Below are 57,019 nucleotides of genomic sequence, written 5' to 3' on the forward strand. Positions count from 1 at the left end.
GTTCGAGACGACGGTCGCGCGCCGCACCGCGCAGTGGGAGGCGATGCAGTTGCCGTCGGCGGAAATCGAGCGGCTCGCCGACCTGGTCACCGGGTTTCGTACGCAACGTCTGCCGCTCGATCGCGACGGCGAATCGCAGACACTCGATGCGAAGGTCGCCTCGAAGAAGCTGCTCGGCGGTTTGAAGCATGCGGATCTCGGCGGCCTGTCGTTCTGGACCCAGCCGAACTCGTGGCATCACTTCATGAGCGACCACATCGTCAGTTTCTCGGTGATTCCGCTGTCGGCCGGCAAGACGCTGGTGCGCACCAAATGGCTCGTGCACAAGGACGCGCGCGAAGGCATCGATTACGACGTCGACAATCTGACCGCCGTATGGCGCGCGACCAACGACCAGGATCGCGCGCTCGTCGAATATTCGCAGCGCGGCGCGACGAGCAGTGCGTATGAGCCGGGTCCTTATTCGCCGTTTACCGAAGGACTCGTCGAAAAGTTCTGCGAGTGGTATATCGGCCGTCTCGCGGATTACGACGCGAACTCGCGGGCGGTGCAAGACGAGAAAGTCGTGTCGTTCGTGCGCTGAGCGCAAGACCGCAATGAGGAGCGGGGGGACAACCATGATGCGCGATCAGGCCATGTTTCAACCGGACATCGAGCAGACTTCGCAGATTCCAGCTGACGCGCCGAGCCGCGTCACGCAGCCGCGCTTCTGGGACGCGCTGCCGGCGCGCTGGAACAGCGACGCCGACGACACGCTGGAGTGCTGCCAGGTCCGCAGCGAAACGCACGACGTGAAAGAGTTTCTTCTTCCGCGCGCCATCCGGTCGGGCGTTCGCGTTCGAGCCGGGGCAATTCATCACGCTGGAGTTGGAGATTGACGGCGAGCGCGTCAATCGCTGCTATACGATCTCGTCTGCGCCCACCCGGCCGCATACGATTTCGATCACCGTCAAGCGCGTGCCGGGCGGCCCGGTGTCCAACTGGCTGCACGACCATCTGCATGCGGGTATGCAGGTACGCGTGCTGGGCCCAGCCGGCGAATTCACCTGCGCGCGGCATCCGGCGCGCAAGTTGCTGTTTTTGTCGGCGGGCTCGGGCATCACGCCGCTGATGTCGATGAGCCGCGCGCATCATGAACTCGGCGAGGACAGCGATATCGTCTTCGTGCACAGCGCGCGTACGCCGGACGACATCATCTTCGCGCGCGAGCTCGATCTGATCGCCGCCAATCAGGCGCATTTCCGCACCGCGTTCGTCTGCGAACGCGTGGGCGCGCGCACCAATTGGCCCGGCATCACCGGCTTTCTGACGCTGCCGCTGCTGAAACTGATTGCGCCGGATTTTCTGGAGCGCGAGATTTTCACGTGCGGCCCCGCGCCGTATATGCAGGCGGTGCGCAATCTGCTCGATGAAGGCGGCTTCGATCGCCAGCACTATCACGAGGAAAGCTTCTCGTTCGAGACCGTCAGCGAAGTGGCCGCGCAATTGGCCGAAGCGCATGTCGCGCACACGCTGAGCGATGCGTGCGCGCCGGCCGAAACCGCCACGCGTTTCAAGGTGAGCTTTACGCGCAGTCATCGCGAGATCGAGTGCGGCGGCGGCCAGCATGTGCTCGATGCGGCGAAGCAGGCGGGCGTGCGGCTGCCGGCGTCGTGCACGCAAGGCATGTGCGGCACCTGCAAGGTGAAGCTCGTGTCCGGCGAAGTGGCGATGAAGCACGCGGGCGGTATCCGTCAGCGCGAGATCGATCAGGGCATGGTGCTGCTGTGCTGTAGCAAGCCGCTGACCGATCTCGTCGTCGACAAGTAATACGACTGATAACACCGCAAGAACACGGCAAACACTGGGCGGATTTGCGTGGATGTCGCATGCGGACAACTGCATGTCGAAAAACAACGCTACCCGGCAATTCTGGTTGGCGATTCTAAATACGCGATGTGCGGTTCGATGGCAAACGCGTCAATGGGCAAATGGATCAACGGGAGAACGTCGATGAGACTGATCGGAAAGGTAGTGATGGCAAGCGCGTTGGGGGTGATGCTGGCGGCGGTCAGTGCGGGCGTGTCGGCCGATTCGAAACCGACCATCAAGATCGGTTACGTGGAGGGCTGGGACGATAGCGTGGCGACCTCGAACGTGGCTGCCGAGGTGATCGAAAAACGCCTCGGCTATCAGGTGCAACTGGTGCCGGTGGCGGCCGGCGTGATGTGGCAGGGCGTGGCGCGCGGCGATCTCGACGCGACGCTGTCCGCGTGGCTGCCGGTCACGCACGGCGCCTACTGGAACAACTTCAAGGACAAGGTGGTCGACCTCGGGCCGAACTTCAACGACGCGAAGATCGGTCTGATCGTGCCGGACAACGCGGACGTGAAGAGCGTCGGCGATCTGCAGGCGAAGAAGGCGGAGTTCGGCGCGCGCATCGTCGGCATCGACGCCGGCGCGGGTGTGATGCAGAAAACTAGCGAGGCGATCAAGGCCTATGGGCTCGACTATCAGCTGATGCCGAGTTCCGGAAGCGCGATGACCGCCGAACTGGCGCGCTCGGAGGCGGCCAGCAAGCCGATCATCGTGACCGGATGGAAGCCGCACTGGATGTTCGCCAAGTACAAGCTGAAATTCCTCGACGATCCGAAGAAGGTATTCGGTGAAGCCGAGCACGTGGATAGCGTGGTGAATCCCGAGCTCGAGAAAAAAGCGCCGACAGTGGTCGCGTTCCTGAAGAAGTTCCAATGGAAGCCGGGCGAGATCGACACGGTGATGCTGGCCACGCAGAATGGCGAAAAGCCGGCTGCAGCGGCCGACGCGTGGGTCAGCGCGCATGCGGACCGGGTGGATAGCTGGGTGAAGTAACTCGGCCACGCGTCGGCGCAGCACACGAAAACGCCGCTTTTCAGCGGCGTTTTTCTGTTTACCGCAGCACGACGGTGCGCTCGCCATTGATGAACACACGCCGCTCGACGAACGCCTTGACCGCGCGCGCGAGCGTAATGCATTCGACGTCGCGTCCGGTCGTCAGCAGCCGTTCGGGGCTGTACGAGTGATCGACCGGTTCGACTCCCTGCTCGATGATCGGACCTTCGTCGAGATCGTCGGTCACGAAATGCGCGGTGGCGCCGATCACCTTGACGCCGCGCGCATGGGCCTGATGATACGGTCTCGCTCCCTTGAAACCGGGTAGGAACGAATGGTGGATATTGATCGCGCGCCCGGCGAGCGCCCGGCTCGTTTCGGCGGACAGGATCTGCATGTAGCGCGCGAGAATCAGCAGTTCCGCGCCGGACGTATCGAACAGCTCGAGCAGGCCGGCTTCCTGTTGCGGCTTCGTGTCGGCTGTAATCGGCAGATGATGGAACGGCAGGCCGTGCGCTCGCGCGAGCGGTTCGAGATCGCGATGATTGGAGCCGATGCCGACGATGTCCATCTTCAGTTCGCCCATGCGCCAGCGAAACAGCAGGTCGGCGAGACAGTGTTCGAGCCTGGAAACCATGATCAGGACTTTCGGCCGGCTCGACAGATCGTGGATCGCCCACGTCATCCGGAAGCGTTCGGCGATCGGCGCGAATTCCTGCTTCAGCGTGGCGATCTGCAGCGCATCGTCGCGATCGACGTGGTGAAACACGCAGCGCACGAAAAAGCGCTCGCTCAGTTCGTCGTCGAATACGGTGAGTTCGTCGACATAGCAACGATGCCGTTCGAGAAAGCCAGCGGCGGCGGCAACCTGGCCCGCCGCGCTCGGACACGCGACGGTGAGAACCCCTTGAGCAGGACGGGAAATGGCGGACATAAGCTCTCCACATTGACGATCAGGCGAGGCCGCGGGGTGCGGCGCGCATCGTCGCAGTAGAGCAAATCGGGCGATAACGCGGATAGAAGCTAACCGCCGTTGCGCTGGAATGGGAGCGCCAGGAGGATCTGCCGTGCTAATCCGCAGGCTCCGCCGCGAGCCTTCGCTTCAGCGTATCGATCAACGCGCGCACCTTCGCCGGCGGGTGACTCGTCGGCGGGAACACGGCCTGAATGCTCGCCGGTGCGCTCGCCCATTCGGGCAGCAGCCGGATCAGCCGTCCCGCCGCGACGTCGTCCGCGATCGAAAAATCCGTCAACAGACCGATGCCGCCGCCCGCGAGCGTCGCCGCGCGGCAGGCATCGGCCGTGTTGACGCGAAACGCGGACGCGCAGCGCACGCTCGCGATCTTGCCGTCGACGTGCCGCAAATCGAGCGTCAACGGATGCGGCAGCACCGACAACGCGCAATAGGGCAGCGTCTCCAGCGCGGCCGGCGTGCCCGGCATGCCCCACGTCCGCAGGAAGTCCGGACTCGCGACGAGCCATTTGACGAAGCTGCCGAGCTTCACCGCGCGATAGTTGGAATCCGCGAGGCGACCAAGCCGGATCGCTACATCGATGCCATCGGCGATCAGATCGACGTAGCGGTCGCTGCTCAGCAGCTCGACGTCGAGCTGCGCATGCGTGCGACGCAATTCGACCAGCGCGGGCGCGACGACGAGCGTGCCGTAGTCGTTCGGCGCACTGACGCGCAGCGTGCCGCGCACCGGTGAGGTTTCCCCGCCGAGCGCGTTCAGCGCGTCCTCGGTGGCGCGCAGGATCTTCACGCTCGCCTCGTAGAACGTGCGGCCCGCCTCGGTGACGCCGAGCCGCCGGGTGGTGCGCACCAGCAGGCTCGCGCCGACTTCCGCCTCGAGCCTCTGCATGTGCGTGCTGACCATCGTCTTCGCGAGCCCGAGCCGCGTCGCGGCGGCGCTCAGCGAGCCCGCGTCGATGACTGCGACGAAGATCGCGAGGCGGTTCAGGTTCACGTTGCGCACATCGGCCATGATCGATTGTCCATTCTCGCTTGACTGTGTTTCCCGGATTATCGGGCTTCCGCGCGACAGTGCCTACGCCTTATGCTGGGCGTGTCATTCAACGTATCCGGAGCCATCCATGCCCGCTGCCAGACCCGCCGAGCCTATCAAGCTGTATACGACGCTGCTTTCAGGCCACGGTCATCGCGTGAAGCTGTTTCTGACGCTGCTCGATCTGCCGTTCGAGGTCATCGAGCTGAACATGAAGGCGGGCGGCAACCGCAAGCCCGAGTACCTCGCGCTGAACCCATTCGGTCAGGTGCCGACGATTCAGGACGGCGAGCTCACGCTGTTCGATTCGAACGCGATTCTGGTCTATCTGGCGAAGCGCTATGGCGACGCATCGTGGCTGCCGGACGATCCGCGCGGCGCCGCGGCGGTGCAGCGCTGGCTGTCGCTCGCGGCTGGCCAGATCGCCTACGGGCCGTGCGCGGCGCGGCTCGTGACCGTGTTCGGCGCGCCGCTCGACCACGAACGTGCGAAGCAGATCGCCGTCAAGCTGTTCGACGTGATCGACGAGGAGCTTGCCGGTAAGCCGTTCGTGGCTGGTGCGCACGTCACGATCGCCGACATTGCCGCGCACACGTATATCGCTCACGCGCCCGAGGGCGGCGTGTCGTTGCAGCCGTATCCGAACATTCGCGCGTGGCTGCAGCGCGTGGAGGCACTGCCGCGTTTCATCGCGATGCCTTCGACGAAGGCGGGCTTGCTGGCGGCGTGATACGCGTTGACGGCTGCGTCAGATCTTGCAAAGGAGTCCGATCATGTCCGAGTTCGTCCCGTTGAATAGCTGGGGAGGCGACGCGTCGCCGTTTCATGCCGGCGAGCAGGATGCGCAGCAGCGCGCGGGTGTGCGTGAGGTGGCCGAGTCGATGGGACGTCGGGGCATTCGCCGATTCATGCCTGAGCAGCATCGCGAGTTCTTTGCCGCGCAGCCGTTCGTCGTGATCGGCGGCGTCGATGCGAGCGCTCAGCCGTGGGCGACGCTGCGTGCGGGTGCGCCGGGTTTCGTCTCGTCACCGGATGCGGGGACACTGCGTATCGAAGGTGGCACATTGGCTGGCGATCCGCTCGCCGCGGGTTGGCGCGAAGGCGCGCAGCTTGGTGCGCTGGGCATCGAGCCGCGTACGCGGCGGCGCAATCGGGCAAATGGCGTCGTCCGGTCCGTGGCAGGCGACACGTTGCAGGTCGAAGTCACGCAGAGCTTCGGCAATTGCCCGAAGTATATCCAGAGCCGCGCGCCGTCTTTCATCGAGCGGGACCCGGCCGCGACGCGCGCGCAGCCCGAGATCGCCACGCTTCTGAGCAGTGCCGACCGCGAGTTGCTCGCGAGCGCGGACACCTTCTTTATCGCCAGCGCGAATCTGAGCGAGGAAGCGGGACCGGGAAAGGGGATCGACGTTTCCCATCGCGGCGGTGCGCCGGGCTTCGTGCGCGTGGACGACGCAACTACGCTGACCACGCCCGACTACAGCGGCAACCGCTTTTTCAACACGATCGGCAACCTCGTGCACGATCCGCGCGCGGGTCTGCTGTTTATCGACTTCGCAACCGGCGATCTGCTTTGTCTGGCGGTGCGAGCAGAGATCATCTGGGACGGCGGCGAACTCGCGGCATTTGCGGGCGCGCAGCGGCTCGTGCGGTTTCATGTGAGCGAAGTGCGGCGCAGTCGCGGCGCGTTGCCGTTCCAATGGTCGGAGGTCGAACTGGCGCCGCAGTTTCTGCCAAAGGTACGAGAAAGCGCTTGAGCCGATGCGCACGCGCGTGCTTTAGCTGGGTACGGGCGCCGTTTTACTGCGCATTCCGGCCGAGCCGATAAGACACGCCGAGTCTGGTGGCCAGTTGCCATACATAGACTCGCGAGTACGAAATGCCAAACTGACGGCTTATCAGCTCCCGCATGCGCGCATTGCTCCAGCCATCGGCGTCGAAGCCGTAGTCCCGCGGCGAGGCCCTCAGCGCCTGGGCCAACCAGTCGAGATCCGCCACCGCGAGTGCGGAATGGCGGCCGCCGACGCTCATGTTTCTCAGCGCCTCGAGCCCGCCTTGCTCCAATAGCTTGCGATATCGCTCGACGGTGGTCTTGGCCATCCCCATCTGTCTCGCGACTTCGGCCGCAGCGACGCCGTCGAGCAGTTTCTTGCCCGCCGTGAGACGCCGCGCGACGGTCGGCAAATCGTCATTTGGTCGATGCATCGGAGAACTCCGCCGTTGGGTCGCTGGCCGGACTGCAATCGGTTACTGGGGTAGACAGTGAGGAGGGCGCGCCACCTACAGATAATCGAAAAATCGCCCGCTGTGTCCAAAAGAATAAAAAATCAATCGCGTCTTTCCTCTGATAGAAAATCACGCAAGCCGCCCGTAAGGCGGTTACGCGATGTTTTCTTTCTAAAATCTTAAATATCTCTCTTGCGATTGAATTTAACGTTTGCTAACCTGATTGACGTGATTTCAAACAGTCGGCTCGCTCTGGCAGCCCGGATAGCGCTAGGCCGCATACGGCTTGACGTCGGGCGCTTTTAAGTGCGGGCAGCAGCTCGGAAGACTGAACCGTTTGAGTGCGCGGATTCCTGTTTTGCGAATGTAATTGGAATGCATTTTTCGGTGCAGGGTGGCGATTCGCCGGAAAGCTGCGAAAAAGGTGCTGAAGATTGAAAATCCTTCGCGGCGTTTTTCCAGCGGATTAAATGTAAACGGGACATTCGCGCAGAGTAGCGTTGTGAAGCCCGAATCCAGTAACCACCCGCTTAATTTTAGCTGCGTCGTTCAATACCGGAAATATTTTGTGCCGGGTAGTTTCCGACTCGATACGCATAACCGCGATAAAAAAGCTGACGGCGCTTTCATCGGTTGCCATTGGGCGCTTGCAAGCAGGCGGTAAGGAGAACGACATGAACATGGATAGGACCCGCGATATCGCCGCGATGCTACTGCGTGCCGCGAAACGCAAAAGACTCGTGACTTATCAGGAACTGCACGCGCTTTTCGGTCGCGACGAACCGTTGCAAAGCCGCTATCGCGCATTGGAGGACGCGGCGCGTTCACTGAGCGATTGCGCGTCGCTCGACTACGGCTGCCTGATGAGCCTCGACAACGGCCTGCCGGGCGATGACTTCTTTAATCGCTTCAGGCACGGCAGGCCGCGTGAGTACGAAAAGGTGATGGGCTTCGGATCGGCGGGACGCTCGATGACGAAGAAGCGACTGATTGCGGATGCCGAGCGTCTGCGCGTGTTCGAACATGCATCTCAGATCGCGGCAAGTGGGAGGGTGGCGAACACGTTGCGCCCGTACGCCACGTCGAAATGCACGTAGCCCATTCACAGTCGCTCAACGACGACACGCTCGCCGGTTGAGAGAAATGCGAAACGTCTCTAAGCCACAAGGCAATAGCCGACGATAAAAATCCGCGCGAGCTGCGATAGCGGCATTGGCTTTCGCTACAAAGCTTATTCTCGTGGTGCGCAAAAGCTGTATTTAACAGTTGTCTAATTTCGGCATGTCGCGTGCATAAATTGATCTGTACGCACGGCCGCGTCTTAATTCGTGAGGGCTCTGATTGGGCCCGCCATAGAAATTGGAATTGAATTGCCGCGCCAGTTTTGTTGATCACTGAACCGGGCTGCACCCGGTGTCAGTTGTGGCAGGCGAAAGAGTCGCGGTTCGGACGATTCGCGATGGTCACCGGGCATCGGTGTGCATCGCTTGTGGCGGAGGGCCGACACGCGGCACGCGCATCGACGGTAGCACGTGCATGCGTACTGGAAGCCTTTTCCGAAGAATTGTCAATTTGACATAAGATAAATTATCAACATTTTTGATGTCAGAGCTGTAATGTCGTACCTAAGCAAAGCTGAAGCGTCGCAGTCGCAGCATTTTCCAAATCGGCCCAACGAGATTTACCAAAGCTGTCAGAGAAATCCGCTTTAGATTTAATGATCGAGCTCAATCGCCTGAGGACTTTATGTACGCTGGCGCACATTGTGCGCGCCTCGGAGGGAATATTTTTCAATACGGTCGTAGAACAAAAAGCGAATGGAAATTTGGGCTATGGACACCCTGACAGACGTGCGTGGGCATACAGAGACTAAGCGGATTCGAATCGACAAAAGCGTCGCGTTGAACTCTTTTGATGACGTGATTCCGCAGGAGACGATCGTCGAAATCAACGACTTCATCGACCACCTGTTTGGCACGACGGCACCGCGCTCGCAGTCCGGCGCAGAGATTGCAGAGATGCTGCGTCGCGGTCAGGCCTTTCGCGAACTCGAACAGACGATCTGCGCGAATGCGCGCGCGATGGCCGCGAAGTTCGGTCGGACAAACTTACCGACTGAGCCGTTCCACGTACTGCGCTGTGCGAGCAGGACTTCGTTCGCCGAGAGCCACTGCCGCCACTACGACTCGCACCTGCTGACGCTGCTGATTCCGCTTCAGCTCGCACCCGACGGAGTTCACAACGGCGACCTCGTGATGTACCGCAAGCCGCGCCTGTCCGTAACGACGCTGACCAACATGATCTGCAAGATGCGCCATGGCTTCCTGCAAAGCCTGCCGCTCAGCTGGCGCAGCTGGCATACCTTGCATGATCTGCGTGTCGGCAACTGCAAGCGCATTCCGGTCAAGCCGGGCAGCGTCTACGAATTCAACGGCTTCGCACTTCAGCATGCGAACCTCGACGTACAGAACGGACAGCGGCGCACGCTCCTCATTCACTACTACGACCCAGGCCACTCGCTCGGTCTGAGCGGCGTGCTGCGGCGCGGACGGATCGGCTGAGGTCCGCCCCGCAAGCCTGAAATCGTCCACGTTGGCTTGCCGATTCCGCAATCGCACATCGTAAGTCCTCCTGAATCGAACCAGAGGCCTTGCTTGCGATCGCAATGCACGAGTGAACAAATGCACCACGGCCCGCGGCACGCCCGGCGCTGCGCGCGCCAGCCATCGCACTGCCCTATCGCGCCGACAAAGCAAGCGGATTTCACTTTGCCTTTAATCCGGCATAGACTGAATTTTCCGTTAGATGCTTTCTCCGCACTTGCCGTGGCCATTGCCGTGCGCGGCGACGGATGTTTTTGTCGTGCTCCACGAGCCGATGGCAGCCTAACCGGTTCGTGCCTGATCAACACTGAAAAGGGACGACTTATCATGGCCGATACCGGTTACATGGCACGCAAAACCGTTGCTGATATCGTCGCCAGCGCCGACGCCGAAGAAGGCCGTCACCTGTCGAAAACGCTGGGCGCGACGAGTATCACCGCGATGGGCATCGGCGCGATCATCGGCGCAGGCATCTTCGTGCTGACCGGGACCGCCGCCGCGCAGTTCGCGGGGCCGGCCATCACGCTGTCGTTCGTGCTGGGCGGCATCGCGTGCGCGTTCGTCGGCCTGTGCTATTCGGAGCTTGCGGCGATGCTGCCCGTGTGCGGGAGCAGCTACACGTACACGTATGCGACGCTCGGCGAGATCTTCGCGTGGATGATCGGCTGGGACCTGATCCTCGAGTACGCGATGGGCGCCGCGACCGTCGCGGTCGGTTGGTCCGGCTATATCGTGAGCCTGTTGCGCAACGTCGGCATCGACATTCCACCTACCCTCGCCGCCGCCCCCGGCACCGTCGTCAAACTGGCCGATGGCTCGACGGTCACCGGCGTGATCAACCTGCCGGCGGTGTTGATCATCGCGATCCTGACCACGTTGCTCGTGTTGGGGACCAAGGAGTCGGCGCGGCTCAACAACGTGATGGTCGCGATCAAGCTGACCGTGGTGGTCGCGTTTATCGCCGTCGGCGTGTTTTTCATCAAGCCGGAACACTGGCATCCGTTCATTCCTGCCAATACCGGCCAGTTCGGCAGTTTCGGCATGAGCGGTATTCTGCGCGGCTCGGCCGTGGTGTTCTTCGCGTTCATCGGCTTCGATGCGGTGTCGACCGCCGCGCAGGAAGCGCGACAGCCGCAGCGCGACATGCCGATCGGCATTCTCGGCTCGCTGATCATCTGTACGGTGCTGTACATCCTCGTCGCCGGCGTGCTGACCGGCCTCGTTGCGTACCCCGAGCTGAACGTTCCTGATCCGATCGCCAAGGGCGTCGACGTGATCGGGCTCACGTGGTTCTCGATCCTGATCAAAATCGGCGCGTTGACGGGGCTGACCACCGTGATACTCGTGCTGCTCTATGGACAAAGCCGCATCTTCTTCACGATGTCGCAAGACGGTTTGTTGCCGCACTTTTTCTCGAGGGTCCATCTGCGTCTGCATACACCCTATCTGAGTCAGATCCTGATCGGCACCGTCGTCGCGATCGTCGCGGCGCTGACACCGATCGGCGTGCTCGGCGAGATGGTCAGCATCGGCACCCTGTTCGCGTTCGTCCTCGTGTGCGGCGCGGTGATCTATCTGCGGCGCAGCGACTCGGAGGCGACGCGTCCATTCCGGGCGCCCGGCGTGCCGGTCGTGCCAGTGCTCGGCATCCTGTTCTGCCTGCTGCTGATGGTTGGCTTGCCGCTCGTCACGTGGCTGCGGCTCGTCGTGTGGCTCGTGATCGGCATGACGATTTATCTGTCATACGGCCGCAACCATTCGGTGTTGCGGCATCCGGAGCGCAAGCGTACGTGAATGTGTGGCGACTCGGAATATTATTTTCAGGCGCATCGATTTCGATGACAATTGCATGCCTTTGAATTGCGGCAATTGCTGGATGGCAATTGACATGTAATTGACAGTTACCATTCAAGATCTCGTCTGCGAGCGGGAATCCCCCGGTCGTGACCACTGCGTCCGCCGCCTGGTCCTTGCGAGTCCATTCCACTCGCGACCACCAAGAATAAATTGACAAGCCACCCAGACACGGTAGGATCAACAGAAATCTTTTCGCCGCATTAACGCACCCACACACGTTCTGAATAGTTAATTCGACCGCAAACCGTTAAAACCGTCACCGATGTCACGCGCAAAAAAGACTGCCTTGATCAAAGGAGTTTCTCTTGCTTTGCTCCGCACTCCGCCTGCGTAGTCGTGCCGTATCGCTTCTGATCACCGGTTTGCCGCTCCTGCTTGCCGCCTGCAACGAGCGGTCGCAGACTCCCACCGCCGCGTCGATGCCACCGGTTCCCGTGCTGGTCGAAACGGTTTCCACCACCCCTGTCGCCGATATCGTCGAGTTGCCTGGCCGCATCGAGGCCGTGCGCACCGCCGAGATTCGCGCGCGCGTCGACGGCATCGTCCAGCGCACGCTCTATCGGGAAGGCACGGACCTGCCGGCCAACGCCCCACTCTTCCAGATCGACGCGAGCGACTATCGCGCGCAGTTGCAGCAGGCGCAGGCCGCGCTCGCGCGCGCGACCGCCGTGCGCGACAACGCGGCGTCGGTGGTGGACCGGTTCAAGCCGCTCGTCGGCCGTCATGCAGTCAGCGCGCAGGAATACGACGCCGCGCTCGCGACGATGCAGCAGGCGCAGGCCAATGTCTCCGATGCGCAAGCTGCGGTCTCGCTTGCGCAATTGCGGCTCGATCGCTGCATCGTACGCACGCCGATCGCCGGGCGCGCGGGCCGCGCGCTCGTCACCGAAGGCGCGCTCGTCAGCGCGGGCGCCGCCACGCTGCTCACGCAAGTCAATCAACTGACGCCGATCAACGCGGTGTTCACGCAGTCGAATACCGCGATGCTCGACGTCCAGCAGCAGATCCAGTCGGGCGCGCGCAAGCCGACCAGCATGAAGCACGTCGAGGTGCAACTGATCCTTGCCAACGGCCAGGTCTACAACGAGCGCGGTTTTCTGGACTTCGCCGATCTCGTCGTCGATCCGTCGACCGGTACGCAGACGGTGCGCGCGCAGTTCGCGAATCCGGACCGCACGCTGTTGCCGGGGCAGTTCGTGCGCGGGCGCATCATTGCGGCGGGCAATGCGCAGGGCATCCGTATTCCCGAGCGCGCGGTCCAGCTCGACAACGGCATTGCAAGCGTTGCGTTGGTCGCCGACGACGGCACCGTGGTCCGCCGCAATATCGATCTCGGCGAGCAGGGCGAAGGACGCTGGACCGTGCGCGACGGTCTGAAGCCTGGCGAGCGCCTGATCGTCGATGGCTGGCAGAAGGTGCAGTCCGGTCAACGGGTCGACGCGCGGCCCGCCCCCGATGCGTCGCCAGCGGCGCATTCGGCCGCGTCCCCCGCTCCCGCTTCGACCGCGCACTGACGGGCTCGCCGATGAATCGATTCTTCGTCGCCAGGCCGGTTTTCGCGTGGGTCATCGCCCTTTTCATCGTGCTGTTCGGCTCGATCGCGCTCGCGCTGCTACCGGTCGAGCAGTACCCCGACGTCGCTCCGCCGTCGCTCACCATCAGCGCGGTCTACAGCGGCGCGGACGCGAGCACGCTCGAGCGTACCGTCACGTCGATCGTCGAAGACGAGATGAACGGCATCGAGAATTTCCTGTACATGTCGTCGGTGAGCCGCTCGAACGGCACGATGCAGATCACCGTGGTGCTAAAGCCCGGCACCAATCTCGACATCGCGCGCACTCAGGTGCAGGACCGTCTGAGCCGCGTCGAACCGCGCCTGCCGCTCGAAGTCCGTCAGATCGGCTTGAGCGTGACGAAGGCGTCGTCGGGCTTTCTGATGCTGCTTGCACTGCAGGCGACCGACGGCACCACCGACGCCGTCGCGATGGGCAACTTCGCGTCGAACAACATCGTCAACGAGCTGCGCCGTATCGACGGCGTCGGCGACGTGCAGCTGTTCGGCTCGTCGTACGCGATGCGGATCTGGCTCGATCCGCGCAAGCTCGCGGGCTTTGGGCTGTCGGCCAGCGAGGTGTTGCAGGCGATCCAGGAGCAGAACAGCCAGACCGCGGGCGGCAGCCTCGGCGATCAGCCGATCGCGCCGGGCTCCGAGTTCACCGCGCAGATCGTCACGCAAAGCCGCTTCACGACGCCCGAGCAGTTCCGCGAAATCATCGTGCACGCGAATCCGGATGGCTCGACCGTGCGGGTGGGCGACGTCGCGCGCGTCGAGCTCGGCAACGACAGCTACGGCAACCGCCTGACCGTCAACGGCAAGGCGTCGGCCGGGATCGCGATCCAGCTCGCGAGCGGCGCGAACGCGCTCGCAGTCGCCAACGCGGTGCGCCAGCGCATGGCCGAATTGCAGCCGATCTTCCCGCGCGGCGTCGCGTGGACCGTGCCGTTCGACACCACGCCGTTCATCACGACCTCGGTGCATGGCGTGATCCGCACGATGGTCGAGGCGCTGTTGCTCGTGACGGTCGTGGTGTTCCTGTTCCTGCAGGACTGGCGCGCGACCGTGATCCCGACGATCGTGGTGCCGATCGCGTTGATCGGCACGTGCGCGGGGCTCTACCTGTTCGGGCTGTCGATCAACATTCTGTCGCTGTTCGGCATGGTGGTCGCGATCGGTATCCTCAACGACGACGCGATCGTCGTCGTCGAAAACGTCGCGCGCATCATGCGCGAGGAAGGGCTCGGCGCGCCGCGCGCAACGGTGAAGGCGATCGGGCAGATATCGGGCGCGGCGATCGCGAGTACGCTGGTGCTCGTCGCGGTGTTCATTCCGATGGCGTTTTTTCCGGGCTCGACGGGCGGCATCTACCGGCAGTTTTCGGTCACGCTCGCGGTGTCGATCCTGCTGTCGACGATGTTGGCGCTGACACTCGGCGCGGCCTTGTGCGCGGCGCTGTTGCGTAGCGAGGCGGCCGCCAAAGAGCGGCCGAAGAACGCGGCTTCGCGTCTGCTGCATCGCGTGTTCGACGGCTTCAATCGTGGGCTCGACGCGGGCACCACACGCTATATCGTGGGCGTCGATGCGATGCTGCGCTCGCCGCTGCGCTGGCTGCTGGTGTTCGTCGCGGCCTGCGCGATCACCGTGTTTTTCTTCACGCGGCTGCCGACGGGCTTTCTGCCGACCGAGGACCAGGGGCATATCTTCATCACGTATACCGGCCCGCCGGGGTCGACCGACCAGCGCACGCAGCACGCGATCGACCAGGTGGAGGCGTTTCTGCGAACCCAGCCGCAAGTGCGCAACGTCGCGTCCGTGACGGGCTTCAGCTTCTTTGGCCAGGGGCAATCGGCGGCTCTGTCGTTCGTCGATCTGAAGCCGTGGGACGAGCGCTCGGGCGAGGCCAATTCGGCGAGCGCGCTGGTGCGTCGCGCGAATGCGGCGTTTCGGCAGATTCCCGAGGCGATCATTTTTGCGCTCGACCCGCCGCCGATTCCGTCGCTCGGCAACGCGACCGGCTTCACGATGAAGATCCAGGATCGCAGCGGCATCGGCGGCGAAGCGCTGCAACAGGCCGCGCGGCGGATGATGATCGAGGCGTCGCAAAGCCCCCTTCTCGCCGGCGTGCGCGCCGAGGGCATGCCGGAAGCGCCGCAACTGTATGTCGAGATCGACCGCGTGAAGGCGCGCGCATTAGGCCTGCAAATCGGTCAGGTCAACCAGGCGCTTGCGCTGACGTTCGGCTCGAACTACGTGAACGACTTCGTGTTCGAGGGCAACGTGCTGCGCGTGCTGTTGCAGGCGGACGCCGAGCAACGCATGCGTGCCGAGGACGTGACTTCGCTGCGCTTGCGCAATAACCGCGGCGAGATGGTGCCGTTCTCGGCGTTCACGCGCGTGCGCTGGATTTCCGGACCGCAGCAGCTCGAACGCTATAACGGCTTTCCGTCCGCGACGCTGTCGGGTCAGGCCGCGCCCGGCCGCTCGAGCGGCGCGGCGATCGCCGAGATGGAGCGCATCGCGTCGCACGTGTTGACCGGCAACCTGACTTACGAATGGACCGGCACCGCGCTCGAGGAAAAACAGGCGAGCGGCCAGATCGGCATGCTGCTCGGGCTGTCGCTCGTGGTCGTGTTCCTGTTGCTCGCGGCGCTGTACGAGAGCTGGGCGATTCCGGTCGCGGTGTTGCTGATCATCCCGTTCGGCGTGATCGGCGCGGTACTGTTGACGATGCTGCGTGGACTGTCCGCGGACGTGTATTTCAACATCGGCCTCGTGACGATCATCGGCCTTGCCGCGAAGAACGCCATTCTGATCGTCGAATTTGCGATCAAGGAGGAATCCGAAGGAAGGGACGCGCTAGCCGCCGCCAAAAGCGGCGCACAGCAGCGTCTGCGCCCGATTCTGATGACGAGCGTCACGTTCGTGTTGGGCATGCTGCCGCTCGTGCTCGCGACCGGCGCGGGCGCGGCGAGCCGCCGCGCGGTCGGCACCGGCGTGATGGGCAGCATGCTGACCGCGACGATGTTCGGCGTCTTCTTTACGCCGCTGTTCTATGTCGCCGCGCGACGCTGGCTGAGCCGCAAGAAACGCAGCACCGATCTCGGCGATGACGATCTGCCGACAGCCATGCCGCGCGATTCGGGTGGAGGGCAGCGCGATGCGTAAATGCATTCATGTGCGCCTGGTGCTGCCCCTCTTCTGCTGCTCGCTCGCCGCCTGCAACTTTGCGCCGAACTATCAGCAGCCCCAATTGCCGATCGCCGATCGTTTCGACACGACGGAGACCGCCAATCCGGCCGCCGCGCATCTGGCAAGCGAAGTCGACTGGCAGACCTTCTTCGCCGATCCGCAACTGAAGCTGCTGATCGAGGCGGCGCTCGAGCACAACCGCGATCTCGCCGCGTCGATCGCGCGCATCGAGCAGGCGCGCGCGTTTTATCGCATCCAGAACGCCGCGCGTTTGCCGCAGGTCAATGCGAACGCGGGTGCGACCCGCACCAGGGCGCCACTCGGTTCGATCGATCCCGAGTTCGACAACACGGACATCTCGGTCCAGTTCAACCAGTACAACGTGCAGGCCGCGGTGACGTCGTTCGAACTCGACTTCTGGGGGCGCGTGCGCAACACCAGCGAAGCCGCGCGGCGTCGATATCTGGCCACTGTCGACGCGCAGCATGCGTTCCGTTTGTCGCTGATCGGCAATGTCGCGTCGAACTACTACGCGATCCGCTCGGGCGAGGAAGGCATCGAGCTTGCACAACAGACGCTCGACAGTCGGCGCTACGCGCTGGAAGTCGCGAAGATGCGGCTCGACGCGGGCGTCACGTCGATGGTCGATTACGACCAGGCGGCCATTCTGGTCACGCAGGCACAGACGCAGCTGGCCGAGCTGCAACGGACCACCGCGCAGCAGCGCCATCTGCTCGAGGTGCTGATCGGCGGGCCGCTCAGCGGGTCGCTACCGCCGGCGCCGCCGATCGCCGACGCCGCGCAGTTCCGCGAGCTCGATGCGGGCCTGCCCTCCGCACTGCTGATCGACCGGCCGGACATCCAGCAGGCCGAGCAGCAACTGCGCGCAGCCAATGCCGACATCGGCGCCGCTCGTGCGGACTTTTTTCCACGCATCGCGCTGACGGGTAGCTTCGGATATGTGTCGCCCGAACTCGGCGATCTGTTCGTGCCGGCCAAGCAGGCGTGGTCGTTCGGCGCGCTGGTCGGCATGCCGATCTTCGATGCGGGACAGCGCCAGGCGCAACTATCGCAGGCGCGCGCGCGACGCGACGAACTGGTCGCCGATTATCAGCGCACGGTGCAGAACGCGTTTCGTGAAGTGTCCGACGCATTGGTCGCGCGACAACGCTACAAGGAACAGATCGCGGCGCAGGAGCAGGCGGTGCAGGCGCAGCGGCAACTCGCCGAAACGGCGGAGCTGCGCTACGAAAACGGGATCTCGATCTATCTCGAGGTGGTGGATGCGCGACGCAATCAGTTTGCCGCCGAGCAGCAGCTGATCCAGCTTCGGGCGACGGCCTTGCAGAACGGGGTGTCGCTTTACGTCGCATTGGGGGGCGGGCCCGACGAGCCGCGGAACGTCACGCAAAGCACGTCTCACGCTGAGGGGGTCCACCCGTCCAACTGAGGCACGCGCGCCACAGCAGCGCGTCGTGCCCGCCGCCGGCATTGCACCGGCGGGTTCTACTCATCAGCCAAGCGTTACGTCGACCGATGCTTGTTCACCATCGCGCACCACGGTGACAGACACGCTGTCGTCCGCCTGAGCGATCATGCGGCGCAGTTGCTCGACGCCGTGAATCACCTTGCCGTCGACGGCAACGATGATGTCGCCCGCCTGAATGCCGGCTTCGGCGGCCGGACCGGTGGACTGCTGCACCACCACGCCGCCCGGCAGCTGCGCTTGCTGCTGTTCGTCCTGGGTCAGCGCACGCACGGCGACGCCGAGACGCGGACGGTTTTGCTGCTGCGGTTGCTCCTGCTGCTCTTCGCGTGGCGCGGCCGACGCCATGTCCGACGCTTGCTGCGCGCCCACCGTCACCGCCAGCTTGCTTTCGCCGCCGTTGCGCCACACGCTGATCGTCGCTTTGCTGCCCGGCGACAGTTGCGCGACCTGACCGATCAATTCGGTCGTGTTACCAATATGCTTGCCGTTCACGCCGACGATCACGTCGCCCTGGCGCAGACCGGCTGCGTGCGCCGGACCATTCGGATCGACCGAGCCGACCAGTGCGCCGCCCGTCGAGTCGAGGCCGAGCGCCTTGGCCTTGTCGGCGCTGAGCGGCTGCACGCCCACGCCGATGCGGCCGCGGCTTACGTGACCGGTGCTCACGAGCTGGTCCTTCACGTGCATCGCCGCGTCGATCGGGATGGCGAACGACAGTCCCTGGAAGCCGCCGGTGCGCGAGTAGATCATCGAGTTGATGCCGATCACTTCGCCGTTCAGGTTGAACAGCGGACCGCCCGAGTTGCCCGGGTTGACCGGCACGTCGGTCTGAATGAACGGGATCGGGCTATCGTCGGAGAACGAGCGCGATTTCGCGCTGATGATGCCCGAGGTCACCGTGCTGTCGAAGCCGTAGGGCGAGCCGATCGCCACGACCCATTCGCCGACCTTGCTGCTGTTCGGGTTGCCGATCTTCACGGTCGGCAGATTGGTCGCGTCGATCTTGACGACGGCGACGTCGGTGGCCTTGTCCTTGCCGATCACGCGCGCGTGGAATTCGCGGCCGTCGGTGAGCTTCACGGTCACGCTGGTCGCGCCGTCGACGACGTGATTGTTGGTCAGGATGTACCCGTCCTGGCTGATGATGAAGCCCGAGCCGAGCGCTTCGCCGCCGCTCTTGCGTTGACCGTTCTCGTCGACCGACGCGGCTTCTTTCACGCCGATATGCACGACCGCCGGGCCATAGCGCGTCACGATGCTGGAGAAGTCCGGTGCCGACGAGCGCGAGCCGACGACATCCGCCGCCGCGTGCAGCGACGACGTCGATCCCTGCGCGTCGTTTACGGACGCATCGGCATTGCGATGGCTGAGCGCATACGCGCCGCCGATTGCGAGGACAGCGCAGATCGCGGCGCTACCGCGCCAATAGTTTTTGGTGGTCATAGTCAGGGAGTGTTGCGGAGGGTTACGTGGTGGATGCGTAATGTAGTGGCCTCCACTTAAGGCAGACTTAAAGATGGTGTTCGATCAGAATGCGCGCGCAGGCCTTGTTTTAGGCGCTTTTTGCGTGTCGTGCGGCTTTTATGAGATAGCAACACGTGCATCTTTCGCGCGATTCGAGAAGGAGTGCGGCGTCGCTTTATCGTGCCTGACCAGTAATTTCCCCAGGATTGACCCCACCCAAAGCGGTTCGGATAATAACCATATCGTGGACTTGTTATCCACAATGTGGACATCTCTTTTTTCTGCACACTTCGCGAGGAATTTCCCATGCCAGAGGCCGATCAATCCGACCTGACGCCGTACCAGCTACCGTTCCCGAAAGAAGCGCAAAAGGAAATCGTCGTGCCCTTCGCGATTCCGACCGACGAACGCGTGTGGGTCCCGCAGGCAGAAAACGTGTCGTTCCGCCCACTGTGCCTGAATGCGTCGCAGGGATACTGGATGAATCTGCTGCGCGTACGCCGCTCGGGTGTGTTGAGCCGGCATCGTCATCCGCAGGCTGTGCACGGCATGGTGCTCAAGGGCCGCTGGCGTTATCTCGAGCATGACTGGGTCGCGACCGAAGGCAGCTACGTGTACGAGCCGCCGGGCGAAACGCATACGTTATATGTGCCCGAGGACGTCGAGGAAATGATCACGTACTTCCAGGTCAACGGCGTGATGTTCTATTGCGATCCGTACGGGAACTACACCGGTTACGAAGACGTATTCACGAAGATCGACATGTGTCGCAAGCACTACGCGGCGGTGGGCCTCGGCGAAGACTACGTCGAGCAGTTCGTCCGGTAAAACGCCGCGCAAGCCCCCAACGGAACCAACAGGCAGGACACCGCAATACCGACAGGCACGGCAACACCATTCCCACACAGCAGGACCCATTGCGCAGGAGACAAGCATGCTTCAGAAGTCGCAGCGTCTGAAACGTATCCAGGTGGTCGCCGTCGTCTTTCTGACGGTGGCGGGCATCGTCAATTATCTCGACCGCAGCACGCTGTCGATCGCGAATCATCTGGTCAGCGAGGAATTGCATCTGTCCGCTTCGCAGATGGGGCTGCTGCTGTCCGCGTTCTCGTTGTCGTATGCGTTCGCGCAGTTGCCGGTCGGCGCGCTGCTGGACCGTTTCGGATCGCGCGTGATGCTCGGCCTCGGCATGCTCGTGTGGTCGATCGCCCAGGTCGCGGGCGGCTTCATCCAGACGCTCAATCACTTCCTCACGGCGCGCGTCGTGCTCGGCATCGCCGAGGCGCCGCTGTTTCCGGCCGGCGCGAAAGTCGTCAGCGAATGGTTCGCGGTACGCGAACGCGGCACGCCGATCGGCACCTTCATTTCGTCATCCACCATTGCGCCGATGATCGCGCCGCCGCTGCTCACGGTGCTGATGCTTTCCTTCGGATGGCGAACGATGTTCGTCATCATGGGCGTGGTCGGCGTTGTCGTCGCGCTCGCGTGGTACCTCGTCTATCGCAATCGCAGCGAAATCGTGCTGACCGAAGAAGAAACCGCGCATCTGAACGAAGGCGCGACCGGCCAGGAGAATCCGCAGGGCCTCAGCTGGTCCGAATGGGGCGCGCTGTTCAAGCTGCGCAACACGTGGGGCATGATCTTCGGCTTCATGGGCGTGATCTACATGGTGTGGCTCTATCTGACGTGGCTGCCCGGCTATCTGGAGCGTGAGCGTCATCTGAGCATCGCGCACACCGGCTGGCTCGTCGCGATTCCGTATGTGTTCGGCACGATCGGCATGGCGAGCAGCGGCGTGATCGCCGACTATCTGTTGAAGCGCGGCATGGCGCCGATCCGCAGCCGCAAGTGGCCGCTGTGCGTCGGTCTCGTCGGCGCCGCCGCATTCACGGTGCCGGCCGCCTACACACCGAGCACGACGCTCGCGATCGTCTACGTGTCGCTCGCGATGCTGTTCGTGAACCTGTCGAGCGGCAGCGCATGGGCGCTCGTCAGCGTCGCCGCGCCGCGACATCTGGTGGCGTCGCTCGGCAGCATGCAGAACTTCGGTGGCTATCTGGGCGGCTCGTTCGCGCCGGTGATCACCGGCATCGTCGTCGATCGGACGCATTCGTTCGTCAACGCGCTGCTGATCAGCGCGGCCGTCGCGTTCGCGGCGGCGCTCGTCTATCTGTTCGTCGTCCAGGAAGTGGCGCCCGCGCCGCTCGCGAGCTCGATCGAGACCCAACCCACCTGAGGCGGCTTCTCCCATGACGTTCCAGAACCAGCTCCTCGAAGGCAAGACCGCGCTCGTGACCGGCGGCTTGTCCGGTATCGGCGCGGCGATCGCCAACACGCTCGCGCAGCTTGGCGCGCACACGGTGGCGGCTGGTTTGCCGCTGCCCGAAGGCACGCCCGATACGCTCAATCGCGAGATTGCGCGCGTCACGCTGGATGTCCGCTCGGGCAACGCCGTCACGGCCGCGGTGAACGCGTTCGAGCGTCTCGACATCGTGGTCAACTGCGCCGGCGTGATCAGCCGCGGCGAAGAACATCGGCTCGACGTGTTCGAACGCGTGATGGATATCAATCTGAACGGCACGATGCGCGTGTGCGCCGCCGCGCGCGACTCGTTGAAGGCGTCGGCGGGCTGCATCGTCAATACGGCGTCGATGCTGAGTTTTTTCGGCGGCGGTCTCGTGCCCGCTTATAGCGCGAGCAAGGGCGCGGTGGCGCAGCTAACGAAGTCGCTCGCGATCGCCTATGCCGCCGACGGCATTCGCGTCAATGCGGTCGCGCCGGGCTGGATCGCAACGCCGCTCACCCAGGCGTTGCAGGACGACGATGGACGCTCGCTGGCGATTCTGGAACGTACGCCGCTGCGTCGCTGGGGCACGCCGCAGGAAGTCGCGCAGGTCGCGGTGTTCCTGTGCTCGCCGGCGGCGTCGTTCATGACGGGCGCAATCGTGCCGGTCGACGGCGGATATCTCGTCGCGTGATCGAGTCGTCGCGTGAAGCGGCGCCGCCGTCGTTCGACGCCATCGATAAAGGCATAATTGCGTACCCCTGCTCTGCCCTGCCTCCGTGTGATGTCGAGTTCCGCTTCCAAACCCCGTTCCCACGCCGGCGCCGCCGGCCATGATGCTGTCGGGCACACCGACGACAAAGCCGACTCCAAGGCCGTCGCCGGCGCCGCCGCGTTCTCGAAGTTCATCGCGGTGCTGCAACTGATCGCCGATGCGCCAACGCCGCCCAACGTCGCGAAGCTGAGCGCGGCGAGCGGCTATCCACGCCCGACCGTCCATCGCATCGTCGCGGCTTTGCAGGCTGAAGGGCTGATCGTCGCGAGCGGCAGCGGCAACACCTTCGGCCTCGGACCGCGCCTGATCAACCTTGCGAGCCATAGCTGGGAGCGCTCGGACCTGCGGCTCGCGGCCGTCGATGCGTTGATGGCGTTGCGCGACTTCACATCGGAGACGATCCACCTCGCGGTGCCCAGCCAGGGCGAGATGGTCTACATCGAAAAGCTCGAAAGCCCGCACGCGGTGCGCATGGCATCGCGCATCGGCACGCGTGTGTCGCTGACGTCGAGTTCGGTCGGCAAGGCGTATCTGGCGACACTCAGCGTGGCCGAGCGCGAGGCGCTGCTGAAGAACGCGCCGCTCGAGCGTTTCACCGAGCACACGCTGACCGACCTCGACGCCGTGCGCCGCGAGCTCGACGCGACCGCGCAACGCGGCTACGCGGAAGACCGCGAGGAGAACGAAGTATCGATCTGCTGCTACGGCGCCGCGATTCGCGGCCCGGACGGCCGCGCGGCCGGCTGCGTGAGCATCAGCATGCCGACCTTCCGCCGCCGCGACGATGTGCAAGCCACTTACATCGAGCCGCTGCTTGCGGCATGCCGCACGATCGCGGCGCGGCTTGGGCCGGCGAGCGGCAGATAGCGGACGATAGTGCGGCCGCGCCCGCCGATAAACTGCTATTCTTGCTGTCGCGCGGCCGCTCTGGCCGCCCGCCGCGTGCAAGCGGCAGACCCCGACAAGCTCCCGGCGGCGCTCACGCGCCCGCCTTCGCAAAGACAGGAATACGCATGTTCGGTTTTCTGCGCGGCTACTTTTCCAACGACCTGGCAATCGACCTCGGTACGTCGAACACGCTGATCTACATGCGCGGCAAGGGCATCGTTCTCGACGAGCCGTCGGTCGTGTCGATCCGCCAGGAAGGCGGCCCGAACGGCAAGAAGATCATCCTCGCCGTGGGCCGCGAAGCGAAGCAGATGCTCGGCAAGGTACCGGGCAACATCGAGGCGATCCGCCCGATGAAAGACGGCGTGATCGCCGATTTCAACATCACCCAGCAGATGATCAAGCGCTTCATCCAGATGGCGCACGAGTCGCGGCTGTTTGCGCCATCGCCGCGCATCATCATCTGCGTGCCGTGCGGTTCGACCCAGGTCGAGCGCCGCGCGATCAAGGAGGCCGCGCATAGCGCGGGCGCCTCGCAGGTCTATCTGATCGAGGAACCGATGGCCGCGGCGACGGGCGCCGGCCTGCCGGTGTCGGATGCAACCGGTTCGATGGTCGTCGATATCGGCGGCGGCACCACCGAGGTCGGCGTGATCTCGCTCGGCGGCATTGTGTACAAAGGCTCGGTGCGCGTCGGCGGCGACAAGTTCGACGACGCCATCGTCAACTACATCCGCCGCAACTACGGCATGCTGATCGGCGAGCAGACCGCCGAGGCGATCAAGAAGGAAATCGGCTCCGCGTTTCCGGGCTCCGAGGTCATGGAGATGGAAGTCAAAGGCCGCAACATGTCCGAGGGCATTCCGCGCAGCTTCACGGTGTCGAGCAACGAAATCCTCGAAGCGCTGACCGATCCGCTGAACCAGATCGTGTCGTCGGTGAAGATCGCACTGGAACAGACGCCGCCGGAACTCGGCGCGGACATCGCCGAGCGCGGCATCACGCTCGCGGGTGGCGGCGCGTTGCTGCGCGATCTCGACCGTCTGCTCGCCGAGGAAACCGGCCTGCCGGTGTTCGTCGCAGAGGCGCCGCTGACCTGCGTGGTACGCGGCTCGGGCATGGCGCTGGAGCGGATCGAGAAGTTCGGCAGCTCGTTTTCCTACGATTGATGCGCGTGCCGTACGCTGAACGATGACGACCCAGCCCGCCTACGAGCCGCCCGTCGACGAAACCGAGCTGCTGTTGAAATGGATTCGCCGCGCGCGCGAATCGCAGATGAGCCATTACGACATGGCGGATCTGCTGTCGGCGCGCGAGCGCCGCATGGGCTGGCTCGTGACCGCGCTGACCGCGTTCGTCGGCACGGCGGTGTTCGCGTCGTTGAGCGCGCCGCCGGTGTCGATCGAGATGCGGATAGTCGTTGGGCTCGTCAGCGTGGCGGCGGCGATGTCGGCCGCGTTGCAGACGTTCCTGCGATATGCGGAGCGTGCCGAGAAGCATCGCGCGGCCGGTGCGCGCTATGGCGCGGTGCGTCGGCGGCTCGAAGCGGTGTTTGCCGGCGACCCCGATGCGCGCGAAGCGCACTACCTCACCGGGATCCGTACCGAACTCGACCGTCTCGCCGAAGACTCGCCGAACGTGCCGCCGCGGATCTTCTATCGCACGCAGCGCACGTTGCTGGCGGATAGGCCGCGTCGGCGTGATGCGTGAAACAGGCGGCGGGGCGCGCCTTCGCTTTCGTTTCCGTTTCAGATCACAGATCGTCCGCGTTGATACCCAGCTCGGTCGCCATGCGCCGCACGACGGCCTGCAGACGGCTGACTTCATCGGCGAGACGCTTCTGCTCGGCCTTCAGCGCCTCGAATGCCGACAGCGGCACGCTGTCGTCCTCGGCGAGCGCGGACTGCGCGGCTTCGGTGATGCTGAGCTCGCCGCACAACAGATGCATCCAGCGATTCTCACGCTCGCCCGCCATGCGCGGCAGCCGGACGACGCGAGGCGGATCGTTCGCGGCCAGTTCGTCGAGGAACGCCTCGACCGACGAAATATCGGCGAAGCCATGCAGGCGCGCGCTGTTCAGGCGCAATTCGGCGGCCGTTTGCGCGCCGCGCAGCAGCAGCGTGGTCAGCAGCGCGATCGACTGTCCCGGCAACCCGAGCACGCGGTTCATGTTGTGCTCGAAGCGCGGCACGCGGCTGCTGCTGCCCTCGAACACGAGGCTCAGGCGTTTCAGGCCGTCGACGGCGCTCAGCACCTCGGCCTCGGTCGCGCTCATCACCGGCGCGCGGCCGGTCTTCTGATTGCAGCCGAGCGTCAGCGCGTTCAGTGACAACGGATAACTGTCGGGTACCGTGTGCTGTTTTTCGACGAGCACGCCGAGAACACGTCCTTCGAGCGCGGTCAGCGCGCGCAGCGAGGGTCGGGAAGGAGCGTCGGGAGTCGAATTCATGGGATTGCGAGATCTCGTGGAAGATGCGCGCGCCGTTCGCGGCTGGACGGCGCGTTCTGTCAGGTGGGCACTATGATAAACGTGGCGAGCCCGGCGCGGCGAGCGAATCTGCGCTGCCGGCGAAGCGCGCACGCCGGCAAAACCCGCCACATCTGCTAGTGTGAGTTGATCGACATTCTGTTTCGCGGAGACGCCATGCGGTCCACAAGCTCGAGATCGAGCGAATCTGCCCGCCTGACCGACGCGCAGATCGCCGCCGAAGCAGCGCGCCGTCTCGCGTGGGATTCGGCCGTGCCGCCGCGCGCCGTGCGCGTGAAGGTCGCGCGAGGGCGCATCACGCTGTCGGGCGAGCTTCAGCGCGAAGCACAACGCGCCGCGATGCTCGAAGACGTGACGCGTCTGTTCGGCGTCACCTCAGTCGCGGACCGGACCGTCGTCCGCAAGGGCTGACCTCAGTCAGGCGGGTCAGCTCCCGCCCGCTTGCAGCAGTTGCCGGCAATGCCGTGCGATCTGCCTTTCCTCCTCGGTGTGCAACACTCTCACCTTGCCCGCCGGATCGTTTTCGACGAGCCCAAGAAACGCAAGCCCATCGCATACGCGCCGCCGAACCTCGGCGCTGTGCTCGCCGATCCCGCCGGTAAACACGAGCAGATCGATGCCGCCAAGCAGTGCCGCGTACCCGCCGATCGTCTTGCGCACCGCGGTCGCTCAGCCTTTCCACGTCCAGTTGCGGATTTCCTCCTTGTCGATCCCTTCCTCGTGCGCATACGCGAGATGCTCGATGATCTGCCCGCGCAGCCACTCCTTCGTATGATCGCCGACGCCGCGCAGCGACGGCACGCGATCGATCGCATCGATCGCCAGCGTGAAGCGGTCGACGCCGTTGATGATCGCGAGTTCGAGCGGGGTATTGATGTTGCCCTTCTCGTTATAGCCATGCACGTGCATGTTTCCGTGATTCTGACGGTTGTACGTGAGCTTGTGCACGAGCGCCGCATACGAGTGGAAGTTGAAGATCACCGGCTTGCTGGTCGTAAACAGCGAATCGAAATCGCGGTCGGACAGTCCATGCGGATGCGCATGCTCGGGCATCAGGCGGAACAGATCGACCACGTTGACGAAGCGGATCTTCAGCGTCGGGCAGCGCTCCTTTAGGATCTGCACGGCGGCGAGCGCTTCCATCGTCGCGATGTCGCCCGCGCACGCGATCACGACGTCCGGCTCGACGCCCTGATCGGTCGACGCCCAGTCCCAGATGCCGATGCCCTTGGTGCAATGCGTGACGGCCGCGTCCATGTCGAGATAGTCCAGGTGCGGCTGCTTGTCGGACACGATCACGTTCACGTAGTCGCGCGAGCGCAGGCAGTGATCGGCGACGCTCAGCAGACAGTTCGCGTCGGGCGGCAGATAGATGCACACGACGTCCGGGCTCTTGTTGGTGACCACGTCGAGAAAACCGGGGTCCTGGTGCGTGAAACCGTTGTGATCCTGGCGCCACACGATCGACGTGATCAGCAGATTGAGCGACGGCACCGGCTGCCGCCAGCCCAGCTCGCGCTTGGCTTTTTCGAGCCACTTCGCGTGCTGGTTGAACATCGAGTCGATCACGTGCACGAACGCTTCGTAGGTCGCGAAGAGTCCGTGACGGCCGGTCAGCGCATAGCCTTCCAACCAGCCTTCGAGCGTGTGCTCGCTGAGCATTTCCATCACGCGGCCATCGGGCGACAGTTCGCCGCCGTCGGCGTCGCCCGGTTCGAGCGCGGCGAGCCAGGTCTTGCCCGACGCTTCATAGACCGCGTGCAGCTTGTTGCTCGAAGTTTCGTCGGGACCGAACAGCCGGAAGTTCGACATGTTGTTGCGCATCACGTCGCGCAGGAACGTGCCGAGCACCGCGGTCGGCGACGTATACGCCGCCGCCGGTTTCTTCACGGCCACCGCGTAGTCGCGGAACGGCGGCATGTCGAGCATCTTGCACAACAGCCCGCCGTTCGCGTGCGGATTCGCGCTGATGCGGCGCGCGCCCTCGGGCGCGAGCGCGCGCAGTTCTTCGACGAGCCGGCCGTTCGCATCGAACAGCGTTTCGGGGCCGTAGCTGCGCAGCCAATCCTCGACGATCTGCAGACTCTTGCGATTGCTCACCGCATCGGCCACCGGCACCTGATGCGAGCGCCACGAGCCTTCCACCTTGTGACCGTCGACTTCCTTCGGCCCGGTCCAGCCCTTCGGCGAGCGCAGCACGATCATCGGCCAGCGCGGCCGCGTCGTGTCGTTGTTCTGCCGCGCATGCTGCTGGATCGCGCGAATTTCGCCGATGCATTGTTCGAGCGTCGCGGCCATCTGCTGATGCATCGTGTCGGGATCGTCGCCTTCGACGAAATACGGCTTGTGCCCGTAGCCGACCATCAATGCTTCGAGTTCCTCACGCGGAATGCGCGCGAGCAGCGTCGGGTTGGCGATCTTGTAGCCGTTCAGATGCAGCACCGGCAGCACCGCGCCGTCGCGGATCGGGTTCAGGAATTTGTTCGAATGCCACGACGTGGCGAGCGGGCCGGTTTCCGCTTCGCCGTCGCCGATCATCACGGTGACGATCAGCTCGGGGTTGTCGAACGCGGCGCCGTAGCCGTGCGACAGGCTGTAGCCGAGTTCGCCCCCTTCGTGAATCGAGCCCGGCGTTTCGGGCGTGCAATGCGAGCCGATGCCGCCCGGGAACGAGAATTGCCGGAAAAAGCGCCGCATACCGGCTTCGTCCTCGCTGCGGTCCGGATAAATTTCCGAGTAGTGGCCTTCCAGGTAGCAGTGCGCGAGGCTCGCGGGGGCGCCGTGACCGGGGCCGGACAGAAAGATCACGTCGAGATCGTGTTTGCGGATCAGCCGGTTCAGATGCACGAGCACGAAGCTCTGGCCGGCGTCGGAGCCCCAATGGCCGAGCAGCCGGTTCTTGATGTGCTCGGCCTTCAGCGGTTTGCGCAGCAACGGGTTGTCGCGCAGATAGATCATGCCCACCGACAGGTAATTGCATGCGCGCCAGTAGCGATCGAGGTTGCGCAGCGTATCGGGGTCCAGAACTTCCGGTGGGGTGGGATGCGAGGTTGCTTCGGCCATGGCGTCACTCCTCGAAAAGAACTGTCAGGCTGGTTGGCGGATGATGCGGCGCACTCGAAACGAAGCCGGGCGGTGCGAGTCGAATGTACTAAGCTGCTCAAACGGGGGCGAATGCTTTCTACCCCTCCCAGTATGTCGCGCTGAATGTGGCATTCGTGCTGCAACTCCTTGCGCTGTCTGCTTTCTTTTCGTGATCTTCTGTCTCAGGTCAATGGCCGCCATGTCGACATCTCCCAGTGCGCTCAAAGTGCTCGTGGTCCTGGTCCTTACGCTCGTGTTCACATGCCTCGCTGTCGCCATACCGATCGGCATATTCGGGCTGCTGGTCAAGCTGTTCAGCCACGTCTAGCACAGCGGCGCGGCTGCCAGCGTGCGAACGCGAGCGCCACGCAATGTGTATGCTCGCTGAAAGACCGGGCGCGGCATTGGCAATGCGCCGCTCATTCATCGCAAGGAGAGTGCCTTGACCGACCGCACCGACAACCCGCCCGCATCGCAACCCGATCCCGAATTGCAGGCGCTCGCGCGCGAAGTCTTCGACCTCGCGCGGCGCGGCGATGCGACGATGCTCGCGGCCGTCATCGAGAAAGGCGTGCCGCCGAATTTGCGCAACGAGCGCGGCGACAGCCTGCTGATGCTCGCGAGCTACCACGGCCACGTCGACGCGGTGCGCACGCTGCTCGACCGGGGCGCCGATGCGAACCTGCGCAACGACGCGGGCCAGACGCCGATCGCGGGCGCCGCGTTCAAGGGCTTCGACAAGGTGATCGAAACCTTGCTCGCGCATGGCGCCGACGTCGAAGGCGCATCGCCCGATGGCCGTACCGCGCTGATGATCGCGGCGATGTTCAACCGCACCGCGATCGTCGATCTGCTGCTCGCGCACGGCGCGGACCCGCATGCGCGCGACGCGAACGGCGTCAGCGCGGCCGATGCCGCCGCACGGATGGGCGCGGCCGATACCCAGGCGCGCCTGAAAGCGCTGGGCGCGTGAGCCCGCGATGTCACCCATGAAACGGCGCCCGCACCACGCGCGCGGCGCCGCCTAGTTGCCCTTCGCGCTACGCAACAGCGTGTCCACGTCGAGCTCCGCCAACTCGCCGATCCGCCCGACCGTCACGTCCGCGGGCGGATTGCTCGCGATCTGCTTCGCATCGAACGCATAGTGTCCCTGGCGCGGAAACACGGTGGTCAGCTCCGCGCCCCATGCCTTCTTCATCGCGCTCAGAATTCGCAGCTTGTCGTCGACCATCACGTAATGGCGCGCCGGATAGCATTCCATCACCTGGTCGAGCATCAGCTCCTTGTGGATGTAGATCAGCACGCGCCCGTCGACTTCGTCCCACAGGCCCGAGCGCGAAATCTTGCGCGGTTGGAACACGACGTCGCCATCCGACAGAATCACCGTCGGCCCGTGCTTGCCGAGATGCCGCAGCGCGTCGAGCGCACCCGGATAGAGCCGGTTCGCAAACGGATACTCGATCAGGAACGACGACATCAACAGCAGGCGCGTGTCGCGTGGATGCTCGGTCCGGTAGCGCTGCAGCGCGCCGAGGTAGTCGGCGTAACCGAGTTCGGTGCGCAGGTTCTCGAAGATTTCCCAATAGCGCGCACTGTTCTCTTCGCCGAACTGGCCCATCATGTGCGCGCGCAGATCCTGCAGCACGTGATCGTTGTCGAGCAGCGTGTTGTCGCAATCGAACAGAAACACGACGTCGTGCGGCGTGGCGGAGGTGACTGGCATCGGGGTTCCTTGTGGCAAGTTCGGCGGGACGGTTCGGCGGGTCGGCGTGATAGCGCACGCGTGGATGGCCTCGGCTACTTCAGCCCGCCGTCCGGCGCAACGGGTTTTTCCGCGTGGCCGCCGAAATCGTGCCGCATCGCCGACAGCACGCGATTCGCGAAATCGGCTTCTCCGCGAGAACTGAAGCGCGCGAACAGCGCCGCGCTGAGCACCGGCGTCGGCACACCTTCGTCGATGGCCGCCGTGACGGTCCAGCGCCCCTCGCCCGAATCCGATACGCGGCCCGCGTAGCCTTTCAGTTCGGTGTCGCTGGCGAGCGAGCCGGCGATCAGGTCGAGCAGCCACGAGCCGATCACGCTGCCGCGCCGCCAGACCTCGGCGATATCCGCGAGATTCAGATCGTACTGATACAGCTCGGGACGGCGCAGCGGCGACGTCTCCGCATCGGCCTCGCGCGCGTGCCGGCCGGCGTCGGCGTGGCGCAGCACGTTCAGACCCTCGGCGTAGGCGGCCATCAGCCCATACTCGATGCCGTTATGAACCATCTTGACGAAATGCCCCGCGCCTTGCGGGCCGCAATGCAGAAAGCCCTGCTCAGCGGTGCTCGCGCCCGCCGCGCGGCCCGGCGTCGCGCTCTGCGTGCCCGCGCCGGGCGCCAACGTCGAGAAGATCGGTTCAAGCCGTTTGACGACCTCAGCCTCGCCGCCGATCATCAGGCAGTAGCCGCGCTCGCGCCCCGCGACGCCGCCGCTCGTGCCGACGTCCACGTAGTGAAGCTGGCGCGCGCCGAGTTGCTGGCCGCGGCGGATGTCGTCGTGGTAGTAGGAGTTGCCGCCGTCGATCACGACGTCGCCCGGCTCGAGCAGCGGCACGAGCTTGTCGAGCGTCGCGTCGACCACGGCGGCGGGCACCATCAGCCACACGGCGCGCGGCTTGTCGAGCTTCGCGACGAGGTCTTCGAGCGAGCTCGCGCCGGCCACGCCTTCCTGCTTCAGCCTGTCGACCGCCGCCGGCTGCACGTCGTAGACGATGCACTGCTGAGCTCCCCTGGTCAGGCGCCGCACCATGTCGGCGCCCATTCGTCCCAATCCAATCATGCCTAGCTGCATGGCTCGCTCCTAAAGATGCTGCGTTGCGCTGCCCGATTTTCCGGTCATCGTGTTGCGGCGGCGCGGCTGCCCTTAAGCATAGGCGTTGTGTCGCGAGCTACGCCGAATGTACCGAAGCAAGCCGCACTTTTTTGCAGAGGCGCAGCGCGGCTCAAAGTTCCACGCAACTGGAGGCGCGCCGCATCCGCACGAAAGCGAACGCGGCGAGCCCACGTGTCATTCGCTACGCTCGGGCACGCGGGTGCCGCGGCGGGCGGCCAGCTTCGCGTATTGCTCGGCCGCGAAGCGCTTGACGGCGCGCCACATCAGCGGATAGCGATAGCCGGGCACCGCGAACAGCACCAGCGCGCCCAGCGCCAGCAGTCCGCAGAACAGGAACGTGCCGCGATAGCTGAACGCCTGCACGAGCAGCCCCGACAGCACGCCCGACAGGATCGAGCCGACCCGCGCCGCATTGAAGAACAGCGCGGTCGCACGCCCGGGCGAATGCGGCATCAGATCCTGCACGTAGGTCATGCCGAGACACGAGGTCACGGCGACCACGAACGCGTTCAGCATCTGCATCGGGATCAGCACGCTGACGTTGCCGGCCAGCGACATCGCGACGAAGTACACCGCATGCACGGCCGCGCACGCGGCAAGCCAGTTCGGCTTGTGCAGCGACGACGACTTCGCGCCGAGCGCGAGCATCATCGGGATCTCGGTCAGCGCGCCGAGACCGAGCATCACCGACACGTCGAGATGCGTGCCGTTGAGCCCATGCACGATGTACAGCGGCAGTACGATCATCGTCGCGTTCGCGGCGAGGCCGAGTAAGGTCAGCGCGGTCACCGAGCGCAGGATGTCGTTCGCCGACGCGACCGGCAGTGTTTCGTGCGCGTCCTCGCCGGGCTGCCTCAGCGGCGGCACCGTGATCGACGCGGACGGCTCCGACGCGGTGTCCTCGACCGTGTGATCGCCGAGATGGCTCTGCGGCTCCTGCATGCGCCAGACGATGAAGCCGCAGGTCGCGAAGCTGGCGGCCGCGAACAGGAAGAGTCCGGTGAAGCTCGTCGCGGCGAGCACCAGCGCGCCAACCGCCGGCCCGAACACCCATGCGGCCGAGAGGATCGTACGCAGCGTCGCGCTCGCGAACACGCGCTCGGCAGGGTCGGGCACCGGCAGCGCCGCGCGGCTGAACGAGAACACCATCGAAATCGCCGAACCGCCCGCGCCGATGAACACGATGCCGACCACGAGCAGCAGCCGGTAATCGCGCACCACGCACAGACACAGGTAGCCGAGCGCGGCTGCGATGAGCGCCGCCAGCAATAACGGTCGATGCCGCCCGCTCCGGTCGCTCCAGCGCCCCGCCACCGTGCTCGCGAGCACGCCGCTCGCGGCGATCAACGTCATGAATACGCCGAGCCGGAACGGCGTCATGCCGGCGCGTTCGATGCCGAACAGAGACAGATACGGTGCGGTGAAGGACATCGCCACACCGAGCATCAGGGTGGCGGCGGCGAGCGGCTTGAAGCCTGGAATGCGAAGCAGGTCGAAAAAACGCGCAGTTTTCAACACGGGGCGGTGGGTCAGGTGGAGCGGGCCTCGATACGCAGCGAAGCGCTCGAAGGCACGTTAGGCGTCGCAGGCAGGGGGCCGGAACGACCGGGGCATTATCGACCCGGAGCGCGGCTCGCGTAAACCCGCTAATAGCTGTCCCAAATCCGTGAGGCGTGCGCGGATGCATCCGGCGACTCGCGCCGCGCCGTGCCGATGCGTGCCGTTAGCGGCAAGCTGTTGGCACGCTCGCCGCTACTTGCCCTCAGTTGCGCGCATTTGCTGCGCCTGCGCCTTGTAGTCGTAGGTCGGATAGAACTCGGTGTGATAGTTGTTCAAAAGCACCAGTTAATTGTCAGGTTCCCGATGCATTGAGTTTGCGTGCGGGAGAATGGAAAACCACATGAATATCGACGGGCTTCTCGTCATTGGTCGTAATCCGTGCGTAACCGTTGCTATCGGTCCTGCCGGCCTGTCTGACACCATCAACGTCCGCGATGAATTCACGGCCAGATAAAGGCTCATCGGTTACGCTGTCGACGATGGCGAACCAGCGCGTATGCGTTGGCTCGACAAGCGGTGCTGGCGGGGTGGCGTGCTTCTGAGTGCTCGTTGCTTTAAGCTGTGTGTCGTCAGTGATCGACCATCGCGTTCCGTGAATCGCAATGATGCACGGCGGGGTCGAGCAGTTGCAGTGAATCGCATCTCCACCGACAGCCTGGCGGCGAGCCCCCCCGGCCAGATCAATCATGCGGCGATTCTCACTGATCCCCGCGCCGCCGACGATGACCCCTGTGCTTTGGCATGCACCACACCAAGCGCTATCGCCAATGTAGACCACACTTCGGGTTTTGCCGTCATCCCCTTTTATCGTGGCGGCGCGATAGCCTTCGCGCGCAATAACGTGACTGTCCTCGTGACTCGTCAGCGGATCTCCGTCCACAGCCGCATAAAAAATTCCCATGTAATCTCCTGCGCTATTTCGCCCTCAGATGAGTCGAGTGCAACCGAAAAAAAGCTTGTGCTCGATCACCTATAGGAAAGCTTTGAATTCGGTTACTGATTTTCTCGAAGAATCTGCGCCCTACAAGCCTCAAGGGACTTTGAGTCATTAAAAGTCAGACCGTATGCATATTTGCAAAAATCGGAAAGCTCTCTGCGAGTATTGGTTGATAGTTCATCCACGGAAGGGGCATCGCCTTCATTTGCAAATGGGTTGACAAATTCCCGTCTTAAAGTTGGAAATTTCTTTAAAAAATAGATCTCATTCTCATTATGATCGACATATGAATTGTAATACCCTACAAATACATTGAAGATGAGCATCCCCAATGCAAAAATTATAACAAAAACACCCACAAAAACTTTCTTTTTCATGGCAGATCACTTCCCGGCACAGATAGCGATAATCTCGAACGCAGCAATTTCACAACATCCATTCCAAGCTTGCCAGGACAGGCCCGCCCCGTATTCGTTGCCAATCTTTGATATTCCCTGTGTCCACCCAGTCTGGAAATATTAAAAAAATCTTTTAAGACGCCACACAAAGCTGTGGCAGCTTGAATCTGAGCCGGGGTTGGCTTATCATGCCCTGAAATAGTCTGATCGGTTAGAATCCCGCGAATATTTTTGAGCTTATCAAATATCGATAGATTGCCGTATTCCTGTTCATAGGCCTCACCTGCCTCAACCAAATCGGATAGAAACACAATACCGATTTTTCCCGAATTGCTTGCAGCCACATGCTCACCAACAAACCGAATATCGCGGGCCTCATATATCTCGCCCTGACATGAAACTGCGTAGTGGTATCCTGCATCGCCAAAAGGCGGGCTTCTGCGCATGTCCTCCGCCTGTAAGCGCTGCATCTCTTCAATAGAAGGTGCGCCACAAGAATAGCTGCGGCCCGCGTGGTGTATCACAATATCCTGATAGTCCCAATGACTTTCCCGCATCGCGCCACTCGGGGGCTTTGCGTGCCACGCTGAACGCTCAATCAGCCTGTAGCCTTTTCGCGCAAGCATATTGATAATCGCCTGCCGGGTGGCGGCGCGGTCATCGACCGATATTGCAATGGCGTTTTGCTTGCTGTCATGCTTTTCTGTAGTTGAGGAGGTCCAGTAGTTGCTGCTGTTATAGTCAGCCATTATTAGGTTTCTGAGGCATTAAGTTTGCGTGCGTGAGGGATGCGTGGGGATCACACTAGCACGGAAGGAAATTCTGGCGCAATCAAACGGATTTTGGTTTTTGTTAACAATGGTCAATTATCCGGGGTGCATAGCGATGTCTAGCGTTGCTGCCCGCTCGGCGTAATCCGTTGTTAGGGCAGACAACCAGACAGCAGCGCGAGTCGTTCGCGACGGTAGGATAAGCAAGTGCCAGCAGTCGCTTTCGTCGTCATCGTTCAAGCCGCAGCCGTCATGCGTTCGGCGGGACGGGTCAATCGAGCGACGAGCCTGAATGTGTTCGTGGGCCGCACATTCGCAATGCTCGGCCAGTTGCCGCAGCGTGAGGGCAAGGCCGGCGCGTCGAAAGCCGATCAGCGGAAAGACCTGCGATTGCCGATGCAATGAGCATAAAACGCCTCCATGACGGATTGAACTCAGCTTCGATCACATTCCTGCGCATAGCAACCCCCGCTCCAGCGCGAACGCATCACACCACGACGTAGCCGCGCTGTTCGAGCGTCCAGCGGTGCCACCGGTTGCCATACGCGCCGCATGCGAACGCGAACACGACCGACAGCACGAAGCCGATCAAATCGGCCGTCTCGCCCCACAGCCCGATGCCGAGCAGGATCACGTTGATGCCTAGCATCACGAACGCGGCGAACCACATTCTCTTCGACAGCGCCCAGATGAAGCCGAGCAGGCACGCGCCCCAGCTGAAGCCGGTCGCGACCGCGATAGCGTCTTTGTGTTGCGGATGTTGCAGATAGATTCGTGCGTTCATGTTTTGCGAGGTTCCGTGCGATGACGCGGCGCGTCGATCGATCGAGCACGCGCGCACCGCTTTTTAACATGCCGCGGTGACACCGCGCGCATCGGCAGCATACGGCCGCTGCGCTGACGATCCGCGGCATAGCTGCTACCCTTGGCAGATCACGATCAGCAGCGGAGCACGCATGACCTCGCCGACAGCTTATTCCCCGAAAGGACCGACCCGCGCCGAGCTCGACTCGCTGCCCGGCGTCACCGTCGTCGAATTCGGCACCGACTGGTGCGGCTATTGCCAGGGCGCGCAGGCATCGATCCGCCAGGCGCTCGCGCCGCACACGGGCCTGCGGCATCTGAAGATCGAGGACGGCCCGGGCCGCCCGCTCGGCCGCTCGTTCAAGGTCAAGCTGTGGCCGACGCTCGTACTGATGCGCGACGGCGCCGAGGTCGCGCGCGTGGTGCGGCCACGCAGCGCCGAGGATATCGACGACGCGTTCGCGTCGCTCTGAGATTCGAGCTCCGTCATGCGCCAGGTCATCCATCATCTGAGTGTCCAGGCCCGCGGCCGCGGGCTCGTCGAATTTACCGACGACGCGCGCCGCTTCGTCGACGACACGGACATCCGTACCGGTCTGCTGACGCTGTTTTGCCGGCACACGTCGGCGTCGCTGCTGATTCAGGAGAATGCCGATCCGTCCGTGCGGCGAGATCTGCAGCGCTACTTCGAGACCCTCGCGCCCGAGGACGACACGCGCTACGAGCACGACACCGAAGGCCCCGACGACATGCCCGCGCATCTGCGCACGGCGCTCACCCAGGTGCAGTTGTGCGTGCCCGTCGAGCATGGAAGGATGGTGCTCGGCACATGGCAGGGGCTGTATCTGTTCGAACATCGGCGTCACCCGCAGCCGCGCGATATCGTGTTGCATCTGCTCGGCGAATGAAGTCCGCTTTCGCACCCACTCGTCACGCAAAGGAAACTGTCACCGGCACTTCTCCGCACACCGCATCGACCGGAGCCTACCCAAGGGAGCACACCTCATGGACACCCGTAGCGAACTGCAAGCCACCGTCAAGGCGATGGTTCAACCGGGCAAGGGTCTTCTCGCCGCCGACGAAAGCGGCCCGACCATCGCCAAACGCTTCAAGACGATCGGCCTCGAATCGACCGAGGAAAACCGTCGCGCGTATCGCAACCTGCTCCTGACGACGCCCGGTCTCGGCGAGTTCGTGAGCGGCGTGATCCTCTACGAAGAAACGCTCGGCCAGAAAGCCGACGACGGCACGCCGTTCCCGCAGGTGGCCGCGGCAAACGGCATCGTGCCCGGCATCAAGGTCGACCTCGGCAAGGTGCCGCTCGCGCTCGCTCCCGGCGACGAGATCACCGAAGGCCTCGACGGTCTCGCCAAACGCTTCGTCGATTACAAACGGCAAGGCGCGCGCTTCGCGAAGTGGCGCGCGGTCTACAACATCACGGCGAGCCTGCCGAGCCGGCTCGCGATCGAGGCGAACGCCGATTCTCTCGCGCGCTACGCGGCGATCAGCCAGGAAGCTGGCATCGTGCCGATCGTCGAACCCGAGGTGCTGATGGACGGCGAGCACACGATCGAGCGTTGCGCGGAAGTCACCGAGGCCGTGTTGCACGAGGTGTTTCATGCGCTGCATCGGCATCGCGTGGTGCTCGAACATATCGTGCTGAAGCCGAGCATGGTGCTGGCCGGCTCCGAGCATCAGCAGCAGTCGAGCACGGCGCATATCGCGGCGGCGACCGTGCGCGTGCTGATGCGTACGGTGCCCTCTTCGGTTCCCGGTCTCGTGTTCCTGTCGGGCGGACAGTCGCCCGAGGAGGCTACCGCCAATCTCAGTGCGATGAACCGGCTCGGCGCGCTGCCGTGGAATCTGAGCTTTTCGTACGGGCGCGCGTTGCAGGAGCCGCCGTTGAATGCGTGGCGCGGACAGCCGGCCAACGTGAAGGAAGCGCAGCAGGCGTTGCTCAAGCGCGCGCGTCTGAACGGCGCGGCCGCGCTCGGCAAGTACGACGCGGCGATGGAAAAGGATTGAACGCTGGCGAGCGATTGCAAATCGCCAGTAATCACGTTTATGTACAAAACGGCCGGAGCCGACACGCCGGGTCACACCCGACGCGCGACTCCAGCCGCCCTGCCTTGACACGCTGCGCTTACTGCCCCTTCGTATCGCTGCTCGCGTCGGCGCCCGGCGTATTCGTCGAGTCCGTCATGGGCTTCTTCGACTTCGAATGCTTCTTCATGTGATGGTGAGTCGAAGGCGTGGTCTCCCCGGTCGCGCCCGCATCGCCGCCCTCGCGTGTCGAGGTCGCGGCGTTGCTGTTCGGGTCGTTGCCGGCCGGCCCCCCGCCGCCGCCTGCGCCACCGCCGGCGCCTTGCGCCATTGCGAGCGACGAAGCCGCGAGCAAGGTGGAAACGAGCACTGCGTGTCTGATCTTCATGGCGATTCTCCTGGGTGTCGGGAGTGTCGAAAGGAAGTGGGCGCGCGGTGACCGCACGCGCAAACCTCGCGCTCTTTTCAGCAAGGGCTGTGCCGCAGCACAGCACGCCAGGAAAAGCCCATGGACGCGATAGACGAACGTTGCCGCGGCTTCAGGTGCCGCAAGCCAGCAGCGCATGCAGTTCGTCGATATTGAACGGCTTCGCGAGTATCGCAATGCCGAGCCGACGCGCGCGGTCGAGCTCGTCGGCGTAACCGGTCATCAGCGCGATCTTCTGCGACGGCCACGCGCTGCGGATCTTCTCCGCCAGGTCGATACCGTTCAGCTTGCCCGGCATCTGGATGTCCGACAGCACGAGCTCGAAGCGCTCGCCAGCGCTCAGCACGTCGAACGCCTGGTCGGCGGTCGGCTCGTGATGCACCTCGCAGCCGAAGGTTTCGAGCACCGCGGTCACGCCGGCCGCGACGTCCTCGTTGTCCTCGACGAGCAGCACGGCCCCGGCCGCGGTCGGCAGCGGCTGGCGCGCATCGGCGCCGGCCAGCGCGGCGCCCTCACGATAGCGCGGCAAAAACATCCGCACCGTCGTGCCGCTGCCCAGCACGCTGTCGATCTTCGCGGTGCCACCGGCCTGCTCGGACATCGACAGCACCTGGGCGAGCCCGAGGCCGGTGCCCGAGCCGCGCAGCTTGGTCGTGAACAGCGGCTCGAACGCGCGTCGCGCGACCGATTCGGGCATCCCTTCGCCGTCGTCGGAACAGGCGATCAGCACGTACTCGCCGTCCGGCAGCAGCGTATCGCTGCCGACCAGCCGATTGTTCTGGCAGCGGATCACGAAGCGTCCGCCGCGCGGCATCGCATCGCGCGCGTTCATCGCGATGTTCACGATCGCGAACTCGAGATCGGTCGGATCGACGAGCACCTGCCACAGGTTCTCCGGCATGCGCAACGCCAGTTCGACCGTGTCGCCGAGCGCCGCGTTGATCAGCGGCACGGCGGCCGGCAGCCAGCGCGCAAGCTCGACGGGCTCCTGCTTCAGCGGCTGCTTGCGCGCGACGCTCAAGAGACGCCGCGTCAGCGCTTCGGCCGTGGCCGTGGCACGCTCGACCGCATGCACTTCCTTCTCGAGATCGTTGTAATGCTTGAGGCGCGCGAGCTCGGTGTTCGCCGACACCACCATCAGCAGGTTGTTGAAATCGTGCGCGACATTCGCGACCAGATTGCCGAGCGCGCCCATGCGCTGCAGTTGCCGGCTCGACGCCTCGGCCGACAAACGCATCGCGACCTCGCCCTGCCACCGCTCCCACGCGCGCCGCTCCGCCTCGAGCTGACGCAGCGAATACAGCACGAGCCACCAGATCGCGATGCAGGGCACCGCCGTCAGCGCCGCGATCAACATAAAGTGCGTGCGCCACGCCGCCACGATCGATGACATCGCGTACGCGCTCATCACATACAACGGATAGTCGCCGACACGGCGAAACGCGAGCAGCCGCTCGACGCCGTCGACGGTCGAATTCAGGTGCACGTGGCCGAACAGCTGTTTGTCGCGCAACGCGGACATGAACGCGCTGTGCATCGACGGCCGGGCGCCGGCCGGCCACGGCGGATAGCGCACCAGCAGATTGCCGTCCTGCCGGTACAGCGCGAGCGCGAGCGACGGATCGCCGTTGGTCAGCTCGCGATAGAAGCGCGAAAAATATTCGCTGCGCAGCGCCACCGTGACCACGCCGAGAAACTGACCGTCCGTACCCGAGCGGCCGATCGCGGTCGTGAACACGTCGACCTTCGACAGCTTGCCGAACATCGGCAGCGAGAAATACGGCTGCGGACGCATTGCCTTCGCGGCGAGAAAATCGTCGCGCAAGCCGCTCGTCACTGCCGGCGCCGGATACGCGAGGCTCGACGCAAGTAACTGGCCGTTCACACCGAGCAGCGAGATCGACGCCACCTGCGGAAAGTCGCCGCCGATGCTCTGCAGACGCTCGTGCAATTCGCGCTCGCGCGCGCGGATCTGCGCGTCGTCGGAATTGCCGAGCAGCTCGATCACGCGCGAGGCCATCTGCCGGTTCAAATCCAGCACCTTGACGGCCTGCTCCTGCGCCACGCGCGCGAGGCGGTCGAGCGCATCGTTCGCATCGGAGATGCGGCGCTGGTAGTCGAAGTAGCCGTAGCCCACGAGGCAGGCCAACGGAAACACGATCGACACGGCCAGCAAGATCAGCAGCATGCGCTGCGTCGCCGCGAAGTTGCGTGACGGCATCGGCACATCGACTGCGACACGTTCTGCACGCTGCACGGTCACCTGCTCCATCAAAGTTGCATACGGTCAGGGAAGGCATTGCCTGTGAATTCGCACGCCGCTGTTCGCGCGCTAATTCCCCTGCCTCGAAATTTACCGCAACTCGGCCTATCTTCCCAAGCAGCTTCACGGCATCACTCCGCCGACGCGTCCGGGCACGACGATTGCTGCCTTATCGCTGCTTGATGGCAAGCGTACTTCCGTCACCGCTCGCGACGCGTTTGCGTGCGCTGCGCGAGCTCTTTCTTGCGCGAGGCCTCACCATGTCCACGACTGCCCGCCGCGTCGCGCGGCTCCCGGAATTGCCAGCGGACCGCGCGGTGCGCGTGATCGTGGACGGCACGCCGATTCTGCTCGTGCGCGATGGCGACACCGTGCGGGCTTACTCGCCTGATTGCCCGCATGCCGGGGGCCCGCTCGAAGAGGGCGCGCTGTGCCATGGCCGGATCATCTGCCCATGGCACAAGGGTACGTTCGACGTCGCGACCGGCAACGTGCTCGAGCCGCCCGCGCTGCTGCCGCTCGATCGCTACCCGGTCACGCTCGATGGCGACGACGTGCTCGTGTCGGCGGAAAAAATCGCAGCGCCGGCGCCGGCGGCGCACACATCCCCGCCCGATGCCACCGCGCAAGGCAAGCACTACGTGGTAATCGGCGCGGGCGCGGCCGGCGCCGCTGCCTGTGCCGCGCTACGCGAGTTCGGCTTCGAGGGCCGCATCACGCTGATCGGCGACGAAGCGCACGCGCCCTATGACCGCACCTCGCTGAGCAAATTCGTCCCCTCGTTTGAAATGACACCCGCCGACGTGCCGCCGCTGCTGCCGCCCGACTGGCTGCATACGCACGGCATCGAGCGCATCGTGGCGAAGATCGCGCGGCTCGACGTGCCTGCGCACACGATCCATTTCGAAGCCGGCGCGGGTGGTAGCGAGCAGAGCATCGAGCCGCTGAAATACGACACCGCGCTGCTCGCGACCGGCAGCGTGCCGAAAGTGCCCGACATGCCCGGCTGCGAACTCGGCGGCGTGCATGTGCTTCGACACCTGGACGATGCCGCCGCGTTGATCGACGCGCTCGGCGACGATGCATCGCAAACCCGCGTCGCGATTCTCGGCAGCAGCTTCATCGGCCTCGAAGTCGCGTCCGCGTTGCGCAAGCACGGGGTGCCCGTCACCGTGATTTCGCGCGACAAGGTGCCATTCGCGAAGCAGTTCGGCGAGCGCGCGGGCCAGATGTTTCGCGCGCTGCACGAAAGCAATGGCGTGAAGTTTTATCTCGACGCCAAGGTCGCCTCGCTCGAGGGCGAGGAAGGCAATGTGCATACGGTGATGCTCGCCGGCGGCGAGGCCATCGCGGCCGATGTCGTGCTGCTGGGCACGGGGGTTGCGCCGGCTACGGGGTTTGTCGAAGGACTGCCATTGCAGAAGGACGGCGGCGTGGTCGTCAATGCCGGCATGAACGCCGCGTGCGGTCTGTATGCGGCCGGCGATATCGCCGTGTTCACGCTGCATGAGAACCAGGAGCCGGTGCGTATCGAGCATTGGCGCGTCGCGCAGCAGCATGCGCGCATCGCCGCGCAGAACATGTGCGGTGTGCGCAATCGCTATGCCGACGTGCCGTTCTTCTGGACCTATCACTACGGCAAGAACTTCGAATACCTCGGCCACGCGAGCGAGTGGGATGAGATCGTCGTCGATGGCGACTTCGATCATCACCAGTTCATCGCGCTGTACGTGCGCGACGGCCACGTCGACGCGGTGTTCGCCTGCGAGCGCGAAGCGCTGACCGCGCGGCTTTCCGACGCGATGCGCGGCGGGCTGTCGCGGGCCGACGCGCTCGCGATCATCGGCGCGCCGGAAGCGGCGGCGTCGTGACGATGCGCACGTGGACCCGTGCGATCCGATGTCTTGACGTTCAACCTGGAGCAAGGAGCCACCATGACGACAAACAAGGAAAAGCATCCGCACTCGGAAAAGAGCGAGCAGCAGATCGACAAGCAGGTCGAAGACAGCTTCCCGGCTAGCGACCCGCCTTCGACCGGCGGCACCACGAAGATCGAGCCGGAGCAGGACAAGTCAAAGGGCGGGCACGACAAGCCCGCCGGTCAATAGGCGGATAACAAGCCGCGATGCCGGGACGCATCAGCAACGATTGCTCAGGAAAACCACCTATCGGCCATCCTCGAACTGCGGCTCCGCGATCACCGTTCGCGTCGCATCGAGACGACCGCACGCGGCCAGCATCTGCTGCAACGACGTCACGGCGCACTCCGCTTCCAGCGATTCCTGCTGTTCCGCGCTCCACTGCTGCGTATCCTCTGGTGTCCAAAGGCCGACCACGATCGACGCATTCGGCAAGCGCGTGCGGATGCGCCGGATCAGATTGCGCAGATGCGACGGAATGCCGTCGATCTGCAGATACAGAAGGCAGACGATGCCCACGTCGTCCGCCACGAGACTGTCGATCGACGCGCGCGACACCGCCTCGTGCGGCAGCGAGCGCGCCGCGAAGCCGTGCTTGCCGAGCAACTGCAGCAGAATGATCGTCGCGAGCGCATCGAGCGGGCCACGGCCCGGCAGGCACAACACGCGGCTCGTCGGCGCATGCGAGGCGAACACGGGCGCGGCGTCGACCGATCGTGGCATCGCCCGCGCGGCCTGCGTTTCGTCGGAAGGTGCCAGCGGCCCCACTGCGGCCGGCTTCGCCTGCGTCGCGAGCGGCGCGGGCTCGCGATCCTCGTAGCCGTCGAGGCCGTCGACCAGGTCGTTGGTCGTCGACTCGATGCGCGCGAGTTGCGTGCTCGTCACGCTGCCGCGCGTCACGTCGTTGGCCGCGAGCCGCAAGCCCTTGATCGCGACTTCGTCGTAATAGGCCGACAGCGAGCGGTCGCGCAATAGCACTTCGGCCTGCTCGATCGCGTCATCCGGATCGCCGGCGAGCGCGCGTTGATAGAAGTTTTCGACCGGCGTCAGCGCGGGCTGATCGCCGAGCAGCACGTCGAGAAACTCGAGACGCCGCACGTGCCGCCCGAGCACCAGCAGACACAGCGTCAACGGTGTCGACAGGATCAGCCCGATCGGCCCCCAGATCCAGCTCCAGAAGATCGCCGCGACCACCACCGAAAACGGCGACAGGCCGGTGCTGCGCCCATACAGCAGCGGCTCGACCACCTGCCCCACCGCCAGTTCCGCGACCACGAACAGCACCAGCGACCAGATCGCCATCGCCCAGCCGGGACTGACCGCGGCGGCGAGCGCGGTGGGCAATATCGCCGCGATCCAGATGCCGACGTAGGGCACGAGCCGCAGCAGCGCCGCGAGAATGCCCCACAGGATCGGGCTCGGCACGCCGATCAGAAACAGCCCCGCCCCGATCACGACACCGACGCCGGTGTTCACGCCGAGTTGCGACACGAAGTAGCGGCTCAGGCGCCGCGCGGTCTCGTCCATCACCGTGGTCGTGCGGTGCAGGTCGCGCGAGCCGAACAGCCGGATCGCGCGATCGCGCAGGTCGTCGCGTTGCAGCAGGATCACGATCGTGACGACGAAAACGATGAACGCGGTTGCCAACGGACTGATGGCCGGCGACAGCACGCGTCGCGCGAGCTCGAACGGCGTCGGCACCGGCTCGCGCACATCCACCGGCACCGCCGTCGACGCCTGCGGACTCGCCGCGGCCGCCGCGCCGTTCGGCGCTCGCGGCTGCGGCGGCTCGATCGTCGCGCGCTGCAATGCCTGCCCCGCCTCGCTCGCGAAACGGTTCAGCTTGCCGATCGTCAGACTGTGCACGGTGTCGATCTTGTGCTGGATGGTCGCCTGATAGCGCGGCATGCCGGCCGCGAGATCGGTCAGCTGTGTGGCGATTACCGCGCACAGCAGCGCGATGACCGACACCGAGATCAGGACCGCCGCGCACACCGACGCGACATGGCCGAGTTTGAGCCGGGACAGCGCATCGGCGAGCGGTGCGACGAGAAAGCTCAACAGGATCGCGAGCGTGATCGGAATCATCACCGCGCTCGCGACGTACAGGCATGCGACCGCGATCACGCCGACGCCGAACGTGACGAGGCCCTCGATACCGAATGCGGTGGAGGCCGCCTGAATGCGCGAGGCGGCACTCGTGCCGCGCGGCTCGGGTGTGTCGTTCATGTTGCGAAGCGAAAATCGGGCATGGAAAAACGGTCCCTGAGCCGGACGCGGTTCGCCGGCTCGGAGTCTTATTACTCAATACCGTTGAGGAATGTCTACTTCAACGAATCGCCCGACACCGGCCCGCTCTCGACCGGTGGTGCCTCCTTCTCGATCTCACTGCGGGCCTGCTCCCAGTATTGCTCGGGCGTGCCCTTCGGCTCGGCCGCCTGCTCCCACAGATAGTAGGCGCGCGTGCGGATCTGCTCGTCGACGCTTGGTTCCTGTTCCATTTGTTCACTCCAGCTTGGCCGTTTGCGTGCGCACGCCTGCCGTGGCGTAGGTCGCAGACGCGTGCGTATCGTCAACGACAGCGGGAGCAAACCTTGTACCTGTGCTGCGGCTCGCTTTTGCAACGGGGCTGGCGTCGCTCGCCAGCCTGCACTAGCCCGGCGCGGAGTCGCCTTCGTCGGAAGTCAACTGCTCTTCGAGGCGGTCGAACACGCGCTGCGTCGCGCGGCTCGGCGCTTCGAGCGCGAACACCAGCAGCGAGCGGCCGGTCACCTGGTAGGCATCGCCCGCGCTGAATTGCGGCAGCTCGGCGCGCACCGGCATGTTGGTGTCGACGAGGCAGGTCCAAAAATCGCCCTCGGGAATGTCGGGCAGCGTGAAGTTGACGACGTCGTGATACGCGTTCAGCACCAGCAGCAAGGTCGCGTCGGACGCGAGACGGCGAATGCCGCTCGCCTGCGCACGTCCGTCGATCACGAGGCCGAAGCAGCGCATCGCCGGATCGGCCCACTGCTCGCCCGTGATGTCGGTGCCGTCCGGCGATAGCCAGCGCGTGTCGGTCACGTCGAGCGTCTCGTTGTATTCGCCAGTCAGAAAACGGCCGCGCCTCAGCACCGGCAAACGGTGGCGCAACGTGGTCAGATTGCGCACGAACTCGGTCAGCGCGCGGCCGTCGTCGTCGATCGCATCCCAATCGACCCAGCTGATCTCGTTGTCCTGGCAATACGCGTTGTTGTTGCCCTGCTGCGTGCGGCCGAATTCGTCGCCGGCGAGGATCATCGGCGTGCCCTGCGACAGCAGCAGCGTCGCGAGCAGATTGCGCTTCTGGCGCTCGCGTTGCTGGCGGATGTCGGCGTCGTCGGTCGGTCCTTCGACGCCCATGTTCCACGACTTGTTGTCCGAATGACCGTCGCGGTTGTCCTCGCCGTTTGCCTCGTTGTGCTTGTCGTTGTACGAGACCAGATCGTTCAGCGTGAAGCCGTCGTGCGCGGCGATGAAGTTCACGCTCGCCCACGGCCGCCGGCCGCGATGATTGAACTTGTCGCCCGACGCGGTGACGCGCGTCGCGAGATCGGCGGCAGTGCCCTCGTCGCCCTTCCAGTACGCCCGCGCGGTGTCGCGGAAGCGATCGTTCCATTCGGCCCAGCCCGGCGGAAAACCGCCCACCTGATAGCCGCCGGGGCCGCAATCCCACGGCTCGGCGATCAGCCGGATGCTGGAGAGGACCGGGTCCTGGCGGCAGCTGTCGAGAAAGCCGCCGCCCTCGTCGAAGCCGTGATCTTCGCGGCCGAGGATCGTCGCGAGATCGAAGCGGAAACCGTCCACTTTCATTTCGGTGACCCAGTAGCGCAGGCTGTCGGTCACCATCTGCAGCACGCGCGGATGCGACAGGTTCAGCGTATTGCCGGTGCCGGTGTCGTTGATGTAGTAGCGCGGCTCGTCGGGCATCAGCCGGTAGTACGACGCGTTGTCGATGCCCTTGAACGAGACCGTCGGGCCGCGTTCGTTGCCTTCGGCCGTGTGGTTGTACACGACGTCGAGTATCACTTCGAGATCGGCCTGGTGAAACCGGTCGACCATCTCCTTGAATTCGCCGACCGACTCGGTCGACGACGCGAAAAAGCGCGGATCGGCCGCGAAGAAGCCGATCGTGTTGTAACCCCAGTAGTTCGTGAGACCCTTGTCGAGCAGATGGCTGTCGTTGACGAAAGTCTGGATCGGCATCAGCTCGACCGAGGTCACGCCAAGGCTGCGGATATGGTCGAGCACCGGCTGCTGCGCCAGACCCGCGAACGTACCGCGCAAACGCTCGGGCACCCGCGGATGACGTTTCGTGTAGCCGCGCACGTGCGTCTCGTAGAGAATCACGCGCTCCCACGGCAGCGCGTTGCGCTCCGGATGGCTCCACGAAAAATTCGCATCGACCACCTTGCACTTCGGCACGAAAGGCGCGCTATCGCGTTCATCGAATGACAGGTCGAGCTCTTCCGAGCCGAGCGTATAGCCGAAAATTTCCGGCGCCCATTTCAGCTCGCCGATGTGCGCCTTCGCATATGGATCGAGCAGCAGCTTGTTCGGATTGAAGCGATGCCCGTTTTCGGGCTCGTAGGGACCATGCACGCGATATCCATAGACGGCACCCGGTTTCAGATTCGGTACGAACACATGCCATACCTCGTCGGTGTATTCGGGCAGCTCGATCCGTTCGAGTTCGTGTTGGCCAGTTTCATCGAACAGACACAGTTCGACTTTGGTTGCGTGCGCGGAGAACAACGCGAAGTTGACGCCACTGCCGTTCCATGTCGCGCCGAGCGGAAAAGGCGTGCCTTCGGCAATGCGTGTCGAGTAGCTGGCTGGGGAAGACATAGGTGTTCTCAATGGCTGCAAGGAGGTGTGTATCTCAGGGTCATGCATGTGTTTTTTTCAACTGCCTTTCCACGTGTTCTTTGCTGCTCATTGTTCCAGTGTAGGCATTCGAGGCCCGCGCGCCGGACATTGCACCGCGCGCAAGCAGCGGGCCGGTGCGTATAGCAACTTATGGGCCTGATCCGCCTCGCTTTCCCTCAGCTCAAAGTCGCGGCATGAGATTTGCAGCATACCGGCAAGGCGCATGCATTGCGCGCCGTCGAAACGCCACGACACCAAACCGGGAGAACACAGATGATGCGCAACCCGCAGATCACACCGCTGGCCGCTTCCGCATCGCTTCTCGCCGCCATGACGCTGATTTCCGCGTTGGGCACGTGCGGCAGCGCGTTCGCGCAAGGCGCGCCGCAGGCGATCACCGAAAAACGCACGGACGTCGTGCAGCTCGCGAGCGGCTATCGCGCGTCGAAGCTGTCGGGCGCGGACGTGTACAACCGCAACAAGGACAACATCGGCACGCTCGACGATCTGATCGTGTCGCCGGGCACCGAGCGCACCACGTATGCGATCCTGTCGGTCGGCGGCTTTCTCGGCATGGGCAAGCATCTGGTCGCCGTGCCGTTCAACGATCTGCAGATCGACAACCGGCGCGTCGTGCTGCCCGAGGCGACGAAGAAATCGCTCGAGGCGTTGCCGGAGTTCAAGTACGCGAATTGAGCGCGGCGTTGCCGCGTCGAATCGATCGACGCGGCAACGGGCCATCCATGCACAGGCGCTCAGGGGCGTAGTCAGCCGAGCAGCTTGTCGGGCGTAATGGGCAAATCGCGGATGCGTTTGCCGGTCGCATGCCAGATCGCGTTGCACACTGCCGCGGCCACGCCCACCACGCCGATTTCGCCGACACCTTTGACGCCGAGCGGATTGACGATGTCATCGCGCTCGTCGACGAACAGCACGTCGATCTCGTGAATGTCGGCATTCACCGGCATGTGATATTCGGCGAGGTTGTGATTCATCTGGCGTCCTAGCGCGTGATCGAACTGGCCGTGCTCGTGCAGCGCCATGCTGATGCCCCACACGACGCCGCCCGCGACCTGATTGCGCGCCGTCTTCGGATTGACGATGCGTCCCGCCGCGACCGCACTGACCACGCGCGTGACCCGCACAGTGCCGAGCGCTGCGTCGACGCGCACTTCGGCGAACACCGCCGAATGCGTGCCCATCGAATACGCCTGCTGCTTTTCGTGCGGCTTCACGCTGGCCTGCTCTTCGAGTTCGTCCAGCCCCGCACGCTGCAACAGCGTCGCAATCGCGATCGAGTCGTCCGCGTGTGGGCCGCACACGAGCCGGTTGCGCTCGCGCCGCACGTGTTCGCGAGTCGCCGACGCGAACCGTGCGCCACCATGTTCGCGCGCCAGTTCAACCAGACGGTTGTGCAGGCGCGTACACGCGGCATCGACTGCGCTGCCCACCGACGACACCGTCCACGATCCGCCCTCGATCGGCGCCTTCGGCAGCCGGGTGTCGCCAAGTTCGAAGCTGACGTCGCCGAGCGGCACGCCGAGCGCATCGGCGGCGATCTGCGTCATCGCGGTGTAGGTTCCGGTGCCGATATCGGCGGTCGAACTCGACACGCTGACGCGGCCATCGGGCGTCAACGCCGCGCGTGCGGCCGCTTCGTTCTGCATCGCGTCCCACGCACCGGTCGCCATGCCCCAGCCGATCAACTCGTTGCCGTCGCGGCGCGCGCGCGCCTCGAGCGGCCGCCCCGCCCAGCCGAAGCGGGCCGCGCCTTCGCGATAGCAGTCGCGCAGCGCCTTGCTCGAAAACGGCAGATTCCTGTTCGCGTCACGCTCCGCATAGTTGACGAGCCTCAATTCGAGCGGGTCCATCCGCAATGCCTCGGCCAGTTCGTCCATCGCGACTTCGAGCGCAAAGAGCCCTTGTGTCGCGCCGGGCGCGCGCATGTCGGCCGGTGTCGGCACGTCGAGCTTCGCGACCCTGTAGCCCATCGACACGTTGTCGCATCGATACAGCTGCCCCGCCCAGTTGACCACCACGTCGCAGTAGTCCTCGTAGCGCGAGGTTTCCGACACCGCCTCGTGGATCACCGCCTGCAGGCGGCCATCCGCCGACGCGCCGAGCGCGACGCGCTGCACCGTTTGCGGACGATGCGCGAAGGTGAACATCTGCTGCCGGGTCAGCGTGACGCGCACGGGTTTGTTCAGTTCGCGCGCGGCCATTACCGCGAGCGCCAGATGATATTGCGGCCTCAAGCCGGAGCCGAACGCGCCGCCGACGAACGGCGACACCACCTGCACTTCGTCGTCTTTCAAACCGAACACACGCGTCAGATAGCCCTTCGTATTGACGACGCCCTGAGTCTTTTCGTAGACGGTCAAGCGTCCTTGCGCATCGGGCACCACGGTGCATCCGTGCATTTCCATCGGATTGTGATACTCCGGTGGTGTCGTGTAGAACGCGTCCACGCGCGCCTTTGCAGCGGCCAAGGCCTTGCGTGGGTCGCCACGCTCGGGCGGAGGCGGATCGAAGCCGCCCTTCTCGGCCGACGGCGGCACGGCGCTCGTCAACGCTGCTTCGATATCGGTCTGGTGCGGGCCGGCCTCGTAACCCACCTGCACCAGCGACGCCGCGTAGCGCGCCAGTTCCAGCGATTGCGCGACCACCAGCGCGACCGGCTGCCCGCTGTACCACACGCGCTCGTCCCAAAGCGGCCTCAATGGCGTGCCCCCGGGCGCAATCATGTCCTTGAACGCATCGACGTCCGACGGCAGCGCCGGGCGCTTGCGATGCGTGAGCACGAGCAGCACGCCGGACAGCGCCTCGGCGGCCGAGGTATCGATCGACACGATCTTGCCTGTCGCGATCGTTCCCGACACGACGACGCCATACACGAGCCCTTCGACGCAGAACTCGGCGGCATATTGCGCGGCGCCGGTCACTTTGACGGGCCCGTCCACACGCGAATGCGGCACGCCGGTGGCAGGCTTCGGGCTGCCTGTCGACGGCAAGGTTTCGGCACGGTTCATCGCGCGGCCTCCTCGAACGAACGTTGTGTGGCCTCGCCGAAGGCGCGCACGATCACGCGCGCCGCGAGTTCGATCTTGAACGCGTTGTCGCGCTGAGCGCGCGCACCGCGCAGCAGCGTCGCCGTAAAGTCGCGCAACGTTCGCGCGTTCAGCGTCTCGCCGCGCAGTGCGGCTTCGGCGGCGGGATCGCGCCACGGCTTGTGCGCGACCCCGCCGAGCGCGCAACGCGCGTCGACGATCCGCGACTCGTCATCGAGCTCGACACCGACCGCGGCCGACACCAGCGCGAACGCATACGATGCGCGGTCGCGCACCTTCACGTACGCGTGATGCGCGGCAAAGCCTTGCGGCGGCAGTTCGATCGCGGTCACGAGTTCGTCGTCGCGCAGGTTGGTGTCGATATGCGGCGTATCGCCGGGCAGCCGGTGAAAATCCGCGAACGGCAGCGTGCGTGCGCCGTCGTTGCCGATCAGATGCACGGTGGCGCCGAGCGCCGCCAACGCGACGCACATATCGGACGGATGCACGGCGATGCAGTGCTCGCTCGCACCGAGGATCGCGTGAATGCGGTTCACGCCATGCAGCGCCGGACAGCCGCTGCCGGGTTCGCGCTTGTTGCATGGCGTGCCCACGTCGTAGAAGTAGTAGCAGCGCGTACGTTGCAGCAGATTGCCGCCGACCGTCGCGACGTTGCGAATCTGCGGCGACGCGCCCGCCAGGATCGCTTTCGCGAGCAGCGGGTAGCGTGTCGCGACGGTATCGTCATACGCGAGCGCGCTATTGGTGACGAGCGCGCCGATCTTCAGGCCGCCCTGCGCCGACGCTTCGATCTGCCTGAGCGGCAAACGGTTGATGTCGACGAGCAAAGCCGGGCGCGCCACGTCTTCGCGCAGCAGGTCGACCAGATTCGTGCCGCCCGCGAGGAACGCGGCGCCCCTGTCCGAACGATGCCGTTCGAGCGCATCCTGCACCGCATCGGCGCGCGTGTACGAGAAGCGGTTCATGGCCGCGCTCCAGATTTATTCGCGACCGCACCGTCTTTCCTTGCATCATCGTCACCGAAATGCGCAGCGTCGAGAATCGCCGCGACGATGTTCGGATACGCGCCGCAGCGGCACAGATTGCCGCTCATCTGCTCGCGCACATCGTCCGCGCAGCGCGCATGTCCTTCTTCGAGCATCGCGTGCGCCGAGCAGATTTGTCCGGGCGTACAGTAGCCGCACTGGAACGCGTCGTGATCGATGAACGCCTGCTGCAGCGGATGCAACGTGTCGCCGTTCGCGAGACCTTCGATCGTCGTGATCGATGCGCTGTCGTACACGACCGCGAGCGCGAGGCAGGTATTGATCCGCTGGCCATTGACGATCGCCGTACAAGCGCCGCATTGACCGTGATCGCAGCCCTTCTTGGTGCCGCTCAGGTGCGCATGCTCGCGCAGCAGATCGAGCAGCGAGGTCCACGCCTCGACGTCGAAGCGCCGCGTCTCGCCGTTGATCTCGAACGTCAATGCATGCGACGCGGGCGCGTCGGCCCGGGCGGTTTCAGCATCGGGGGTAGCCATCGGATTTCCTCCTCACAAGGCATCGCGCAAGCAGTGCGGCGCGCGACGGAACTCAACGCAATTCAAACCAATGCAAAGCGGCGACAGCGCGCGAGCGCGATGCCGCCGCGGCGTCCGGCGCGTCGCGAGGCAGGCCGACGCGCTCGACGGATCGCTTATTGCCCCGCCCCACTACCCGCGCGCGGCGGCGTCGCGCCTTTGAAGCGCCTGTTGGTGGTTTTCCCATTGCCGCCGCCGGCGACCCCATTGGTGGCGCCCCCCGATTCGCCGACATTGCCGTTCGCATTGTTCGCGCTGGTCGTGTCCGGCGTGCGCGATTCTTCCAGGCTTGCGCCGGGTTGCGCGGCAGACTTGCCGTTTTGCATGGACGGATTGGTACCGGTCTGCGCGAAGCCCGCCTGCGCAAAGCCTAGCGCGAAGCAGCCTGAAACGAGCGCGGCAGCCAGTTTGACGGACACATCGATCTTCATGGCACTCTCCCTTAAGACGTTATGAAAACCCACTGCGCGAACCTCGTACGTGAGCGCAGGCGGCCATGCCGCCATCAGTTCGACAACCTAAATAATCGGCGCGCCGCCCGTTACCGCAATCGTCGCGCCCGAGATGTAGCTCGCTTCATCCGACGCGAGCATCACGTACGCGGCGGCCAGTTCGGCCGGTTGGCCGGGGCGCTTCATCGGCACCTGCTTGCCGAACTGCTCGACCTTGTCTGCCGGCATCGTCGATGGAATCAACGGCGTCCAGATCGGTCCCGGCGCCACGCAGTTCGCGCGAATGCCCTTTTCCGCGAGCAATTGCGCGAGACCACCGGTGAAGTTCTGGATCGCGCCCTTGGTGGTCGCATACGCGATCAGACCAGGATTCGGATGATCGGCATTGATCGACGAAGTATTGATGATCGCGCCGCCCGGCTTCATATGACGCACCGCCGCGCGCGTGATTCTGAACATCGCGCCGATGTTGGTATCGAAGGTCTTGTCCCATTCTTCGTCGCTGATCGCATCGAGCGACGGATAGCTCATCTGATACGCGGCGTTGTTGACCACCACGTCGAGCCGGCCGAATGCCTCGATCGCCTTGTCGACGATCGCATCGCAATGCTTGCGATCGCGGATATCGCCGCCGACCAGCACCGCCTTGCGACCCGCGTCCTCGACCCAGCGCGCGGTCTCGCGCGCATCGTCGTCTTCGTCGAGATAGGCGATCAGCACATCCGCACCTTCGCGCGCGAACGCGATCGCGACCGCGCGGCCGATGCCGCTGTCGCCGCCGGTCACGATCGCCGCCTTGCCTGCGAGACGCCCCGAACCTTCATAGGTTTTCTCGCCGTGATCCGGTTGCGGGTTCATGTCGGCCGTGCGGCCGGGCCTCTGGTCCTGCTGCTGTTCAGGAAACGGCGGTGCCGGACGTTGCGTGTCGCTCATGTCGGATCTCCCTCGGTGCGAATGACCATGGGCGGCGCGCACGAGCGCGCCGCGTCATCGGTCTTTCAGCAACGAGTGGGCCTGCCTGCAATAGCGAGAGGAAACTGCTGCGCGCCGGGCGCCGCAGGGGCACGCATGGCTTAAGAAACTGCGTTGGACAGAACGGTGGCGGACAGATGGCAGATTGATGACAAACAGATTCGCAGAGCGACGAGTGCGATTTTCTGGCGACGACCGTGCAGAAATAACAGAACTATCAGTGAGTTTTCGCTAACAACGTGATTCAGATGATGGCTCCGCCGCATGCAACGCCGCCGCCGATTCGAGCACGCGCAGCAGACGCTCGGGTGTCAACGGTTTGGCGCAATGCGCGTCGAAGCCGGCGGCCTTCGCGAGCGCGCGATCGTCGCGCGACGCAAACGCGGTACATGCGACCAGCAGCATGTGTGAAGTCTGCGGATGCGCGCGCAGCCGCCGCGCGAGTTCGAGCCCGTCGAGTCCAGGCATCTTGATGTCGAGCACCACCGCGAAGGGCTGCCATTCGCGCGCGGTCTCGCACACGGCAAACGGATCGTCGAGCGCGCGGCATTCGAAGCCGTCGGCCGTCAATAGCATTTGCAGCGCATCGGCCGCTTCCCGGTAATCGTCGACTACCAGCACGCGACGATGCGCGGCCATCGCATAGCGGATTGGTCGCCATACGAGCACGTCGTCGCTGCTGTCCACGTTGTCGTTGAACACAGTCATTTTTTCTCGCCCTTTTACATTGGCCCTGAAGGGCATCCGCGCCACCCGTGCAAGATTCGATCCCGTTGCGTCTGCCGGACTACGACCGGTTTTTTGTTATTTCCGCTTCGCTCGGACGATGCCGCGGCCAGCACGCCTGGTCGCGCATTCCGACGTTGCAATCACCTGGAATGCGGGATTCAGCGTGCCCATTCATCACGGCGTTTGAATGACGGCGCCTGCGATGTGCGCGCTGCGCAACATCGATCGACGCACTGTCCTTGTGCGATCCGTCTCGTTCAGAGGCGTCGCACGATATCGGTATTTCAACGGATTGAGGGGTCCACGCAATGCAAGCCGCAATCGCACTTATGGCGCGAATCGATGACGCGGTCTTATCAAAAGAATAAGCGACGATGCCGATAAAAAAATGCTCGACATGTTAGGGGTTTGTGCTCTGCGGGTTATCCCGCACGATTATCGATAAACCCCTTCAGCATCGCGAGCGTATCTGCGTCGTCGATGTGTTTGTCCGTGCGCCAGCGCAGCATGCGCGGAAAACGCACGGCCACGCCGGACTTGTGACGCGAACTCGCTTGTATCCCTTCGAAGCCGATCTCGAACACGAGCGTTGGCGTCACGCTGCACACCGGGCCGAATTTATCGACGGTGGTCTTGCGCACGATCGCATCGACCCGACGCATCTCTTCATCTGTGAGCCCTGAATAGGCCTTCGCGAACGGCACCAACGTGCGCACGCCGTCGGCCTCGTCCCACACCGCGAACGTGTAGTCCGTGTAAAGACTCGCGCGACGGCCATGACCGCGCTGCGCGTAAATAAGTACGGCGTCCACCGCATAAGGCTCGATCTTCCATTTCCACCACGTGCCCGACGCCTTGGTACGACCGACGCCGTACATCGACTCGCGCTCCTTGAGCATCAAACCTTCGACGCCGCGCGCGCGGCTCTCGTCGCGCAACGCCGCGAGCGCGCTCCAGTCCGCTGCAAGGACGAGCGGCGATATGCGCAGCAGACCACGCGCGAGCGTGCCATCGACGGAGCTGGCCAGCGCATCGAGGCGTGCGCGCCGTTCAGCGAGCGGGTTCATGCGCTGGTCCTGTCCGCTTGCTTCGAGCAGATCGTATGCGAGCAGCGCGGCGGGCGAATCCGCGAGTATCTTGCGCGTCAGCGTCTTGCGCGCGATGCGCGGTTGCAGCCGCGCGAACGGCAATGGCGCTGCCGCGCCGGGCTCCCACGCGAGAATCTCGCCATCGATCACGTAGCCATCGGGTAATGACTCGCCCAATGCCGCGACTTCGGGAAAACGTTCGGTAATCAGATCCTCGCCGCGCGACCACAACCACACGCGGCCGCCGCGTTTGACGAGTTGCGCGCGTATGCCGTCCCACTTCCACTCGATCAGCCAGTGCGCGGGATCGCCGAGCGTCGCCGGATCGGTCTGCAAGGGATGCGCGAGAAAGAACGGATACGGCAGGCCGAGGTCGCTATCGCGTTCAGGCGCGTGCGCTTGCGGATCGTCGTCGGTCTGCGGCGCGATCAGACGCAGATAGCGCGCCGCGTCGGGCTTCTGTTGCGAATCGGTCCAGCCGACCATTCGTTGCGCGATCCGCTTGTGATCGACGCCGGCCACTTCGGCGAGCGCACGCACCACCAGTTGCCGCGCGACGCCGACACGAAAGCCGCCGCCGATCAGCTTGGTCAGCAGGAAACGACCGCCCCAGTCGAGTTCGTCCCAGTAGCTGAGCAGACGCCTGCGCAACTCGTCGGGCGGCAGGCCGCGCAGCGGCAGCATGCGTTGCTCGATCCATTGCGTGAGACCCAGCTCGGAGTTGCGCGACGCGGGCGGCAGGATATGCGCGATGGTCTCGGCCAGATCGCCCACCGCGTGATACGACTCCTCGAACAGCCACTCGGGCAAGCCGGCGCGCTCGCGCGCGATTTCGGTCAGCAAACGCGTCGGCACGAGTTGACGCGGCTTGCCGCCCGCAAGGAAATACGACGCCCATGCCGCGTCTTCGGGGTCGGCCACCGAGAAATAACTGGTCAGCGCCGCGCGCTTGTCGTGCGTCGACGTGGTCGCATCGAGCGCGGTGTAGAGAGCCGCGAAGCGTTTCATACGGTGCCCGTCATGATTCGCTCGCGGCCGGCGCCTGGTCGGCGCCGGCCGCGTCGGCTTCGACGGTATCGTCGCCGTATTGCGTTTCGAACGCGCTGGCGTGCAGGCCCTGTTCGTCGAGCCAGCGCACCATCGGTTCGATCGAGCCATGCGTGACGATCACGCGGGAGGCGCCGCTCTCGCGTATCGCCGTTTGCAAACCCGGCCAGTCGGCGTGATCCGACAGCACGAAGCCACGATCGACGCCGCGCCGGCGACGCGCGCCGCGCAGGCGCATCCAGCCCGACGCGAACGCATCGCTGTAGTCGCCGAAGCGCTTGAGCCACGCGCTGTTCTGCGCGGACGGCGGCGCGACGATCAGCGCCTGTTTGAATACGCTCTTTGTCTTTCGCGGCAATCTCGCCGACCAGACCGAGCGCCGGCAGACGCACGCCCGCGTCGCGATACGCGCGATTGAGCGGCTCGAGCGCGCCGTGGCAGAAGATCGGCCCGATCGCC

The 57,019-nt window shown here is 64.2% G+C and carries 51 protein-coding genes and 3 pseudogenes (2 of these 54 cut by a window edge); 27 read left to right on the forward strand and 27 right to left on the reverse strand.

All coding sequences use genetic code 11. The features are described 5' to 3' along the window. From OKW40_RS37500 to OKW40_RS37510, 3 genes and pseudogenes are all read left to right on the forward strand, one after another. Positions 1-583, forward strand: the final stretch of a protein-coding gene (locus OKW40_RS37500) for an aromatic ring-hydroxylating oxygenase subunit alpha (protein ID WP_429493880.1). The gene continues 704 nt to the left of window position 1, outside the view; the window shows 583 of its 1,287 coding nt (coding positions 705-1,287); the start codon falls outside the window, past its left edge; its stop codon occupies positions 581-583. Between the two features lie 34 nt (positions 584-617). Next, positions 618-1,809, forward strand: a pseudogene (locus tag OKW40_RS37505) (2Fe-2S iron-sulfur cluster-binding protein). Between the two features lie 183 nt (positions 1,810-1,992). Beyond that, a complete protein-coding gene (locus OKW40_RS37510) occupies positions 1,993-2,850 on the forward strand; it encodes a glycine betaine ABC transporter substrate-binding protein (RefSeq protein ID WP_429493881.1) in 858 nt (285 codons plus the stop codon). Between the two features lie 58 nt (positions 2,851-2,908). On the opposite strand, the gene purU is transcribed toward OKW40_RS37510, so the two are convergent. Then, positions 2,909-3,784: a formyltetrahydrofolate deformylase gene (gene purU / locus OKW40_RS37515; RefSeq protein WP_429353756.1), complete on the reverse strand. Its 876-nt coding sequence runs from the start codon at positions 3,782-3,784 to the stop codon at positions 2,909-2,911. Positions 3,785-3,920: 136 nt separating this feature from the next. Next, positions 3,921-4,835 carry a LysR family transcriptional regulator gene (locus tag OKW40_RS37520; RefSeq protein WP_429493882.1) on the reverse strand — a complete coding sequence of 305 codons (915 nt, stop codon included), beginning with the start codon at positions 4,833-4,835 and terminating at the stop codon, positions 3,921-3,923. A 109-nt stretch (positions 4,836-4,944) separates the two neighbouring features. Here OKW40_RS37520 and OKW40_RS37525 point away from each other — a divergent pair, with 109 nt between their 5' ends. Together OKW40_RS37525 and OKW40_RS37530 are read left to right on the forward strand one after the other, a co-directional pair. Beyond that, on the forward strand, positions 4,945-5,586 hold the full coding sequence (locus OKW40_RS37525) for a glutathione S-transferase family protein (RefSeq protein ID WP_429493883.1): 642 nt from the start codon (positions 4,945-4,947) through the stop codon (positions 5,584-5,586). Positions 5,587-5,629: 43 nt separating this feature from the next. Next, positions 5,630-6,613 carry a pyridoxamine 5'-phosphate oxidase family protein gene (locus tag OKW40_RS37530; protein ID WP_429493884.1) on the forward strand — a complete coding sequence of 328 codons (984 nt, stop codon included), beginning with the start codon at positions 5,630-5,632 and terminating at the stop codon, positions 6,611-6,613. 43 nt (positions 6,614-6,656) lie between these two features. Here OKW40_RS37530 and OKW40_RS37535 read toward each other — a convergent pair whose 3' ends face one another. After that, on the reverse strand, positions 6,657-7,061 hold the full coding sequence (locus tag OKW40_RS37535; protein ID WP_090809994.1) for a helix-turn-helix domain-containing protein: 405 nt from the start codon (positions 7,059-7,061) through the stop codon (positions 6,657-6,659). Between the two features lie 695 nt (positions 7,062-7,756). Between OKW40_RS37535 and OKW40_RS37540 the strand changes: the two genes are divergently transcribed. From OKW40_RS37540 to OKW40_RS37565, 6 genes are all read left to right on the forward strand, one after another. Continuing rightward, positions 7,757-8,179 (forward strand): hypothetical protein, encoded by a 423-nt coding sequence (locus OKW40_RS37540; RefSeq protein WP_184038385.1) that lies wholly within the window; start codon positions 7,757-7,759, stop codon positions 8,177-8,179. A 735-nt stretch (positions 8,180-8,914) separates the two neighbouring features. Beyond that, complete coding sequence (locus OKW40_RS37545) at positions 8,915-9,643, forward strand: hypothetical protein (RefSeq protein WP_429493885.1); 729 nt, start codon at positions 8,915-8,917, stop codon at positions 9,641-9,643. Positions 9,644-10,012: 369 nt separating this feature from the next. Next, positions 10,013-11,479, forward strand: coding sequence for an amino acid permease (locus OKW40_RS37550; RefSeq protein WP_429493886.1), 1,467 nt, complete (start codon positions 10,013-10,015; stop codon positions 11,477-11,479). A gap of 368 nt (positions 11,480-11,847) precedes the next feature. Beyond that, a complete protein-coding gene (locus tag OKW40_RS37555; protein WP_429493887.1) occupies positions 11,848-13,056 on the forward strand; it encodes an efflux RND transporter periplasmic adaptor subunit in 1,209 nt (402 codons plus the stop codon). Between the two features lie 11 nt (positions 13,057-13,067). Next, positions 13,068-16,265: a multidrug efflux RND transporter permease subunit gene (locus OKW40_RS37560; protein WP_429493888.1), complete on the forward strand. Its 3,198-nt coding sequence runs from the start codon at positions 13,068-13,070 to the stop codon at positions 16,263-16,265. Then, positions 16,258-17,739 (forward strand): efflux transporter outer membrane subunit, encoded by a 1,482-nt coding sequence (locus tag OKW40_RS37565; protein WP_429493889.1) that lies wholly within the window; start codon positions 16,258-16,260, stop codon positions 17,737-17,739. The genes OKW40_RS37560 and OKW40_RS37565 overlap by 8 nt, the downstream gene beginning before the upstream one ends. Positions 17,740-17,802: 63 nt before the next feature. Here the strand turns inward: OKW40_RS37565 and OKW40_RS37570 are convergent, their stop codons facing one another. Further along, on the reverse strand, positions 17,803-19,221 hold the full coding sequence (locus OKW40_RS37570) for a trypsin-like peptidase domain-containing protein (protein ID WP_429493890.1): 1,419 nt from the start codon (positions 19,219-19,221) through the stop codon (positions 17,803-17,805). Between the two features lie 327 nt (positions 19,222-19,548). On the opposite strand from OKW40_RS37570, the gene OKW40_RS37575 reads away from it, so the two are divergent. From OKW40_RS37575 to OKW40_RS37600, 6 genes are all read left to right on the forward strand, one after another. Continuing rightward, complete coding sequence (locus OKW40_RS37575; RefSeq protein WP_429493891.1) at positions 19,549-20,070, forward strand: 2,4'-dihydroxyacetophenone dioxygenase family protein; 522 nt, start codon at positions 19,549-19,551, stop codon at positions 20,068-20,070. Positions 20,071-20,176: 106 nt separating this feature from the next. After that, positions 20,177-21,478 (forward strand): MFS transporter, encoded by a 1,302-nt coding sequence (locus OKW40_RS37580; protein ID WP_429493892.1) that lies wholly within the window; start codon positions 20,177-20,179, stop codon positions 21,476-21,478. A gap of 13 nt (positions 21,479-21,491) precedes the next feature. Next, entirely contained in the window at positions 21,492-22,220 is a 729-nt protein-coding gene (locus tag OKW40_RS37585; protein ID WP_429493893.1) for an SDR family NAD(P)-dependent oxidoreductase, read from the forward strand. A gap of 90 nt (positions 22,221-22,310) precedes the next feature. Continuing rightward, positions 22,311-23,168, forward strand: a complete 858-nt coding sequence (locus OKW40_RS37590) for an IclR family transcriptional regulator (protein WP_429493894.1) — start codon at positions 22,311-22,313, stop codon at positions 23,166-23,168. Between the two features lie 146 nt (positions 23,169-23,314). Continuing rightward, positions 23,315-24,358: a rod shape-determining protein gene (locus OKW40_RS37595; RefSeq protein WP_013091688.1), complete on the forward strand. Its 1,044-nt coding sequence runs from the start codon at positions 23,315-23,317 to the stop codon at positions 24,356-24,358. 22 nt (positions 24,359-24,380) lie between these two features. Continuing rightward, the gene (locus OKW40_RS37600) at positions 24,381-24,899 is read left to right on the forward strand and encodes an SLATT domain-containing protein (protein ID WP_429493895.1); all 519 of its coding nucleotides are present in this window, start codon (positions 24,381-24,383) and stop codon (positions 24,897-24,899) included. 43 nt (positions 24,900-24,942) lie between these two features. On the opposite strand, the gene OKW40_RS37605 is transcribed toward OKW40_RS37600, so the two are convergent. Beyond that, positions 24,943-25,638 carry a YceH family protein gene (locus OKW40_RS37605; RefSeq protein ID WP_429493896.1) on the reverse strand — a complete coding sequence of 232 codons (696 nt, stop codon included), beginning with the start codon at positions 25,636-25,638 and terminating at the stop codon, positions 24,943-24,945. Positions 25,639-25,833: 195 nt separating this feature from the next. Here OKW40_RS37605 and OKW40_RS37610 point away from each other — a divergent pair, with 195 nt between their 5' ends. Continuing rightward, entirely contained in the window at positions 25,834-26,088 is a 255-nt protein-coding gene (locus OKW40_RS37610) for a BON domain-containing protein (protein WP_184035143.1), read from the forward strand. Between the two features lie 15 nt (positions 26,089-26,103). On the opposite strand, the pseudogene OKW40_RS37615 reads toward OKW40_RS37610, so the two are convergent. Together OKW40_RS37615 and OKW40_RS37620 are read right to left on the reverse strand one after the other, a co-directional pair. After that, positions 26,104-26,346, reverse strand: a pseudogene (locus OKW40_RS37615) (acetate kinase); the annotation flags it as partial. Then, complete coding sequence (locus OKW40_RS37620; protein ID WP_429493897.1) at positions 26,347-28,740, reverse strand: phosphoketolase family protein; 2,394 nt, start codon at positions 28,738-28,740, stop codon at positions 26,347-26,349. It lies immediately after the preceding pseudogene. 220 nt (positions 28,741-28,960) lie between these two features. On the opposite strand from OKW40_RS37620, the gene OKW40_RS37625 reads away from it, so the two are divergent. Next, entirely contained in the window at positions 28,961-29,089 is a 129-nt protein-coding gene (locus tag OKW40_RS37625; RefSeq protein ID WP_260321128.1) for a hypothetical protein, read from the forward strand. A gap of 114 nt (positions 29,090-29,203) precedes the next feature. After that, positions 29,204-29,734, forward strand: coding sequence for an ankyrin repeat domain-containing protein (locus OKW40_RS37630; protein ID WP_184060171.1), 531 nt, complete (start codon positions 29,204-29,206; stop codon positions 29,732-29,734). Between the two features lie 51 nt (positions 29,735-29,785). Here OKW40_RS37630 and OKW40_RS37635 read toward each other — a convergent pair whose 3' ends face one another. The 6 genes from OKW40_RS37635 to OKW40_RS37660 form a co-directional block, all read right to left on the reverse strand. Next, a complete protein-coding gene (locus OKW40_RS37635) occupies positions 29,786-30,484 on the reverse strand; it encodes an HAD family hydrolase (RefSeq protein WP_184060169.1) in 699 nt (232 codons plus the stop codon). Between the two features lie 74 nt (positions 30,485-30,558). Beyond that, on the reverse strand, positions 30,559-31,593 hold the full coding sequence (gene gnd / locus OKW40_RS37640) for a phosphogluconate dehydrogenase (NAD(+)-dependent, decarboxylating) (protein WP_184060167.1): 1,035 nt from the start codon (positions 31,591-31,593) through the stop codon (positions 30,559-30,561). 216 nt (positions 31,594-31,809) lie between these two features. Continuing rightward, complete coding sequence (locus OKW40_RS37645; RefSeq protein WP_429353741.1) at positions 31,810-33,153, reverse strand: sugar efflux transporter; 1,344 nt, start codon at positions 33,151-33,153, stop codon at positions 31,810-31,812. 334 nt (positions 33,154-33,487) lie between these two features. Continuing rightward, positions 33,488-34,096 carry a hypothetical protein gene (locus OKW40_RS37650; RefSeq protein ID WP_090809958.1) on the reverse strand — a complete coding sequence of 203 codons (609 nt, stop codon included), beginning with the start codon at positions 34,094-34,096 and terminating at the stop codon, positions 33,488-33,490. 92 nt (positions 34,097-34,188) lie between these two features. Beyond that, a complete protein-coding gene (locus OKW40_RS37655; protein WP_429493898.1) occupies positions 34,189-34,509 on the reverse strand; it encodes a hypothetical protein in 321 nt (106 codons plus the stop codon). Then, positions 34,506-35,279 carry a peptidoglycan recognition protein family protein gene (locus tag OKW40_RS37660; RefSeq protein WP_187611382.1) on the reverse strand — a complete coding sequence of 258 codons (774 nt, stop codon included), beginning with the start codon at positions 35,277-35,279 and terminating at the stop codon, positions 34,506-34,508. The genes OKW40_RS37655 and OKW40_RS37660 overlap by 4 nt, the downstream gene beginning before the upstream one ends. Before the next feature lie 228 nt (positions 35,280-35,507). On the opposite strand from OKW40_RS37660, the gene OKW40_RS37665 reads away from it, so the two are divergent. After that, positions 35,508-35,705 (forward strand): hypothetical protein, encoded by a 198-nt coding sequence (locus OKW40_RS37665; protein WP_429493899.1) that lies wholly within the window; start codon positions 35,508-35,510, stop codon positions 35,703-35,705. Between the two features lie 82 nt (positions 35,706-35,787). Here the strand turns inward: OKW40_RS37665 and OKW40_RS37670 are convergent, their stop codons facing one another. Beyond that, positions 35,788-36,084 carry a DUF2628 domain-containing protein gene (locus OKW40_RS37670; RefSeq protein ID WP_429493900.1) on the reverse strand — a complete coding sequence of 99 codons (297 nt, stop codon included), beginning with the start codon at positions 36,082-36,084 and terminating at the stop codon, positions 35,788-35,790. Between the two features lie 172 nt (positions 36,085-36,256). Here OKW40_RS37670 and OKW40_RS37675 point away from each other — a divergent pair, with 172 nt between their 5' ends. From OKW40_RS37675 to OKW40_RS37685, 3 genes are all read left to right on the forward strand, one after another. Beyond that, a complete protein-coding gene (locus OKW40_RS37675) occupies positions 36,257-36,577 on the forward strand; it encodes a thioredoxin family protein (RefSeq protein WP_184060161.1) in 321 nt (106 codons plus the stop codon). 15 nt (positions 36,578-36,592) lie between these two features. Then, positions 36,593-37,012, forward strand: a complete 420-nt coding sequence (locus tag OKW40_RS37680; protein WP_184060159.1) for a secondary thiamine-phosphate synthase enzyme YjbQ — start codon at positions 36,593-36,595, stop codon at positions 37,010-37,012. Between the two features lie 97 nt (positions 37,013-37,109). Further along, complete coding sequence (locus OKW40_RS37685) at positions 37,110-38,129, forward strand: class I fructose-bisphosphate aldolase (protein WP_184060157.1); 1,020 nt, start codon at positions 37,110-37,112, stop codon at positions 38,127-38,129. Between the two features lie 118 nt (positions 38,130-38,247). Here OKW40_RS37685 and OKW40_RS37690 read toward each other — a convergent pair whose 3' ends face one another. Both OKW40_RS37690 and OKW40_RS37695 read right to left on the reverse strand, forming a co-directional pair. After that, positions 38,248-38,535, reverse strand: coding sequence for a hypothetical protein (locus OKW40_RS37690; protein ID WP_187611388.1), 288 nt, complete (start codon positions 38,533-38,535; stop codon positions 38,248-38,250). A gap of 151 nt (positions 38,536-38,686) precedes the next feature. Next, positions 38,687-40,846 (reverse strand): response regulator, encoded by a 2,160-nt coding sequence (locus OKW40_RS37695; RefSeq protein WP_429493901.1) that lies wholly within the window; start codon positions 40,844-40,846, stop codon positions 38,687-38,689. Between the two features lie 251 nt (positions 40,847-41,097). Between OKW40_RS37695 and OKW40_RS37700 the strand changes: the two genes are divergently transcribed. Together OKW40_RS37700 and OKW40_RS37705 are read left to right on the forward strand one after the other, a co-directional pair. Further along, positions 41,098-42,708: an FAD-dependent oxidoreductase gene (locus tag OKW40_RS37700; protein WP_429493902.1), complete on the forward strand. Its 1,611-nt coding sequence runs from the start codon at positions 41,098-41,100 to the stop codon at positions 42,706-42,708. A 63-nt stretch (positions 42,709-42,771) separates the two neighbouring features. Further along, positions 42,772-42,945, forward strand: a complete 174-nt coding sequence (locus OKW40_RS37705; RefSeq protein ID WP_184035179.1) for a hypothetical protein — start codon at positions 42,772-42,774, stop codon at positions 42,943-42,945. A 57-nt stretch (positions 42,946-43,002) separates the two neighbouring features. Here OKW40_RS37705 and OKW40_RS37710 read toward each other — a convergent pair whose 3' ends face one another. The 3 genes from OKW40_RS37710 to glgX form a co-directional block, all read right to left on the reverse strand. Beyond that, a complete protein-coding gene (locus OKW40_RS37710; protein ID WP_429493903.1) occupies positions 43,003-44,985 on the reverse strand; it encodes an AI-2E family transporter in 1,983 nt (660 codons plus the stop codon). Positions 44,986-45,080: 95 nt separating this feature from the next. Next, the gene (locus tag OKW40_RS37715; protein WP_090809937.1) at positions 45,081-45,257 is read right to left on the reverse strand and encodes a DUF2934 domain-containing protein; all 177 of its coding nucleotides are present in this window, start codon (positions 45,255-45,257) and stop codon (positions 45,081-45,083) included. A gap of 151 nt (positions 45,258-45,408) precedes the next feature. Then, entirely contained in the window at positions 45,409-47,622 is a 2,214-nt protein-coding gene (glgX, locus tag OKW40_RS37720; protein WP_429493904.1) for a glycogen debranching protein GlgX, read from the reverse strand. A 294-nt stretch (positions 47,623-47,916) separates the two neighbouring features. Between glgX and OKW40_RS37725 the strand changes: the two genes are divergently transcribed. After that, positions 47,917-48,339, forward strand: a complete 423-nt coding sequence (locus OKW40_RS37725) for a PRC-barrel domain-containing protein (protein WP_184060132.1) — start codon at positions 47,917-47,919, stop codon at positions 48,337-48,339. A gap of 71 nt (positions 48,340-48,410) precedes the next feature. Here OKW40_RS37725 and OKW40_RS37730 read toward each other — a convergent pair whose 3' ends face one another. From OKW40_RS37730 to OKW40_RS37765, 8 genes and pseudogenes are all read right to left on the reverse strand, one after another. Beyond that, entirely contained in the window at positions 48,411-50,672 is a 2,262-nt protein-coding gene (locus tag OKW40_RS37730) for a xanthine dehydrogenase family protein molybdopterin-binding subunit (RefSeq protein ID WP_429493905.1), read from the reverse strand. Further along, positions 50,669-51,676: an FAD binding domain-containing protein gene (locus OKW40_RS37735; RefSeq protein WP_429493906.1), complete on the reverse strand. Its 1,008-nt coding sequence runs from the start codon at positions 51,674-51,676 to the stop codon at positions 50,669-50,671. Before OKW40_RS37735 ends, OKW40_RS37730 begins: the two co-directional genes overlap by 4 nt. Continuing rightward, positions 51,673-52,233 (reverse strand): (2Fe-2S)-binding protein, encoded by a 561-nt coding sequence (locus tag OKW40_RS37740; protein ID WP_429493907.1) that lies wholly within the window; start codon positions 52,231-52,233, stop codon positions 51,673-51,675. The genes OKW40_RS37735 and OKW40_RS37740 overlap by 4 nt, the downstream gene beginning before the upstream one ends. Before the next feature lie 155 nt (positions 52,234-52,388). Next, positions 52,389-52,703, reverse strand: a complete 315-nt coding sequence (locus OKW40_RS37745; protein WP_090809925.1) for a hypothetical protein — start codon at positions 52,701-52,703, stop codon at positions 52,389-52,391. Positions 52,704-52,790: 87 nt separating this feature from the next. Continuing rightward, a complete protein-coding gene (locus tag OKW40_RS37750) occupies positions 52,791-53,657 on the reverse strand; it encodes a glucose 1-dehydrogenase (protein WP_184060125.1) in 867 nt (288 codons plus the stop codon). Between the two features lie 270 nt (positions 53,658-53,927). Next, a complete protein-coding gene (locus OKW40_RS37755; protein ID WP_184009928.1) occupies positions 53,928-54,404 on the reverse strand; it encodes a response regulator in 477 nt (158 codons plus the stop codon). Positions 54,405-54,847: 443 nt separating this feature from the next. Further along, positions 54,848-56,521: an ATP-dependent DNA ligase gene (locus tag OKW40_RS37760; protein WP_429493908.1), complete on the reverse strand. Its 1,674-nt coding sequence runs from the start codon at positions 56,519-56,521 to the stop codon at positions 54,848-54,850. Positions 56,522-56,531: 10 nt separating this feature from the next. Continuing rightward, a pseudogene (locus OKW40_RS37765) lies at positions 56,532-57,019 on the reverse strand (ligase-associated DNA damage response exonuclease) (it continues 596 nt past the right edge of the window).

Source organism: Paraburkholderia sp. RAU6.4a (assembly GCF_050435625.1).
GTDB lineage: Bacteria > Pseudomonadota > Gammaproteobacteria > Burkholderiales > Burkholderiaceae > Paraburkholderia > Paraburkholderia tuberum.

Bases quoted from the DNA above. Each gene is read 5' to 3' on its own strand.
- OKW40_RS37540 (WP_184038385.1), top strand. From the start codon at position 7,757: ATGAACATGGATAGGACCCGCGATATCGCCGCGATGCTACTGCGTGCC.
- OKW40_RS37575 (WP_429493891.1), top strand. From the start codon at position 19,549: ATGCCAGAGGCCGATCAATCCGACCTGACGCCGTACCAGCTACCGTTC.
- OKW40_RS37580 (WP_429493892.1), top strand. From the start codon at position 20,177: ATGCTTCAGAAGTCGCAGCGTCTGAAACGTATCCAGGTGGTCGCCGTC.
- OKW40_RS37595 (WP_013091688.1), top strand. From the start codon at position 23,315: ATGTTCGGTTTTCTGCGCGGCTACTTTTCCAACGACCTGGCAATCGAC.
- OKW40_RS37735 (WP_429493906.1), bottom strand. From the start codon at position 51,676: ATGAACCGCTTCTCGTACACGCGCGCCGATGCGGTGCAGGATGCGCTC.
- OKW40_RS37740 (WP_429493907.1), bottom strand. From the start codon at position 52,233: ATGGCTACCCCCGATGCTGAAACCGCCCGGGCCGACGCGCCCGCGTCG.
- OKW40_RS37550 (WP_429493886.1), top strand. From the start codon at position 10,013: ATGGCCGATACCGGTTACATGGCACGCAAAACCGTTGCTGATATCGTC.
- OKW40_RS37525 (WP_429493883.1), top strand. From the start codon at position 4,945: ATGCCCGCTGCCAGACCCGCCGAGCCTATCAAGCTGTATACGACGCTG.
- OKW40_RS37605 (WP_429493896.1), bottom strand. From the start codon at position 25,638: ATGAATTCGACTCCCGACGCTCCTTCCCGACCCTCGCTGCGCGCGCTG.
- OKW40_RS37635 (WP_184060169.1), bottom strand. From the start codon at position 30,484: ATGCCAGTCACCTCCGCCACGCCGCACGACGTCGTGTTTCTGTTCGAT.
- OKW40_RS37745 (WP_090809925.1), bottom strand. From the start codon at position 52,703: ATGAAGATCGATGTGTCCGTCAAACTGGCTGCCGCGCTCGTTTCAGGC.
- OKW40_RS37695 (WP_429493901.1), bottom strand. From the start codon at position 40,846: ATGGAGCAGGTGACCGTGCAGCGTGCAGAACGTGTCGCAGTCGATGTG.
- OKW40_RS37570 (WP_429493890.1), bottom strand. From the start codon at position 19,221: ATGACCACCAAAAACTATTGGCGCGGTAGCGCCGCGATCTGCGCTGTC.
- OKW40_RS37675 (WP_184060161.1), top strand. From the start codon at position 36,257: ATGACCTCGCCGACAGCTTATTCCCCGAAAGGACCGACCCGCGCCGAG.
- OKW40_RS37590 (WP_429493894.1), top strand. From the start codon at position 22,311: ATGTCGAGTTCCGCTTCCAAACCCCGTTCCCACGCCGGCGCCGCCGGC.
- OKW40_RS37670 (WP_429493900.1), bottom strand. From the start codon at position 36,084: ATGAACGCACGAATCTATCTGCAACATCCGCAACACAAAGACGCTATC.
- OKW40_RS37650 (WP_090809958.1), bottom strand. From the start codon at position 34,096: ATGGGAATTTTTTATGCGGCTGTGGACGGAGATCCGCTGACGAGTCAC.
- OKW40_RS37560 (WP_429493888.1), top strand. From the start codon at position 13,068: ATGAATCGATTCTTCGTCGCCAGGCCGGTTTTCGCGTGGGTCATCGCC.
- OKW40_RS37750 (WP_184060125.1), bottom strand. From the start codon at position 53,657: ATGAGCGACACGCAACGTCCGGCACCGCCGTTTCCTGAACAGCAGCAG.
- OKW40_RS37530 (WP_429493884.1), top strand. From the start codon at position 5,630: ATGTCCGAGTTCGTCCCGTTGAATAGCTGGGGAGGCGACGCGTCGCCG.
- OKW40_RS37520 (WP_429493882.1), bottom strand. From the start codon at position 4,835: ATGGCCGATGTGCGCAACGTGAACCTGAACCGCCTCGCGATCTTCGTC.
- OKW40_RS37685 (WP_184060157.1), top strand. From the start codon at position 37,110: ATGGACACCCGTAGCGAACTGCAAGCCACCGTCAAGGCGATGGTTCAA.
- OKW40_RS37755 (WP_184009928.1), bottom strand. From the start codon at position 54,404: ATGACTGTGTTCAACGACAACGTGGACAGCAGCGACGACGTGCTCGTA.
- OKW40_RS37730 (WP_429493905.1), bottom strand. From the start codon at position 50,672: ATGAACCGTGCCGAAACCTTGCCGTCGACAGGCAGCCCGAAGCCTGCC.
- OKW40_RS37710 (WP_429493903.1), bottom strand. From the start codon at position 44,985: ATGAACGACACACCCGAGCCGCGCGGCACGAGTGCCGCCTCGCGCATT.
- OKW40_RS37690 (WP_187611388.1), bottom strand. From the start codon at position 38,535: ATGAAGATCAGACACGCAGTGCTCGTTTCCACCTTGCTCGCGGCTTCG.
- OKW40_RS37760 (WP_429493908.1), bottom strand. From the start codon at position 56,521: ATGAAACGCTTCGCGGCTCTCTACACCGCGCTCGATGCGACCACGTCG.
- purU (WP_429353756.1), bottom strand. From the start codon at position 3,784: ATGTCCGCCATTTCCCGTCCTGCTCAAGGGGTTCTCACCGTCGCGTGT.
- OKW40_RS37585 (WP_429493893.1), top strand. From the start codon at position 21,492: ATGACGTTCCAGAACCAGCTCCTCGAAGGCAAGACCGCGCTCGTGACC.
- OKW40_RS37510 (WP_429493881.1), top strand. From the start codon at position 1,993: ATGAGACTGATCGGAAAGGTAGTGATGGCAAGCGCGTTGGGGGTGATG.
- OKW40_RS37565 (WP_429493889.1), top strand. From the start codon at position 16,258: ATGCGTAAATGCATTCATGTGCGCCTGGTGCTGCCCCTCTTCTGCTGC.
- OKW40_RS37610 (WP_184035143.1), top strand. From the start codon at position 25,834: ATGCGGTCCACAAGCTCGAGATCGAGCGAATCTGCCCGCCTGACCGAC.
- OKW40_RS37700 (WP_429493902.1), top strand. From the start codon at position 41,098: ATGTCCACGACTGCCCGCCGCGTCGCGCGGCTCCCGGAATTGCCAGCG.
- OKW40_RS37705 (WP_184035179.1), top strand. From the start codon at position 42,772: ATGACGACAAACAAGGAAAAGCATCCGCACTCGGAAAAGAGCGAGCAG.
- glgX (WP_429493904.1), bottom strand. From the start codon at position 47,622: ATGTCTTCCCCAGCCAGCTACTCGACACGCATTGCCGAAGGCACGCCT.
- OKW40_RS37715 (WP_090809937.1), bottom strand. From the start codon at position 45,257: ATGGAACAGGAACCAAGCGTCGACGAGCAGATCCGCACGCGCGCCTAC.
- OKW40_RS37620 (WP_429493897.1), bottom strand. From the start codon at position 28,740: ATGGCCGAAGCAACCTCGCATCCCACCCCACCGGAAGTTCTGGACCCC.
- OKW40_RS37725 (WP_184060132.1), top strand. From the start codon at position 47,917: ATGATGCGCAACCCGCAGATCACACCGCTGGCCGCTTCCGCATCGCTT.
- OKW40_RS37545 (WP_429493885.1), top strand. From the start codon at position 8,915: ATGGACACCCTGACAGACGTGCGTGGGCATACAGAGACTAAGCGGATT.
- OKW40_RS37600 (WP_429493895.1), top strand. From the start codon at position 24,381: ATGACGACCCAGCCCGCCTACGAGCCGCCCGTCGACGAAACCGAGCTG.
- OKW40_RS37535 (WP_090809994.1), bottom strand. From the start codon at position 7,061: ATGCATCGACCAAATGACGATTTGCCGACCGTCGCGCGGCGTCTCACG.
- OKW40_RS37625 (WP_260321128.1), top strand. From the start codon at position 28,961: ATGTCGACATCTCCCAGTGCGCTCAAAGTGCTCGTGGTCCTGGTCCTT.
- gnd (WP_184060167.1), bottom strand. From the start codon at position 31,593: ATGCAGCTAGGCATGATTGGATTGGGACGAATGGGCGCCGACATGGTG.
- OKW40_RS37655 (WP_429493898.1), bottom strand. From the start codon at position 34,509: ATGAAAAAGAAAGTTTTTGTGGGTGTTTTTGTTATAATTTTTGCATTG.
- OKW40_RS37660 (WP_187611382.1), bottom strand. From the start codon at position 35,279: ATGGCTGACTATAACAGCAGCAACTACTGGACCTCCTCAACTACAGAA.
- OKW40_RS37680 (WP_184060159.1), top strand. From the start codon at position 36,593: ATGCGCCAGGTCATCCATCATCTGAGTGTCCAGGCCCGCGGCCGCGGG.